This is a genomic window from Verrucomicrobiia bacterium (assembly GCA_019634625.1).
Classification (GTDB): Bacteria; Verrucomicrobiota; Verrucomicrobiia; order Limisphaerales; family CAIMTB01; genus CAIMTB01.
Window position 1 is genome coordinate 1 of sequence record JAHCBA010000032.1, and the last position, 54,451, is coordinate 54,451.

The 54,451-nt window shown below is 64.5% G+C and carries 66 protein-coding genes, 1 tRNA gene, 1 pseudogene and 1 riboswitch (1 of these 69 cut by a window edge); of the genes and pseudogenes, 37 read left to right on the top strand and 31 right to left on the bottom strand.

The window, feature by feature from the left end; translation table 11 throughout:
- Positions 1-860: type II secretion system protein (locus tag KF833_17065; GenBank protein ID MBX3747022.1), on the bottom strand; the 860-nt coding region annotated here is incomplete at its 3' end.
- 151 nt (positions 861-1,011) lie between these two features.
- Complete coding sequence (locus KF833_17070; GenBank protein ID MBX3747023.1) at positions 1,012-1,425, bottom strand: HEAT repeat domain-containing protein; 414 nt, start codon at positions 1,423-1,425, stop codon at positions 1,012-1,014.
- 281 nt (positions 1,426-1,706) lie between these two features.
- On the opposite strand from KF833_17070, the gene KF833_17075 reads away from it, so the two are divergent.
- Genes KF833_17075 through KF833_17085 form a run of 3 tightly spaced genes read left to right on the top strand, consistent with a single transcriptional unit; the run spans position 1,707 to position 5,090 of the window.
- On the top strand, positions 1,707-2,765 hold the full coding sequence (locus KF833_17075; GenBank protein MBX3747024.1) for a N(4)-(beta-N-acetylglucosaminyl)-L-asparaginase: 1,059 nt from the start codon (positions 1,707-1,709) through the stop codon (positions 2,763-2,765).
- A 38-nt stretch (positions 2,766-2,803) separates the two neighbouring features.
- A complete protein-coding gene (locus KF833_17080; protein MBX3747025.1) occupies positions 2,804-3,424 on the top strand; it encodes a hypothetical protein in 621 nt (206 codons plus the stop codon).
- A 40-nt stretch (positions 3,425-3,464) separates the two neighbouring features.
- Positions 3,465-5,090, top strand: coding sequence for an arylsulfatase (locus tag KF833_17085; GenBank protein ID MBX3747026.1), 1,626 nt, complete (start codon positions 3,465-3,467; stop codon positions 5,088-5,090).
- Here KF833_17085 and KF833_17090 read toward each other — a convergent pair.
- The 3 genes from KF833_17090 to KF833_17100 form a co-directional block, all read right to left on the bottom strand.
- Entirely contained in the window at positions 5,077-5,421 is a 345-nt protein-coding gene (locus tag KF833_17090; GenBank protein ID MBX3747027.1) for an NIL domain-containing protein, read from the bottom strand. The two genes, KF833_17085 and KF833_17090, sit on opposite strands and share 14 nt — an antisense overlap.
- Before the next feature lie 14 nt (positions 5,422-5,435).
- Positions 5,436-5,711 (bottom strand): MoaD/ThiS family protein, encoded by a 276-nt coding sequence (locus KF833_17095; GenBank protein MBX3747028.1) that lies wholly within the window; start codon positions 5,709-5,711, stop codon positions 5,436-5,438.
- Positions 5,712-5,788: 77 nt separating this feature from the next.
- Positions 5,789-7,048: a threonine synthase gene (locus KF833_17100; GenBank protein MBX3747029.1), complete on the bottom strand. Its 1,260-nt coding sequence runs from the start codon at positions 7,046-7,048 to the stop codon at positions 5,789-5,791.
- A 91-nt stretch (positions 7,049-7,139) separates the two neighbouring features.
- A riboswitch (SAM riboswitch) is annotated at positions 7,140-7,258 on the bottom strand.
- A gap of 330 nt (positions 7,259-7,588) precedes the next feature.
- Between KF833_17100 and KF833_17105 the strand changes: the two genes are divergently transcribed.
- Positions 7,589-7,663, top strand: a tRNA-Cys gene (locus KF833_17105).
- Positions 7,664-7,891: 228 nt separating this feature from the next.
- On the opposite strand, the gene KF833_17110 is transcribed toward KF833_17105, so the two are convergent.
- Positions 7,892-8,143 (bottom strand): toxin-antitoxin system HicB family antitoxin, encoded by a 252-nt coding sequence (locus KF833_17110; GenBank protein ID MBX3747030.1) that lies wholly within the window; start codon positions 8,141-8,143, stop codon positions 7,892-7,894.
- Between the two features lie 3 nt (positions 8,144-8,146).
- Complete coding sequence (locus KF833_17115; protein MBX3747031.1) at positions 8,147-8,590, bottom strand: PIN domain-containing protein; 444 nt, start codon at positions 8,588-8,590, stop codon at positions 8,147-8,149.
- 299 nt (positions 8,591-8,889) lie between these two features.
- Here KF833_17115 and KF833_17120 point away from each other — a divergent pair, with 299 nt between their 5' ends.
- From KF833_17120 to KF833_17195, 16 genes and pseudogenes are all read left to right on the top strand, one after another.
- Positions 8,890-9,093, top strand: coding sequence for a hypothetical protein (locus KF833_17120; GenBank protein MBX3747032.1), 204 nt, complete (start codon positions 8,890-8,892; stop codon positions 9,091-9,093).
- Positions 9,094-9,153: 60 nt separating this feature from the next.
- The gene (locus KF833_17125; protein ID MBX3747033.1) at positions 9,154-10,314 is read left to right on the top strand and encodes a hypothetical protein; all 1,161 of its coding nucleotides are present in this window, start codon (positions 9,154-9,156) and stop codon (positions 10,312-10,314) included.
- Positions 10,315-10,370: 56 nt separating this feature from the next.
- Positions 10,371-10,958 (top strand): hypothetical protein, encoded by a 588-nt coding sequence (locus tag KF833_17130; protein MBX3747034.1) that lies wholly within the window; start codon positions 10,371-10,373, stop codon positions 10,956-10,958.
- Between the two features lie 802 nt (positions 10,959-11,760).
- Positions 11,761-12,228: an isochorismatase gene (locus KF833_17135; GenBank protein MBX3747035.1), complete on the top strand. Its 468-nt coding sequence runs from the start codon at positions 11,761-11,763 to the stop codon at positions 12,226-12,228.
- Between the two features lie 187 nt (positions 12,229-12,415).
- Positions 12,416-13,237, top strand: coding sequence for a hypothetical protein (locus KF833_17140; GenBank protein ID MBX3747036.1), 822 nt, complete (start codon positions 12,416-12,418; stop codon positions 13,235-13,237).
- Positions 13,238-13,350: 113 nt separating this feature from the next.
- Positions 13,351-13,548, top strand: coding sequence for a hypothetical protein (locus tag KF833_17145; protein MBX3747037.1), 198 nt, complete (start codon positions 13,351-13,353; stop codon positions 13,546-13,548).
- Positions 13,549-13,579: 31 nt separating this feature from the next.
- The gene (locus KF833_17150) at positions 13,580-14,791 is read left to right on the top strand and encodes a hypothetical protein (protein ID MBX3747038.1); all 1,212 of its coding nucleotides are present in this window, start codon (positions 13,580-13,582) and stop codon (positions 14,789-14,791) included.
- 97 nt (positions 14,792-14,888) lie between these two features.
- Positions 14,889-15,278, top strand: a complete 390-nt coding sequence (locus KF833_17155; protein MBX3747039.1) for a ferredoxin — start codon at positions 14,889-14,891, stop codon at positions 15,276-15,278.
- Entirely contained in the window at positions 15,275-15,808 is a 534-nt protein-coding gene (locus KF833_17160) for a GNAT family N-acetyltransferase (GenBank protein ID MBX3747040.1), read from the top strand. Before KF833_17155 ends, KF833_17160 begins: the two co-directional genes overlap by 4 nt.
- Before the next feature lie 170 nt (positions 15,809-15,978).
- Positions 15,979-16,375: pseudogene (locus tag KF833_17165) on the top strand (cupin domain-containing protein).
- A gap of 156 nt (positions 16,376-16,531) precedes the next feature.
- Positions 16,532-16,984, top strand: coding sequence for a hypothetical protein (locus tag KF833_17170; GenBank protein ID MBX3747041.1), 453 nt, complete (start codon positions 16,532-16,534; stop codon positions 16,982-16,984).
- Positions 16,981-17,307, top strand: coding sequence for a GNAT family N-acetyltransferase (locus KF833_17175; GenBank protein MBX3747042.1), 327 nt, complete (start codon positions 16,981-16,983; stop codon positions 17,305-17,307). The genes KF833_17170 and KF833_17175 overlap by 4 nt, the downstream gene beginning before the upstream one ends.
- Positions 17,304-17,669, top strand: a complete 366-nt coding sequence (locus KF833_17180; GenBank protein MBX3747043.1) for a hypothetical protein — start codon at positions 17,304-17,306, stop codon at positions 17,667-17,669. Before KF833_17175 ends, KF833_17180 begins: the two co-directional genes overlap by 4 nt.
- On the top strand, positions 17,650-18,384 hold the full coding sequence (locus KF833_17185) for a phytanoyl-CoA dioxygenase family protein (protein MBX3747044.1): 735 nt from the start codon (positions 17,650-17,652) through the stop codon (positions 18,382-18,384). The genes KF833_17180 and KF833_17185 overlap by 20 nt, the downstream gene beginning before the upstream one ends.
- A 188-nt stretch (positions 18,385-18,572) precedes the next feature.
- Positions 18,573-18,803 (top strand): type II toxin-antitoxin system RelE/ParE family toxin, encoded by a 231-nt coding sequence (locus tag KF833_17190; protein ID MBX3747045.1) that lies wholly within the window; start codon positions 18,573-18,575, stop codon positions 18,801-18,803.
- 35 nt (positions 18,804-18,838) lie between these two features.
- Positions 18,839-19,132: a helix-turn-helix domain-containing protein gene (locus KF833_17195; GenBank protein MBX3747046.1), complete on the top strand. Its 294-nt coding sequence runs from the start codon at positions 18,839-18,841 to the stop codon at positions 19,130-19,132.
- 141 nt (positions 19,133-19,273) lie between these two features.
- On the opposite strand, the gene KF833_17200 is transcribed toward KF833_17195, so the two are convergent.
- The 5 genes from KF833_17200 to KF833_17220 form a co-directional block, all read right to left on the bottom strand.
- On the bottom strand, positions 19,274-20,398 hold the full coding sequence (locus tag KF833_17200; protein MBX3747047.1) for a hypothetical protein: 1,125 nt from the start codon (positions 20,396-20,398) through the stop codon (positions 19,274-19,276).
- A gap of 273 nt (positions 20,399-20,671) precedes the next feature.
- The gene (istB, locus tag KF833_17205; GenBank protein MBX3747048.1) at positions 20,672-21,472 is read right to left on the bottom strand and encodes an IS21-like element helper ATPase IstB; all 801 of its coding nucleotides are present in this window, start codon (positions 21,470-21,472) and stop codon (positions 20,672-20,674) included.
- Complete coding sequence (gene istA / locus KF833_17210; protein ID MBX3747049.1) at positions 21,469-23,067, bottom strand: IS21 family transposase; 1,599 nt, start codon at positions 23,065-23,067, stop codon at positions 21,469-21,471. Before istA ends, istB begins: the two co-directional genes overlap by 4 nt.
- Before the next feature lie 42 nt (positions 23,068-23,109).
- The gene (locus KF833_17215; GenBank protein MBX3747050.1) at positions 23,110-23,643 is read right to left on the bottom strand and encodes a hypothetical protein; all 534 of its coding nucleotides are present in this window, start codon (positions 23,641-23,643) and stop codon (positions 23,110-23,112) included.
- Positions 23,644-24,754: 1,111 nt separating this feature from the next.
- A complete protein-coding gene (locus KF833_17220) occupies positions 24,755-25,396 on the bottom strand; it encodes a DUF1287 domain-containing protein (GenBank protein MBX3747051.1) in 642 nt (213 codons plus the stop codon).
- 118 nt (positions 25,397-25,514) lie between these two features.
- Between KF833_17220 and KF833_17225 the strand changes: the two genes are divergently transcribed.
- From KF833_17225 to KF833_17260, 8 genes are all read left to right on the top strand, one after another.
- Entirely contained in the window at positions 25,515-26,027 is a 513-nt protein-coding gene (locus KF833_17225; GenBank protein ID MBX3747052.1) for a VOC family protein, read from the top strand.
- Between the two features lie 3 nt (positions 26,028-26,030).
- Positions 26,031-26,861 (top strand): hypothetical protein, encoded by an 831-nt coding sequence (locus tag KF833_17230; GenBank protein MBX3747053.1) that lies wholly within the window; start codon positions 26,031-26,033, stop codon positions 26,859-26,861.
- A gap of 15 nt (positions 26,862-26,876) precedes the next feature.
- Complete coding sequence (locus tag KF833_17235; protein MBX3747054.1) at positions 26,877-27,317, top strand: hypothetical protein; 441 nt, start codon at positions 26,877-26,879, stop codon at positions 27,315-27,317.
- 63 nt (positions 27,318-27,380) lie between these two features.
- A complete protein-coding gene (locus KF833_17240) occupies positions 27,381-27,830 on the top strand; it encodes a hypothetical protein (protein MBX3747055.1) in 450 nt (149 codons plus the stop codon).
- A 142-nt stretch (positions 27,831-27,972) separates the two neighbouring features.
- The gene (locus KF833_17245) at positions 27,973-28,443 is read left to right on the top strand and encodes a hypothetical protein (GenBank protein MBX3747056.1); all 471 of its coding nucleotides are present in this window, start codon (positions 27,973-27,975) and stop codon (positions 28,441-28,443) included.
- Positions 28,444-28,597: 154 nt separating this feature from the next.
- Entirely contained in the window at positions 28,598-29,062 is a 465-nt protein-coding gene (locus KF833_17250; protein ID MBX3747057.1) for a hypothetical protein, read from the top strand.
- Positions 29,063-29,070: 8 nt separating this feature from the next.
- The gene (locus KF833_17255; GenBank protein ID MBX3747058.1) at positions 29,071-29,784 is read left to right on the top strand and encodes a hypothetical protein; all 714 of its coding nucleotides are present in this window, start codon (positions 29,071-29,073) and stop codon (positions 29,782-29,784) included.
- 11 nt (positions 29,785-29,795) lie between these two features.
- Entirely contained in the window at positions 29,796-30,224 is a 429-nt protein-coding gene (locus KF833_17260; protein ID MBX3747059.1) for a GNAT family acetyltransferase, read from the top strand.
- Between the two features lie 261 nt (positions 30,225-30,485).
- On the opposite strand, the gene KF833_17265 is transcribed toward KF833_17260, so the two are convergent.
- A complete protein-coding gene (locus KF833_17265) occupies positions 30,486-30,755 on the bottom strand; it encodes a hypothetical protein (GenBank protein MBX3747060.1) in 270 nt (89 codons plus the stop codon).
- A gap of 1,726 nt (positions 30,756-32,481) precedes the next feature.
- Complete coding sequence (locus KF833_17270) at positions 32,482-33,363, bottom strand: DUF3883 domain-containing protein (protein ID MBX3747061.1); 882 nt, start codon at positions 33,361-33,363, stop codon at positions 32,482-32,484.
- Between the two features lie 162 nt (positions 33,364-33,525).
- Here KF833_17270 and KF833_17275 point away from each other — a divergent pair, with 162 nt between their 5' ends.
- From KF833_17275 to KF833_17285, 3 genes are all read left to right on the top strand, one after another.
- Positions 33,526-34,224 (top strand): class I SAM-dependent methyltransferase, encoded by a 699-nt coding sequence (locus KF833_17275; GenBank protein ID MBX3747062.1) that lies wholly within the window; start codon positions 33,526-33,528, stop codon positions 34,222-34,224.
- A 111-nt stretch (positions 34,225-34,335) separates the two neighbouring features.
- A complete protein-coding gene (locus KF833_17280; GenBank protein MBX3747063.1) occupies positions 34,336-34,632 on the top strand; it encodes a hypothetical protein in 297 nt (98 codons plus the stop codon).
- On the top strand, positions 34,629-35,018 hold the full coding sequence (locus KF833_17285; GenBank protein MBX3747064.1) for a hypothetical protein: 390 nt from the start codon (positions 34,629-34,631) through the stop codon (positions 35,016-35,018). The genes KF833_17280 and KF833_17285 overlap by 4 nt, the downstream gene beginning before the upstream one ends.
- A gap of 550 nt (positions 35,019-35,568) precedes the next feature.
- Here the strand turns inward: KF833_17285 and KF833_17290 are convergent.
- From KF833_17290 to KF833_17310, 5 genes are read right to left on the bottom strand one after another with little or no spacing between them, the layout of a single operon-like run.
- Positions 35,569-35,979 carry a PIN domain-containing protein gene (locus KF833_17290; protein MBX3747065.1) on the bottom strand — a complete coding sequence of 137 codons (411 nt, stop codon included), beginning with the start codon at positions 35,977-35,979 and terminating at the stop codon, positions 35,569-35,571.
- Complete coding sequence (locus tag KF833_17295) at positions 35,976-36,239, bottom strand: hypothetical protein (protein MBX3747066.1); 264 nt, start codon at positions 36,237-36,239, stop codon at positions 35,976-35,978. The genes KF833_17290 and KF833_17295 overlap by 4 nt, the downstream gene beginning before the upstream one ends.
- Positions 36,240-36,268: 29 nt before the next feature.
- Entirely contained in the window at positions 36,269-36,670 is a 402-nt protein-coding gene (locus KF833_17300) for a HipA domain-containing protein (protein MBX3747067.1), read from the bottom strand.
- Between the two features lie 8 nt (positions 36,671-36,678).
- On the bottom strand, positions 36,679-37,098 hold the full coding sequence (locus KF833_17305) for a type II toxin-antitoxin system VapC family toxin (protein MBX3747068.1): 420 nt from the start codon (positions 37,096-37,098) through the stop codon (positions 36,679-36,681).
- Positions 37,095-37,346 (bottom strand): type II toxin-antitoxin system prevent-host-death family antitoxin, encoded by a 252-nt coding sequence (locus KF833_17310; protein MBX3747069.1) that lies wholly within the window; start codon positions 37,344-37,346, stop codon positions 37,095-37,097. Before KF833_17310 ends, KF833_17305 begins: the two co-directional genes overlap by 4 nt.
- 283 nt (positions 37,347-37,629) lie before the next feature.
- Here KF833_17310 and KF833_17315 point away from each other — a divergent pair, with 283 nt between their 5' ends.
- Positions 37,630-37,878 carry a type II toxin-antitoxin system prevent-host-death family antitoxin gene (locus tag KF833_17315; GenBank protein MBX3747070.1) on the top strand — a complete coding sequence of 83 codons (249 nt, stop codon included), beginning with the start codon at positions 37,630-37,632 and terminating at the stop codon, positions 37,876-37,878.
- 34 nt (positions 37,879-37,912) lie between these two features.
- A complete protein-coding gene (locus tag KF833_17320; protein ID MBX3747071.1) occupies positions 37,913-38,347 on the top strand; it encodes a type II toxin-antitoxin system VapC family toxin in 435 nt (144 codons plus the stop codon).
- Positions 38,348-38,424: 77 nt separating this feature from the next.
- On the opposite strand, the gene KF833_17325 is transcribed toward KF833_17320, so the two are convergent.
- The gene (locus KF833_17325; protein MBX3747072.1) at positions 38,425-38,727 is read right to left on the bottom strand and encodes a hypothetical protein; all 303 of its coding nucleotides are present in this window, start codon (positions 38,725-38,727) and stop codon (positions 38,425-38,427) included.
- Between the two features lie 50 nt (positions 38,728-38,777).
- Here KF833_17325 and KF833_17330 point away from each other — a divergent pair, with 50 nt between their 5' ends.
- Together KF833_17330 and KF833_17335 are read left to right on the top strand one after the other, a co-directional pair.
- Positions 38,778-39,398 (top strand): transposase, encoded by a 621-nt coding sequence (locus KF833_17330; protein ID MBX3747073.1) that lies wholly within the window; start codon positions 38,778-38,780, stop codon positions 39,396-39,398.
- A gap of 27 nt (positions 39,399-39,425) precedes the next feature.
- A complete protein-coding gene (locus KF833_17335; protein ID MBX3747074.1) occupies positions 39,426-41,135 on the top strand; it encodes an HAD-IIB family hydrolase in 1,710 nt (569 codons plus the stop codon).
- 598 nt (positions 41,136-41,733) lie between these two features.
- Here KF833_17335 and KF833_17340 read toward each other — a convergent pair.
- A complete protein-coding gene (locus KF833_17340) occupies positions 41,734-42,114 on the bottom strand; it encodes a DUF3592 domain-containing protein (GenBank protein MBX3747075.1) in 381 nt (126 codons plus the stop codon).
- 427 nt (positions 42,115-42,541) lie between these two features.
- On the opposite strand from KF833_17340, the gene KF833_17345 reads away from it, so the two are divergent.
- Positions 42,542-44,383, top strand: a complete 1,842-nt coding sequence (locus tag KF833_17345; GenBank protein MBX3747076.1) for a serine/threonine protein kinase — start codon at positions 42,542-42,544, stop codon at positions 44,381-44,383.
- A gap of 11 nt (positions 44,384-44,394) precedes the next feature.
- The gene (locus tag KF833_17350; protein ID MBX3747077.1) at positions 44,395-45,168 is read left to right on the top strand and encodes a sigma-70 family RNA polymerase sigma factor; all 774 of its coding nucleotides are present in this window, start codon (positions 44,395-44,397) and stop codon (positions 45,166-45,168) included.
- Between the two features lie 80 nt (positions 45,169-45,248).
- On the opposite strand, the gene KF833_17355 is transcribed toward KF833_17350, so the two are convergent.
- From KF833_17355 to ribF, 10 genes are all read right to left on the bottom strand, one after another.
- Positions 45,249-45,395 (bottom strand): hypothetical protein, encoded by a 147-nt coding sequence (locus KF833_17355; protein MBX3747078.1) that lies wholly within the window; start codon positions 45,393-45,395, stop codon positions 45,249-45,251.
- Positions 45,396-45,661: 266 nt separating this feature from the next.
- Entirely contained in the window at positions 45,662-45,946 is a 285-nt protein-coding gene (locus tag KF833_17360) for a hypothetical protein (protein ID MBX3747079.1), read from the bottom strand.
- The gene (locus KF833_17365; GenBank protein ID MBX3747080.1) at positions 45,943-46,335 is read right to left on the bottom strand and encodes a hypothetical protein; all 393 of its coding nucleotides are present in this window, start codon (positions 46,333-46,335) and stop codon (positions 45,943-45,945) included. The genes KF833_17360 and KF833_17365 overlap by 4 nt, the downstream gene beginning before the upstream one ends.
- 28 nt (positions 46,336-46,363) lie before the next feature.
- Positions 46,364-47,143: a sigma-70 family RNA polymerase sigma factor gene (locus KF833_17370; GenBank protein ID MBX3747081.1), complete on the bottom strand. Its 780-nt coding sequence runs from the start codon at positions 47,141-47,143 to the stop codon at positions 46,364-46,366.
- A gap of 34 nt (positions 47,144-47,177) precedes the next feature.
- Complete coding sequence (locus KF833_17375) at positions 47,178-50,582, bottom strand: serine/threonine protein kinase (protein MBX3747082.1); 3,405 nt, start codon at positions 50,580-50,582, stop codon at positions 47,178-47,180.
- A 443-nt stretch (positions 50,583-51,025) separates the two neighbouring features.
- The gene (locus tag KF833_17380) at positions 51,026-51,328 is read right to left on the bottom strand and encodes a hypothetical protein (GenBank protein MBX3747083.1); all 303 of its coding nucleotides are present in this window, start codon (positions 51,326-51,328) and stop codon (positions 51,026-51,028) included.
- A gap of 32 nt (positions 51,329-51,360) precedes the next feature.
- The gene (locus KF833_17385) at positions 51,361-51,627 is read right to left on the bottom strand and encodes a DUF433 domain-containing protein (protein MBX3747084.1); all 267 of its coding nucleotides are present in this window, start codon (positions 51,625-51,627) and stop codon (positions 51,361-51,363) included.
- Between the two features lie 1,001 nt (positions 51,628-52,628).
- Positions 52,629-54,059, bottom strand: a complete 1,431-nt coding sequence (locus tag KF833_17390) for a DUF3463 domain-containing protein (protein ID MBX3747085.1) — start codon at positions 54,057-54,059, stop codon at positions 52,629-52,631.
- Positions 54,060-54,068: 9 nt separating this feature from the next.
- On the bottom strand, positions 54,069-54,281 hold the full coding sequence (locus KF833_17395) for a hypothetical protein (protein MBX3747086.1): 213 nt from the start codon (positions 54,279-54,281) through the stop codon (positions 54,069-54,071).
- Between the two features lie 8 nt (positions 54,282-54,289).
- Positions 54,290-54,451, bottom strand: partial view of a riboflavin biosynthesis protein RibF gene (gene ribF, locus KF833_17400; protein ID MBX3747087.1) — the end only. It continues 801 nt past the right edge of the window; 162 of the gene's 963 nt are visible here — the last part of the coding sequence; the start codon falls outside the window, past its right edge; it ends in the stop codon at positions 54,290-54,292.

Genomic DNA, 54,451 nt, shown 5'->3' on the forward strand with positions numbered 1-54,451 from the left:
TAGCGCCGCACCGGCGCCGAGGTCCGCTGAAGCGTCCAGGTCCAGTCGTGATCCCCCACCGGCACCGGCGGCGGCGTGAACTGGAAATTCGGCACCTCGCGGGTCACCGAACTCTTCCACTTCTTGATCTCGGAGTGTCCATCGGAGAACGCGAACCCGCAGGCGTTGTTGTGGTAGTTGGCCGGCAGGTCGATCCACCGCCGGTCCGTCTGCGAATTGAAGAAGGCCCCGTCGTTGATGCTGTCCGGATGCTCGTCCACATAGACCCAAAGCTCGGAGGGACTCGGTTGTGTGACATCCGTGGTCTTCTCGAAAATCTTCTCGCAGCTCAACAGGCTGTCGGTCGCCGCCTTGTTGCCCTTCCCCACCGCCCCATTCATCGAGATGCTCCGCGCCCTCTCGGTCCAGCCCCGCCCGCGCTGCGGGTTCGAGATCAGCTTGTCCGCCGGGCACTTGTAGATCGCCGCCGAATGGCCGCTGTACTTGGCCAGCACCGACCAGCGATCGTCCATCAGGTACAGCTTGTTGGTGTTGTGCGGACTGGTGTCCCAGGTCAGCCACCCCATGACCCACGGAAAATACCCCGAGGTGTTCTGGGTGATCATCGCCCCCGACTGCGCCACCCCGCCATGCACGTTCATCGGAAACCGGTCGTCGTTGTCGCCCGCGTACAGGTGCGTCGCCAGCATCAACTGCTTGGTGTTGCTCATGCACAGGATGCCCTGCGCCTTGGACTTGGCCTTGGCCAGGGCTGGCAGAAGCATGCTGGCCAGGATCGCAATGATGGCGATCACGACCAGCAGTTCGATCAACGTGAATCCCCGCCGGCTGGGCCGGACGGGAATGGAGGGCGCATTCATATTCGTGGGTGACTTGTCCGCTAATGGTTTTCGGGCTGCCCGAAAAAGGGAACCCGCCCGCCCGGCTTAGGCAAGTGCAGAGTGGGGGCGTGCCGCCCAAAACACATTATCGAACCCGCAAGATCAACCCCGTCCCCACCCCGGCTGCGGCCTAGTTCGCCACGTTCTCGATCCGCAGATCCCCGACCGTGGCCGGCTCAATCGCCCGCAAGGCGTTCGCCACCGCGGTCGCCTGATCCCGGTCGTTGGTCCGCATCATTTCGCGCAGCTTCGGCACCGCCGCTTTCGCGTCCGGCCCGATGGTCCCCAGCGTATAGGCCGCCGTCCGCCGCACGATCGGGTCCTCGTCGTCCAGCAACGGCACGATTCTCGGCACCGCGCTTGCCGCCTCAGCCCCCATTTTCGCAATCTCCGCCAATGCACTGATCTTCGTGTCGGCGTCTCCGGACAGATTCCCCAACTGCGCATTCAGATCGACCTTCTCCACCGGTTCGCCGCAACCCGTGGCCATCAGCGCCACACCCAGCAATGCGCCCGCCAGCCTCTTCCACATCAGGGAGTTCATGCCCCCCAGCCTAGGCCCCCCCCCTTCCTTGGCAATGCCCAACCGCTCCCCAGCCGCGGTGCACCCCGGAGTTGTGGGTGAGGAGGCAGCCAATCGGAGGGACGAGCTCCGCGAGTCCTCAACCCAACGCTCCACACCGTTGCGGCCTCGTGGAACTCATCCCTCCGAGACGACGCTTCGCGGAATTCGCACCTCTCCCCACAACTCCGTTATGCACCGCCCCAGCCGCCAGGATGACCATCGTTCTTGACCCGTGCACCGTCCCCATCGCCTCCTTGCATATGCGCCGACCGTTGAACGGGCCGATCGATCCCCCGAATCCCGTCCCCGCCTCTTCCGAGGTCCCCGCTCCCGAACCCGCCGGCCTCGACCGTCGCTCCTTCCTCGCCTCCGCCACGGCTGGAGCCGTCCTCGCCGGCGTCTCCGGCTGCCAGTCCCCGCAATCCACCCGCTCCGCAGCCGCCCCCGTTCCCCTCGTCGTGTCCACCTGGCCCTTCGGTAAGCCCGCCAACGACACCGCCCTCCGCACCCTCGAATCCGGCGGCTCCCTCCTCGATGCCGTGGTCCAGGGAATCACCGTCACCGAGGAAGACCTCTCGGTCACTTCCGTCGGAGCCGGCGGCACCCCGAACGCCGAGGGCGTCGTCTCCCTGGATGCCTGCATCATGGACGGCCCCACCCACCGCTGCGGCAGCGTGGCCGGCATCGAAGGCATCCTCCCGGTCATCGCCGTGGCCCGCGCCGTCATGGAACGAACCCGCCACGTCCTCCTCGTGGGCGACGGCGCCCGGCGGTTCGCCCTCGAACAGGGGTTCCGTGACACCCGGCTGCTCACCGATGCCGAACGGGACAAGTGGCTCCGCTGGCAGGCCGAACAGGCCCGGGCCGGCGCCGGTGCCGCCCCGCCCGAAGGCCACGACACCATCGCCCTGGTCATCCTCGGCGCCGATGGCAACCTCGCCGGCGGCTGTTCCACCAGCGGCCTCGCCTACAAACTGCCCGGCCGCGTCGGCGATTCCCCCATCATCGGCAGCGGCCTCTACGTGGACAACGACGTCGGTGCCGCCGGCGCCACCGGCGTGGGCGAAAACATCATGCGCTTCTGCGGCAGCTTCCAGGTCGTCGAACGGATCCGCGCCGGTGCCCATCCCCAGGACGCCTGCATCGAAACCATCCGCGCCATCCAGCGCAAACACGCCCCCGGCACCCGCCTCGACATCAATTTCCTCGCCATCGACAAACGGGGCCGCTACGGCGCCGCCGGAACCGGCAACGGCTTCGAATACGCCGTCGCCCACCCCGGTCGCAGCGACGTCCTCCGCAGCGCCGCCGTCCCCTAAGTCTGGTCACTCCCGCACTCCCCCGGTACGCTGCGCCCATGGATCCCCAAGGCGTCACCGTCCGGCGCGCCACCCTGGACGACCTCGAGGCGCTGCGCGGCCTGTGGCGGGAATGCCGCCTCCCGGAATTCGAACTCGAACGACGCTTCACCGAGTTCCAGCTCGCCCTCGATCCCCAGGACTGGATCGTCGCCGCGGTGGGCCTCCGGGCGGCCGGCCCGCACGCCCAGGTCCATAGCCTGGCCCTCCGCCGCCCCGACCCGGACGACACCTGCACCGGCCCGCTCTGGGACCGGATCCTCGCCCTGGCCCAGCAACTCGGCAGCCTCCGGCTTTGGCTCCGTGAACCCGGCCCCTTCTGGGAATCCCGCGGCTTCCGCCCCGCCACCCCCCACGAACTCCACGATCTTCCACCGGCCTTCGGTCAACCTCAGGAACCCTGGTGGACTCTCAGGCTCCGCGACGATCCCCTCCGCGTCGTCGCCGCCGAGGAACAGCTCGAAGCCTTCCTCGAACTCGAACGCCTCAAGACCGACCGCCTCATCCGCCGGGGGCGCTTCCTCAAACTGGCCGGGCTCGGTGTCGCCGGTGGCGTCCTCCTCTTCCTCCTCGCCGCCCTCCTGGTCCTCCTCGGACGTGGCCGCGCCGCCCGGGGCTGAACCGAATCCCGTCCCGAATCCCGTCCGTCGCCCCCGCCCCATGCCCAGTCACTCCATCCCCTCGCTCGTCTTCGCGGTCCTCGCGTTCCTCACCCTGCCCTCGAGTCTCATTCGCACCCCCGCCGCAGCGCCGCCCCACCCGCCCGCAACCCGCCCCAACCTCGTGTACATCCTCACCGATGATCAGGGGTACGGCGACGTTTCCAGCTTTCATCCCACGGGCCGCATCCGCACTCCCCACCTCGACCGCCTCGCCCGGGAAGGCCTGCGCTTCACCGATGCCCACAGCGGTTCCTCCGTCTGCACCCCGACCCGCTACGGCATCCTCACCGGCCGCTACGCCTGGCGATCGCGCCTCGCCCAGGGTGTCCTCGGCGGCTTGAGCCCCCACCTCATCCCTCCCGACCGCCTCACCCTCGCCGCCTTTCTCCAGTCCCAGGGCTACCGCACCGCCTGCATCGGCAAGTGGCATCTCGGCATGGACTGGTCCGTCCTCCCGGATCGCACCATCAACGTCCTCGGCATCGAATCCCGCGACCAGGTCTGGAACGTGGACTTCGCCCAGCCCATCCGAAACGGTCCCAACCCGCTGGGCTTCCATCGCTTCTACGGCATCAGCGCCTCCCTCGACATGGTGCCCTACGCCTACATCGAGAACGATCGCGTCACCCAGGTGCCGGATCGCGACGCCGATTTCCCGTGGTTCCACGGACGCGACCGCCGCACCCGCCGCGGCCCGACCGCCCCGGGCTTCGATGCAATGGAAGTCCTGCCGGAATTCACCCGGCAGGCCGTCGCCTTCGTCGAGGAACGCGCCGCCGACGCCCGTGCGGGCCGCCCCTTCTTCCTCTACCTCGCCCTCGCGTCGCCCCACACGCCCATCGTTCCCACCCCGGAATGGCAGGGCCACACCCGCCTCAATGCCTACGCCGACTTCACCGTTCAGACCGACGCCGCCATCGGCGAAGTCCTCTCGGCCTTGCGCCGGAACGGCCTCGAATCCAGCACCCTGGTCGCCTTCGCCGCCGACAACGGCTGCTCGCCCGAAGCCGACTTCCCGGCGCTCGCCGCCGCCGGACATCACCCCAGCGGCCCCTTCCGCGGGCACAAGGCGGACATCTTCGAGGGCGGCCATCGCGTCCCGTTCATCGCCCGCTGGCCCGGTCGCATCCCCCCCGGCTCCCACTATCCCCACCCGGTCTCCCTCAACGATCTCTTCGCCACCGTGGCCGACATCCTGGATCAACCCCTGCCCCCCGACACCGCCGAGGACAGCGTCTCGTTACGCCAGGTTCTCTTCGGAACCAGGTCCGACCCCGTCCGCGAATCCATCATCCACCACTCCATCAACGGCACCTTTGCCCTCCGCGAAGGCCCGTGGAAACTCATCCTCGCCCCCGACTCCGGCGGATGGAGCGAACCGCGCCCCGGCTCGCCCGCAGCCCGCGACCTGCCCCCGGTCCAGCTCTACCACCTCGAACGCGACCCCGGCGAACGCGACAACCTCCACGCCCACCATCCCGAAATCGTCCAGCGCCTCGTCCGCCTCCTGGAACAGGACGTCGCCCGCGGCCGCAGCACCCCAGGCCCCCGCCAGGCCAACGACCGATCCGTGGACATCTGGCGCGGGCACCCGCCCGCCGTCCCCTCCGTCAGCTCTCGATGACGTTGATCTCCACCGGCTCGACCTTCACGCCCTGCTTCTCGAGCCAGGAGATCGCCGCCTTGAGTTCGGTTCGCGTGGCCTCGAGCTCGAGACACAAAATCCCGATCTCGTCCGTCACGCTCGCCTGCCGCACGTTGAACACGATCGGAAACTTCTGACTGAGCTGCCAGATCACCGGGCTGGTGATCAACCGGGTCGGGTAGGTCAGCCAGAACCGCCGCTTTTCCTTCCGCTCCTCCTTCCGGTCCCCCGTCTTCGAGGCGGCACCCCTCGCCGACGTCCCCCCGCCCCACCCCGGCCCCGGCCGCACCGCTTTCTTCTTGGTAGCCATCGAAATGTCCTCTCCTAACCGCCGGCAATGGCGGGAATGATGCTCACCTCATCCCCCTCCTTCAGCGGCGTCTCCTGGTTCTGGAGGAACCGGATGTCCTCCTCGTTCACGTACACGTTCACGAAGCGGCGCACCGCCCCCTGCTCGTCCAGCAGGCGTTCCCGGATCCCCGGAAACCGCGTCTGCAGCTCGGCAATGGCCCCGCCCACGGTGCCCGCCGTGACCGGCACCAGTTCCTCGTTGTTCGTCAGTTTGCGCAATGGCGTCGGTATGCGGACTTGGATCGGCATAAATGTCTCCCGAAATGTCGTATGGATGTTGGGTGATCTTGGCGCCCGCCGGCAGCGACGTCGAGCGCGCTTGCGAATCAGCGGGTCAGCTCCGGCTTGTCCTGCGCCAGCACCGCTTCGAACTCCCGCAGGCTCGGCCGGATCTCCCGCGTGGACCCCGCGTGTCCCTCGACCGCGTCCAGCGTCTTCAACCCGTTGCCGGTGATGCACAGCACCGCCGGCTCGTCCCCCGGGATCTTCCCCTGCGAAATCAGCTTCTTCGCCACCCCCACCGTCACCCCGCCCGCCGTCTCCGCAAAAATCCCCTCGCACTCCGCCAGCAACCGGATCCCTTCCCGGATCTCGTCGTCGCTCACGTCCTCGCTCGACCCCCCGGTTTCCTTCATCACCTTCAACGCGTAGAACCCGTCCGCCGGCGTCCCGATCGCCAGCGACTTGGCAATGGTGTCCGGCTTCACCGGCTTGAAAAAGTCCAGCCCCGCCTTGTGCGCCGCCGAAATCGGGTTGCACCCCGTCGCCTGCGCCCCGTGAATCCTCCACGGCACCGCCGGCACCAGCCCCAGCTTCGAGAACTCCTGGTAGCTCTTGTGGATCTTTGTCAGCAGCGACCCCGACGCCATGCACACCACCGTGTGCGCCGGAATCCGCCACCCGAGCTGCTCCTGGATCTCGAAGCCCATGCTCTTCGATCCCTCCGCGTAGTACGGCCGCATGTTCACGTTCACGAAGGCCCACCCGTACTTGCCCGCAATCTCCGCGCACAACCGGTTCACCTCGTCGTAATGCCCCCGGATCCCGATCACCCGCGCCCCGTAGATCAGCGAGTTCAGCACCTTGCCCTGCTCGAGGTCGTGCGGGATGAACACATACGCCTCCAACCCCGCCGCCGCCGCATTCGCCGCCACCGAGTTCGCCAGGTTCCCCGTCGAGGCGCACGCCACCGTCTCGAATCCCAGCTCCCGCGCCCGGCTCAAGGCCACGCTCACCACCCGGTCCTTGAAGGACAACGTCGGGTAATTCACCGCGTCGTTCTTGATCCAAAGCTCCCGGATCCCCAGCCGCTTTGCCAGCCGGTCCGCCCGCACCAGCGGCGTGAACCCCACCTGCGCCCCCACCGTCGGCTCCCCCGCCACCGGCAGCAGCTCCCGATACCGCCACATCGTTTGCGGCCGGCCCTCGATCGCCCCCCGCGTCAGGTGGCTCCGCACCCGCTCGTAATCGTACACCACCTCCAGCGGCCCGAAATCGAACTCGCACACATGCGTCGCCTCGAGCGGATACTCGTGCCCGCACTCCCGACACTTCAGCGCCTTCATGAACGTGCCTGACGGCTCCATACCTTCTTCTTTCTGGGCAACGCCGGGGGGACTCCACAAAAAATCCCCTTCCCTGCGCATGAGAAGAGGATCCAGAAACCGTCCGGCCTTCCTCTCATTTTCCCCGACACCCGCCGGGCTGGAATTGGCACCTGGTCACGGCCGCGTTGCCGGTGGCCGCCGGTTGCCGTGGGGTCCTCGGGCCAGTCCCTCACCCACTCGCAATGAGACCCTTTCTCGCGAAAGGACCCGCGTTGTGCCGGACCTCACCCCGCCCTGTCAATCGGATTCCTCCCCGATATCGAAAGCAAAACGTCGGTGCATCCCCAAGTTGTCGGTGAGGAGGCCGCCAATCGGAGGGACGAGCTCCGCGAGTCCTCATCCCAACGCACCCCATCGTTGCGGCCTCGTGGAACTCGGCCCTCCGAGGCCATGCTTCGCGAAGTTCGCGCCTCCACCCACAACTCCGGAATGCACGGGCAAAGCGTCCCCTGCCAAACTTGCCCTGCCAAACTTCCCCTTGCGCTCGACCTCACCGATCCCGACAATCGCCGTCCTTTGGGCGGGGTAGCCAAGTGGTAAGGCAGGGCTCTGCAAAAGCCCCATTCGTCGGTTCGATTCCGACCCTCGCCTCCAGTACTCGTCGAGTGCTTCCTCAGTGCTTGACCGCAGTCGCCCATCACTCGGTTGACGCCGTGTTCACAGGCCCGACCCGCACACATCCCACAGAGGGCCGGTCGGCGCTGCGGATGGTTCGAGGCGTTCCATCCCAGCCCAGGAGCACCCCCCGTTCCGGGCGAATGCTCGCGCTTTCGTCGGGCATGGCGGCTTCTCGGAAATGTACCCGCGGACCGCTCCAGCCTCTCAGCCAGCCTTCCGCGGTCGGGCCGGCGTGCCGGAGCCCAGAGCGGCGTCGAGCTTGTCGAGGACGGCCAAGGCGCGCTTGCGGTCGCCGCGCGACGCAAAGAGCCGAAACCGGGCTTCGGTGTCGAATTCGGTCAACGCGATCGAGGACCATTCCTCGATAAGCTTGTTCAGGCTGATCCCCCGTCGTGCCGCAAGCTGCTTGAGCCGCTCGTGCTTTGCATCAGGGAGTCGTATGGTCATCGTTGCCATGGTTCACCTCATCAATTTCAGGAATTCTCTCGGTCGCATGACCTCGACCCCGGGGAATCGGAGTTCCCCGCCGAAATCGGCCACGTTGTGGGTGACAACCACGCCCGCACCCGCGGCGACAGCGAGTTCCACGACGTGGTTCTCCCCCTCGTCCGGCAGGTTCGGCCGCCAGAGGAAGAACACCTCGCACCAACGACAGGTCGAGAGGAAGCCCTCGAACAGCGCCAACCGGTCCTCGGCGGGCACCGGGCAATCGTCGAAAACGCCAGGGCGCTCGAACAGATCCAGGAACTCCAGGAAGAGCTTCTGCCCCATCACCGGCTCGATCGCACCTTCTAGAGCCAATCGCAACACCTGGCGCGAGGCGCCATCCGCACTCCGCAACGCGGCAACGAAGACGCTGGTGTCCACAACGACGACTCTCATCTGACGGGGAAATGATAGCATGGGCGCTATCGCGAGGACAAGCCCCTTGGCAGCCGGAATCCGATGCCGCAGGCCAACATGCCTTCGCCTGACCGGGGGCGAGTTTGGCATACGATGGGTCTCAGGTCGTTGTGGGTCGGGGGTTCAGGACACACAATACCCGACCAGCGCCGACTTGACTCACCCCACGGAGCGTCGGCCCGGCTTCCTGGGCGCCGTTGCTGTTCGTCCGCTGCCGCGCTCAATGCGACGCCCGGAACCGAGGGTTGCCGGCGGCCTTCCAGAACGGAATCCTCGATTCGGCATCCGCCGAGACGATCATGAACCGCAGGGAACTCGAACTCGCCGCCCTCGCCGCAGCCGATCGCTGCCTGAAGACCCGAGGTTATACCGCGCTCGACGAGGTGTTCCGGGAGATGGGGAAACCGGATGCCAGGCAGTGGGACGAATGCCGCCAAGGTCAACGCGACCGCGACGTCAGCGATAGACACCCACGGTCAGGTCGCGAACGCATCCGGAACTGACTTGGACACCAGATTCACACCGACGTCGGCCTCCGAAAGCGGCCCTGTCCCAGCCATGCCATGAGCGCGTATCAGTACTACGAATTCCAGGCCATCGACCGACCGTTGAGCCGTGAGGAGATTCAAACCCTGCGAGGATGTTCGACGCGGGCGCGGATCACGACGACCTCCTTCACCAACGAGTATTCGTTCGGCAGCTTCAAGGGCGACGCGGACATGTGGATGGCGAAGTACTTCGATGCTTTCGTGCACGTCGCCAATTGGGGAACACGCCTGTTGATGTTCAGACTCCCCGTCCGGCTGTTGAACGTGGAGACCGCCGGCCTGTACGCTCGGGGTCGTGGTAAATTCAGCGATCCGCTGACCGTGTCCATCGATGGAGCAAACGTCATCTTTCGATTTTGTTCCCACGAGGACGGACGATGGGGTGATGCGATCCAGGGAGACGGATTGCTCGGGGATCTGGTCGGGATACGCACGGAGCTTGCGAGCGGCGATTTCCGGGCACTCTACCTTGCGTGGTTGCGTGGAATTCAACTCGGAGACCAGGAGGCCGGGATGGAACCTCCCGTGCCGGCTGGCCTGAATTCGTTGTCGCCGGCGCTGGTGAGCCTGATCGGCTTCCTCGAAATTGATCGTGATCTGGTCTCGGCTGCTGCCGCGGCCAGTCCGGACTTGGTGGTCCCCACCCAAGACGCCGCCGAGATGGAACGATGGGTCGCGGATTTGCCCGCGCCGGAGAAGAACGATCTCTTGATGCGCCTCCTGGAGGGAAACGAGAGCCAGATTGGCATCGAACTGCGAAACCGCTTCGAGCAGGGACGGTCAAAGGGAAACCCAAAGCCGGCGGTGCGCCCAAGAACCGCAGGGGATCTGCTCTCCGCGGCGAAGCGGATCCGGACCTCGCGAGAGCAGGAGGACGCGCGACGGGCGGCGGAAGAAGAGGCTCGTCGAGTGCGGGAAGCCGCTGCAGCTCGTGAGACGCATCTCGAACTGCTGGCGACGCGAGTACCCCAGGCTTGGGCCAAGATCAATGAGCTCATCGCGACGAGGCAGACGAAGGCCTACTCAGAGGCCGTCCAGATGCTGCTGGATCTTCGGGAGATCACGGCCCGGCAGCGCGCCGCACCCGACTTTGACCGACGCTTGGCGGAGATCAGGGTGGCCCACGCGAAAAAGAGGGTGCTCATCGAACAACTCGATGCCGGAGGGCTGGAATAATGGCGGGACCCAAACACTCGGACGGGCCACGAAAGGGTAGGCGGACGACAGAGTTTGTGACCCGCCTGACGTCCAGCCAAGTCCGCAACGTCCTCGGACGCCTACTGGAGAGACACCCCGAGTTGCTGTCGGAGGCGGAGGCATCGATCGGCGCCGATCGCGCCGCCGGCGCAAAGCTCGCAGGACCCTCAGTCGAGGACGTAGCTCAGGCGGTCTGCAACGCGGTTTGCAGCCTGGAACTGGAAGATCTGACCCAGCGGGCGGGGTCGCACTCGTGGGGCTACGTAGGTCCCGGCGAGGCGGCTGGGGAACTGCTCGCGGAATCCGTGTCCGACTGGACGGAGGAATGGCAGCAAGAGTTGCAGAGGGGTGATATCGCGGGCGCAGTGATCACCTGCCTCGGGATCGTCACCGGGCTCTATCGAGCACGCTCAACGGCCAGGAGGTCCGATGGCCCCCTCGGTTGGGATCCGGATTTCCTGATCGAACATGCCTGCTTGACGGTCCGTGACCTCCTCCTGGCCTGTCCCAAGGCGAGTCGGAAGCCGACCGCGGGGAAGTTGATAACCGCTCTGGCAGGCGCGGCACCCGACTGGGAGGACGGGCTGCGCCGGAGTTGGATGGAGGGCCTTAACGGCAAATGACCATGACCCGCGATTGACTAGGTTTCGGCCTGCGCCATGACCTGACGGATCCAACCTGCGCACGGTCCGGTGCTGTGACCGGGCCACGGAGTTCAAACAGCGATGTCAGGGATTGGCGTGAGGAAATGAACGGCAAGGTGCTACGTGCGGACTTCGACAGGGGTGGGAATCCGACATCCGCGGTCGCTGAAAACCAGCCACGATCAGGGTCCGCAACATGAAGACCGCGGAATCCGCGCATCCAGTCCACCCCGGCGATGCTCAACGGGTCGCCGATGAAGCCGAGCGCGATAGGGTGAAGTCCTGGCTCCTCGACGTTTGCGACCATCTACTCTCCCCATGTCGGACTCCACCGCACCCTCGTCGATGCCGGCTTCAGCTCCATCAGGATTGAACGTTTGCCGAGCCACTCCGTCTGGCAGATCCTCGCCACCGTCCCCCCGAACGCGCCCGCAGCAGACCGCCGCCTGCTCAAGCGCCAAATCCGGACGCTCCTGAAGGCGGCGCACCTGCCTGTGGCACGGGATGAGATCATGATGCCGGCCGGTCGTCCGTTGCACGTGTCCTTCGTGCAGGCTGGCGGACGTGGGGTGGTGATGAGCCGTGGCGTCGCGACCCTCGTCGAGAACGACGACACGGACGGGACTGCGTCCAGTGATCCGCGGCGCTTCGCACTCCGCACGGGCCCGCGACACATTTCCACATTTGTGGACACCAGGCTCCTTTGTATGGCTGCCTGCGGGATGCATACCGCAGTCTCTCGCGGACGGATGGGGATGGACTCCCTGGACGACCCATGTCCATGAAACCGTTGCAGCCCTACGAACCGCGCCCGATCCGCTTCCTCGAAATCTGGGAACACGCTGGCTGGCGGCTGAAGGTCTACGGCATCGCCTACCGGCGGCCCGCACCGCGACCGGAGTTGGTCCAGGCCGCCATGCGGGTCGCGGCGGAGCGCCTCAACGCGATACCATGTTGCCTCCTGCATTATTCGGTCGGATTTCTTGGAATTCATGATGGCCGGACTGCCAATTTCGTTTTCGTGGACTGGTGGGCCGACGAGAACGAGTTGCACCATCACGTCTACATTTCACCCACCAATGACCCGGAGGCCCTCGACTACCGGACACCGACGGGGTTGGCGGCCTGCGTGTGGGACCTTCGCGTCATCGGCTTCGAGCGGGACGCGTGGCTGACCACAGTGCTGCGAAATCCGACCGGGCCGGACTTGGAGGAGTACTTGCGTACGACCTTGAATGAAGATGTTTGATACGCCGCTAAGCGCCGCCACCCTGGACCGGCTTTGGAATTGTTGGGCTGCCCACCTCGGAATTCCGCCCGCCGACGGCTCCACTCCACTTGATTGGCGGACGGACCGGGGATCGAAAGGAGCGAATCGGCAGCAACATCGTTCCGGTTTCCTGGGTCTCACATCAGAATCAACGCCTCCCCTCCGCATGAAAACGTCCACAAATTCCCGGTCGGCGATCCGCGTCGCCTTCGCGCTCTGGATCGCAGCCCTGACGGTTGTCCCTGCCAGCGCCTGCACGATCTTCATGCTAACCGACGGTGACCAAGTCCTCTTCTGCAATAACGAGGACTGGTCCGATCCCCAGACGCGCATCTGGTTTATCCCTGGCGAGGACGGCCGGCACGGCTGCGCCTTCGTCGGCTTCGGCAACGGCTGGGGCCAGGGTGGGGTCAACGCCGCCGGGCTCGCCTTCGACTGGGTTGCCGGATTCAAGGAGTCGTGGGAGCGAGACCCGGTGCTCAAGGAAGTCCGAGGGAATCCCGCACAACGCATGCTGGAAACTTGCGCGACGGTGGAGGAGGCAATCCGGTTCTTCGAGACGCACTGGGAACCCAGCTTCTCGTACGCTCGGATCTTCCTCGCAGATCGTACCGGCGCGTCGGCAGGGATCCGTGCCATGGACGGTCGTCTGAACGTGAAGCGTTCAAAGCAGTCCTGCGCGATGGGGTATCGGGGGGCGGTTGCGCAGGAGCTTCTGGACAAGGAGCCTTCGCCCTCGCCGACCAACGCGATTCACATCCTTCGCGCCAGCAAACAGGAGGGGCAGTACGCGACGAAGTACTCGAACGTGTTCAACCTGAAGACGGGGGAGATTCTTGTATACGTTCCACCCAACTGGAACGAACCGGTTCGACTCGATCTCCAGGCCGAACTGGAAAAGGGCGGCCACTATTACGACCTGCCGCTCATCCGAGAGCAGCAAGGTCAGAAGCTGCGGCGGCTCACCCGCGACATGAAGAAGTTCTGATGGTTGGCGCAGGTCTCATTCAGTCCGCTCTCGCACGCGCATCCCGCGGGAGAACATTGACGCCGGTCGCCAGCTCAGGCCAGCTTCTCAGGCCGACAGCTCCCCTGACGAAGATGCAGTTCTTGAATACAACATCACGGCGGGTGCTCGTCTGGATCGTCGGGATTGCACTGGGATGGACTTCGTTCCGCCTCGGCGATCCGTTCTGGCCGATTTTTGTATTCGCCGTGTCGCCGTTCCTCCTGGCGGTGGCCTATTGGATGGACCTGAGGGCAGAAGCGAAACGGATGAAGTTGGGCCTGGAAAACTGAAGCGGCCGGTACGTTGTCTCCGGAGTGCTGCATGAATACGCGCCTCTTCCTTCTGATCGCCATTATCGTCATCGCGACTCTCGTTGGCCGATCTGATACCGCTGTTGATCCTGGCAATCGAGCGAGGATCCTCCTCGCCCAATTGGCCAATGCCCTTCAAGTACCCACGTTAGAAAACCTTCAGTCGATTCCTAAGCTGCGGGACGAACTCGCCGCCCTGGGTGAGCAGGCGCTTTCAGTCCTCGAAGAGGAATTGCGAGTGGGGATCAAGTTTTCGGAACTGAATCAGCTTCTCAGCAACGGGCACTCGCAACGCATTGCAGCGGCAATGGTTCTCGCCGAGATCCCTGGGGATGCAAGCACACGCCTCCTCTATGGATCTGCCCTCGATGTGCCAGACAATGGAGCCATGCACACCGTCCTGCTGGACGCGATGAAGGAGCGATCGCTGGGCGAGCCGATGGTGCTTGGCCTCCTGGGACACTACCATCCCGATTTTGTCCGCGCCGGGATCGGCCATGCCGCCGGCATGACCAACTCGCCGCCCGTCGTTGCGCGCTTGGGCCGACTCTTGGATGACGACCACCTTCTCGCTCAATTCGTCAACGAATATGGCAAGGGCACCACGTCCGAAGACATGCGCTGGCGCGTGCGTTGGGAGGCCGGAAAAGCGCTTGGCAAAGACATGTCGGAGGAAGTCCGCACGCGGGCCAGGATGGTTCTCGAATCGTTGGCCGAACTCTCAACCCGCCTTGGCGACGTGAATCAGAGCAATGGGTATGGAAGTTACCTTTCCGTCACGGAGCACCGTGTCATTCAAGGTATCAATGAATTGGTCGAACTCGGCGACGAAGCGAAAGGGCTCGTGGCAGACTCATCGCAATCGGCCAGCGGCGAGTACGCCGACCTCGTGGGTATGGTCGCAGCTCGGTTTGGAGATCAGGAAGCTATCCGCGGCGTGATCAACCTTCTCTCCGCATCACCGATTCCCTCGCTCAGAATATGCGCGGCAATCACGTTGCGCCACATCGGTGCACCCGAGGCCAAGCCGTCTCTTTGGAAAGCCCTAAAAGATTCCTACCGCCGGGGAACGGAGTATCCGGTGCAGTCAATCGCTTCAGATGCGCTCGTCGAACTTGGTGAGGACTTCACCCGAGTGAAACAGGCGAGAACCCCGGTTCATCGTGAGCCTCGTCTCATGGCCCCTCCTGCGAGCAATGGTGGGAAGCCCGACGAACGTTGAAAGAACTGCACCGGCAACCAGCCTTCCCGCAGAGTCAGTCCGGCAACCATCCACCCTCCCAAGAGAAGACCGCGACAAGACGCATTCAACCGAGCGCATGTCTCAGGAAAGCTTCCAATCTCGAATGCCGGAAAACGTGCCGGGGAAGTTCTACGTCGGTTATTGGTGTACGGACTGCGACTTCTGCCGGGCTACTGCGTCAGCGAACTTCGGTCGCGTCGGGCGGAGCGCTGAAGGCGGGGGATACTCCTACGTCATGAAACAGCCATCCAACCCGGAGGAGGACGCAGCCTGCCGAGAAGCCATGGAGTACTGCTGCGTGCGGGCGATTTTCGCCGACGGTGACCAGTTCGATTGGACCGCGCCCCGCATCTCCCCCGGCGACGGTGGCGATGCCGACGGCGACAGGGATCGTCTGCCACGCGATGGCGGCTGCTGCAAGACGCGGAAGCCGAGCCCAGATTCTGGACGGGAGGCATGTCCGTGAACGATCTGGTCGAAACCAAACAGCCCACGGTCGGGGTGCGCCTCATGGCGGCCACGGACTATCCCGCTTGGATCATAATGCGCCACGCGCTGTGGCCTGAATGCCCCCTGGAGCGACACCGCCTCGAAGTCGAGCAGATCCTGAAAGGGGACGGAGTCGTCCTGTTGGCGGAGGATGCTGGTCGCCGCGCCATCGGTTTTGCGGAGGTTTCGATCCGGCGTGATCACGTCGAAGGCACGACGTCCACCCCGGTGCCCTATCTTGAGGGATGGTACGTTGTTCCAGAATGCCGCGGTCAGGGGATCGGCCGCACCCTGGTGGAGGCCGTGGCCGCGTGGGCTGTGAAAGCGGGATTCACGGAGATCGCCAGCGATGCCGAATTGAACAACGAGGGGAGCATCCGAGCGCACGAAAGGCTCGGATTCCGGGAGGCTGGAAGGACCGTGCATTTCGTCCGACCTTTGACCGCTGACGCCGCGGAGGGCACGGTGTCCGGAGTTCCTGCCAACAGGGCCGACGTGGGGACCTGACTGAGCGGCTGGGCGGCGCTTTTGTACCTGTTCGACCTGCGTTGAGACCATGCTGGTTGCCGGAATGGGTATCGGCGCGGAAGCTGTGGACAGGGAGACCTGCTACCGGAGGAATGAGATACGCCTCGCTCAGAACCAGCGGATCAGGCGGGCGAGAAGACGGAACGAATATGGACATCAAGCGAAGCGGTTCCCAGGCGCCCAGCGACGGGCCGGAGGAGTATTTCACCGGCCGGGTGCGCATCGACCCATTGTTCCGCGCCGAAGCACCGGCGCGGGCGGTGGGCGTGAGCGTCACGTTTGAGCCCGACGCCCGGACGGCATGGCACACCCACCCCCTGGGTCAGACCCTGATCGTCACCGCCGGCTGTGGACTGGCCCAACGCTGGGGTGGGCCCGTCGAGACCATCACGACCGGGCGACGTGATCTGGTTTCCTCCGGGCGAAAAGCACTGGCACGGCGCGACGGCGACCACAGCCATGACCCACCTTGCGATTCAGGAGGCATTGGACGGCAAGACCGCCGACTGGATGGAGAAGGTGAGCGACGAGCAGTACGGTGCCTGAGCAGGACATCGCGCTGGGTCATGGCGTGGGTGACACGGAAGGACGCTGAGGCTGGACCCCAAAGGACCGATGGGATTGAGCGGAGGTCCGGGACGAAGGTTGACACGGCACGGCCCCGCTATTGCACTCGCCCCATTGAGCGCGGGTGTGTCTGCCATGAAAACCCTTCCCCTCGTCCTCTTGTCGGGACTGATCACAGTCGGCTGCGCCACCGGCAAACACGAAAGCGGCAATCTGGCCAGGGTCATCGCCCAGCAACTGAAGGATTACGGAGCGGAGCTTCCGCACATCAACCTCCAGCAACCGGCTATCGGCATCGACCAGATGTACACTTCCTGGCGGTGGGAAGGTGATCCGGGCGGTTTCGTCCTCACCTTTCGGGAGGGGGCATTCGAGGGCGTCCTGTACCAGATGGAGCAGATCGCCGGGGAACCAAAACCCGCTTCCGATCCCGCCGTCCACATCTGGAACGTGGATCAGGTCGCCCACCTTGATCTGGTTCGGCTGCCGAACGGCAAGGCGCAACTGACCTGTCGCCGGCTGGCCAACCTGGCAAACGCCGTCGCAGCGTCACCGCCCGCACTGGACCGTCACGGACGCCAGCCATGATGACGCGGAGCTCTCCCGACATTCGACCAGAGACCGCCGACCTCGCCGACTCGATCCGGAGACTGTTGCTCGCCGCCTTCCCGACGGCGGATGAAGCCTCAGTCGTGGACGAACTGCGCACCGCCGGTGCAATGCCAGTCTCCCTGGTCGCCTTGGATTCCGGTCGGCTGGTCGGGCACATCGCCTTCAGTCCGATCTCAATCCCGCCGCAGCCTCCGACCAAACCCGTGGTGCTGGCACTTGCGCCCCTTGCCGTCGCTACGGAGGCCCAAGGGCGCGGGATCGGCAGCGCCTCGGTCCGCGTGGTGACGTTTAGTTCGTGACCGACTTTCAGCAGGCCACGCGGCTGCTTGCAGGGGCGCAAGCCATGATGCTACCCGTCGGCATGGACGACCTGACCGTCACCGGTAATCAGATCGAGGCGGTCCTTTGGTTCGCCTTCAGCGCCGGATTCGTCATTCGAGCGATCTGCACCACCGGTGACCATCGCCGCCTCGCTGTGATACTGGCGCTGGCCTTCCTCGTCTTCGGCATTTCCGACCTGATCGAGGCGCAGACCGGCGCGTGGTGGCGTCCGCTTTGGCTCTTGCTTCTGAAGTCGGCCTGCATTGCGGTCTTTGCCTATGGGCTTTGGGAGCACCTCCGACTTCGCCGGCGGGATCGAGATGCCGCGGGCAGTCCGTGAAGCGGCCCTGAATCTGGCGGCCTTCAGGGACCATGGCTACCGGCTTGTCCCTTCCATATTCGATGCCGGGGAGGTGTCGCGAATGCGAGTTGAAGCGGATCGCGTGTCTGCTGACGAGGGGACTGCGTGCGTTCGGAACCTCAGCCACCGGTCGTCGCTTTTCCGGGGAATTGCAGATGGGGAGCGACTCGCAGGCCTGATTGGCGCCGTCCTTCGGCCTGTGCGCGGCATCCTTTTCGACAAAACGGCGGGCGAGAACTGGAGCGTGTCGTGGCACCAGGACCTGACCGTTGCCGTCGAGAGCCGGGTCGATGTGCCCGGATATGGGCCATGGTCGGTGAAGGATGGCGTTGTCCACGCTCACGCTCCCGCCTACCTCCTCGAACGGATGGTGACCTTCCGCATTCACCTGGACGACACGCCGGCCGAGAATGGGGCGCTGCGCGTGATCCCCGGCAGCCACCGTCATGGCCGCCTCGGCGACGCCGCCCTTGAGGAACTGACACGCCGACCGGAGGTGACCTGCGCGGCCTCGGCCGGCGACGTGCTGCTGATATCGCCCCTGATCCTTCACGCGTCGCGGCGAGTCACCCGGCCAGCCCGCCGTCGTGTTGTTCACTTCGAGTACGCGCCACCGGACGCCCTCGACCCGCGGTTGTCCTGGGCGGAGGGCCCCACGTCGTTGACGAGCCCGGTGCGGGCCGGTTCCGGTTGATGAAGTCCTCCCTTGGTCCGTTGAAGGACCTTCAACCGGAGGTTCACCATGGTGCTGGGGTAAAGTTGCGGATGGCTTGACGCTATACGTGAGCCACGTAGATTCCCTGCGTGATTTTCGTGCGGTCGGTGCGGTTCGAGCGTGCTTGCAAAGGCGTGTACGAGGAAGAGGACCTCCTTGCCCTGGAAATGGCGCTCGTCAGCAGACCGGACGCCGGAACGCTGATCAGGAGTGGCGACGGCTTGCGGAAGCTGCGATGGGCTGCATCCGGCCGTGGGAAGCGGGGCGGAGCACGGGTGATCTATTACTGGTGGACGGCGGACGAGAGGATTCTGCTGCTCGATGTCTACACCAAGAACGACAAGTCAGACCTCAGCAAAGACGAACTGAAGAAGCTCAAGCAGGAGATCGTGCAATGAACCTGGAGAAACTGATCGCGGAAAAGAAGGCGCTCATGCGTGGCGCGGCCAAGGCCGCCAAGGTCGTGGAGGTGGTTCCGGATGGGCGTGGCGGTTTCATCCGCCGTGAACTCGATCCGGCCAGGGTCCAGGCGCAGTTCAAGGAGGAGTGGGTTGCCTCCGTGCGGGCGAAGCTCGGCCTGTCGCAGGACAAGTTCGCCACATTGCTGGGGATCAGCAAGCGCACCGTCCAGGAATGGGAACAGGGACGCAGCGTGCCCAGCGGTGCGGCGCGGGTGCTCCTCCGGATCGCGGCGAAGAACCCCAAGGCCGTCCTGGAAGCCGTGTGAACAGGGGCCTCTCGGTGATCCTCGGCGGGATTGCGTGTCGATCTCCAGTGGAGTTCAGTCGATCAACTGGCGAGTTTCGCCCGGAGTCGGCTTTCCCGTGGGGCCTGCGTGACGCGCTACACGAATGTCTACATCTACGGATCAGCGGTTGGCCTTGCGCTTTGCCTTTCGCTTGGCCCTCTGCTTGGCGGCCTTCTTGGTCCGATATCGACGGTGGGAGGCGGGCTCATCGAGAATGGACTTCTTACCGAACCGAAGGTTGCCGAGGGTAAGCCTGCCGCGCACGGTGCCCAACTCCCCGCCGATCGCCTGAAAACCTTTGGAGATCGAGTCGATCTGGTCGTGTAGGTTTTCGAGGCCGTGTTCCAGGCGCGACAGGTAGGCCTCATCGAACCTGCCGTCGGATCGTCGCGCATCCGGCCGGGACAGGGCCTGCCGGACGAGGATGCCCAGGGGAATCACCTTCTCCGTATACATCGCCGCCTTTTCGAGATGTCCGGCCGACCGGATAGCGTACACCCGGACGCTGGCAAAGAGCGGCAGATGTAGACGGTCACAGCATTCCTGGAGGACCCGGTCCATGACGCCCTTGAGTTCCTCGGCGAGGGTCTGGGCGTCCATCGACGCCGAGGCGGTGACGATGGCGTGAGCGTGCGGAAGGGCACGTGTGGGGCAGAGCTGGATGGCGGTCTCAAGCTTCGATTTCACGCCCACGATGAGACCGCGTTTGTATACATCCCGCAGGGCTGTAGAACAGGCGAGGGAGACGTGCTGGCAGGTCCAGAGGCCGGGGAGGTCATCGTTGCCGTCGGTGCCGTCAATGTATACAGGACGGGACTGGTAGAGCTCGCTATATAGGCCGTCATCGGACTTCAGAATGCGTAGATCATCATCGGTCAGGTCGCGCCCGATGGCACGGGCGTTGGCGGGGTTGTCGCGGACGGAGAGGTGGACGGCGAGGAACTGGAGACCCCGCCCAACGGCCCGATGGAAGGTGCGGGTAACTGCCCCGAAGCTCCCCATGATCAGCTTGCCATGGTCCAGCCAGGAGCAAAGCCGACAGAATGAATGATGATGGCACCGGCCAGAATTCTTGGGGCGGCCGTAACCCTTGGTCCAGATGCCGCAACGACAGAAGGCTTCCGCCCAGGGCTGGCGGATGGTGGCGATGACGGCGGCCTCGGCCTTGTAGTCGATCTCCTTCTCGACCAACCCGCCGAAGTAGCCGGCCTCCCCATTGTCACCGGGCACTTCAAAACCGGCCACGAGTGGGCACTTCAAAACCGGCCAGGGCGAGGCGGGGTTTTCATACTCGGTTGATTCTTTGAAAGCGATGGATTCCGACGGATTTTTGGCAGTCGTGCATCGCGTATCGCGCCGTCGATTCGGGCGGGCGAGCGAGCGACGGGGACGGATGGTCGAGCCTCAAGCTCGCGTCCCCGTCGGTCGCGACGCGTAACGGACTCGCTTCGCCCGCACGAATAGGCGCACGCCCGGTGAGGAACAATGAGGATTTCGGCAGCATCAATGTCTGGTCGCTCACGGTGTTTCGCCGCTCGGGGAGGCGTCTTGACCGGGTTTCTGAGGGGGTTTGCGCCCCGGATGGCGCAGCGTGGGGGAGTCCTTCACGCGGTAGCTCCGGCCGGTGATGGCGATGAGGCGGGCGCGGTGGAGAAAGCGGTCGAGGATCGCTCCCGCGGTGGGAACGTCCGCCAGGAGGTGCCCCCAGTCCTCCAGCGGCCGGTTGCTGGTCATGATGGTGGAACGGTTCTCGTACCGTCGCATGATCACCTCGAAGAGGTACTCCCCGGAGTGCTTCGGCAGGGCCTTGAGCCCCATGTCATCGATGATCAGAAGATCTGGCTTCAGATACTTCCGTAACGTCTTGTCCTGCTGAGTGAAGACCTCGGCCTGCAGGAAGTCGCGGATGAGGTCGAAGATCGACCGGTAGAGCACCTCAAAGCCCTGTTGGATGGCGCTGTAGCCAAGGGCTTGAGCGAGGCAGGTTTTACCGACTCCAGGCGGGCCAAGGAACAGGACATCGGTGCGCTCGCGCACGAAGCGACAGGTGGCCAGTTCAAAGATGGTCTTGCGGTCGATCGATGGATTGAAGCTCCAATCGAACTGGTCGAGGGGTTGGAGCGCGCGAAAGCCAGCAGCCAGTTTACGACGTTCGAGTTGGCGGTCCTTGCGGATGTTGAGTTCGTCCTGGAGCAGGAGTTCAAGGAACTCGGCGTGACCCAGGCGGCTGGCGGCAGCTTCCTGGAGGCGAACCTCAAGGGCACCCAGTAGGCCCGATAGGCGCAGTTGACGGAGGGCGGAGATGAGAGTGGGGTTCATGCGTTTTGGGAGAGGTCGGGATCGTGGAAACAGTCCGGGGAGAGGGCCGCGTAGTCGGCCAGCGGCCGGATGAGCGGATGCTCGGCAACGAAGTGGAACTGGGTCTGCGGTGGTTGGGCATCGAGCAGGGCGCGCAGATCGCGCAGACGCCAGGCCCCGAACTCCAGAGCCCGGGCGCAAGCCCGCTCGATCTTTCCGGGTGCATGGTCCTCCACCATCGACAGGAGTCCCTGGAGGACTCGGATGCCGGCGGGGCCGCGCTGGGCGTACATGGCCCGGGCCCAGCCACCGGTGGCCTGGCCCACCTGGCTGGCCCGGTCCAGCAGCCAGTCGGCGCCGCGCTCGATGATGCGGCGCTTGTGGGTGTGGATGTGGGCGGGATCGGTGCTGAAAGCCCCGGGATCGTGCCGGGTGTGGAGCGCGATCAGGTTCATCTGAGCGTCGAAAATGCGCACGAGGCGCGCTTCCCAGCGGACCCAGAGTTCGTGGCCGAGGTACTCTGGCGGCACGGAGTAGTAGGCCCTCTGGATCTCCACGTGCCCGTCGCGATGGACGGTGCGCCGCCCCTCCTCGAACACGGGGAACAGGCTGGCGGGCAGCGCACGCAACACCGGCGCCTCGACCTCCGCGAAGAGCACCGCCACCTGCTTGCGGGTGGTGCCGTGGATGCGGGTGTCGGCGATCGTGCGCTCCCACTCCAGAAGGAAGTCGTTCTGCGCGCTGAGGCTGGTAAACTTGCGGCCCCGCAACGCGTTGGCCTGGGCGTACTTGACTCCTGCCTCCACCTTCCCCTTGTGCCGCGGCATCGCCGGTCGCGTCGGGAGGAACACCGTCCCGTAATGCGCCGCGAAATCGCGCACCTTCGGGTTGATGTCCGGGTCGAACCAGTCCACCCGCTTTACCGCCGCCTTCAGGTTGTCGATGACGACGGTGGCCGTCACCCCGCCGAAGGCACGGAAGCCGTTCTCCATCCCCCGGATGAAGCTCTCGGTGGTCTGCCGTCGGAACGCCTCCGTGTAGCCCTTGCGCGAGGCGCTGAGGACCAGGCGCAGCAGGTGGGGACGGTACCGCGTGCCATCGGGCTCGATCACCCAGGCGCCCTGGCCGTAATCGACCTGGACCTCCTCACCGGGCGCCATCTCCATGCGCCGGAACGGCAGGGGCATCGAAGCCCCCAAGGCCCGCACGTAACGCTTCACGGCGTCGTAGCCGCCGGCAAATCCGTGTTCCGACCTCAGGTCCTGAAAGAGGCGCTGGGCCGAGAGCCCCTGCACCAACCCCGCCTCGATGAAGGCCCGGAACGGCTCACACGCACTGCGCCGCCCCGCCACCGAGCCGGCGGGCGGAATGGCCGGTTTTGGCTCGTCACACCCGGGGGGCGGAATGGCCGGTTCTGAATCCGCGGAGCCGGCGGGCGGAATGGCTGGTTTTGCGGCGCCGGCAGCGACCGCCCCGGTCGAAGCGCCCGCCGGACCGAGATATCGGCCTACCGTCTCACGGTGGAGACCCAGCTCCCGGGCGATGCGCCGACGGGACCAGCCCCGCTCGGCAAGGGTTCGAATGGACTGCTGTTCGTTCACGGTGAGGATGTTCAACCCGGGAACCAACGGCCAACGCCGCCGCCTCCGCGAGGAACTTCACCTCACCCGTGGCTGGTTTTGAACCGCCCACCACTGGCCGGTTTTGACCGCCCGCTGACACCCATCACGTTTGAGGTGGGCGAGCTTGGCGGCCACGTACCCCATGCGTTCAGCCAGACAGTCAGGCAGATGTTCGCGGTGACGGAAGCGGTAGTCGAAGTCGGTGAGGTCATGGAGGCGGTCAGGATCGAAGTGGGCGAGGTCTTCACGGTCTTCCAGATCCTTGGTATACGCGGAGGTTCGTTTCCTGGTTTTATGGTCTTGGAAGCGCTCGGCGGCTCGCTGTCGCTCTCGCCGGATGTAGCGAGTCTCGGCTTCGAGATCAGCCGTGATGGCCGAACGGCCAGAGGCCTTTGCGGCCAAGTCGGCGACACCCTCTGGCCTTCTTGGAGTTGGAGACTCCTCGTCCTCGTACAGGTCAATGGAAGGCTTGCTGTATGCGGTTTTGGAATGGGGATCGGGAACGGCCTTCGGGCCGGGTTCAGGCCTGCTGGAACGGCTGGGGGTGGCGTTGGCGGTAGGCGCAGGCATGGGGGTCAGCGAATGCACGCAGGAGCGTGCGCTGCTGGGAGGGGCAGGCCCTTGCAGGCGTGCGTGTTGGGTACTGGAACAGGACGGCCTGAGGGCCTTCGGCATGCCTGCGTGGCCGGCAGGACAATGTTCCTACGCCTATATGCTATTGCGCGGAGGTCGGTTTTGGGGAAGGCGGCACCACACTGCACTGGGAAGGAGAAGCGCCGGGCGGGCTGAAAACCGGAGGGACATGTCTCCGCGCCCCCGATGGGGGCACCCGCCCGGCAGAGCGGCGAAATCGAGATTGCAGCAGCGTTCATGTCCCTGGGCGGTTTTCAGCCGCCGAATAGGTACAGAACGTGGTCAGAGGGAACTTCGGGGGCTTGGTTCCGGGGTGGGATTGCCTGCCACTCCGGTGCGACAGCGTCAGGCAATCGTAGACATCGAAGGGTAGGTCGGGGCGTGGGCGCGGTGGGATGGAGACCTGCCCGGTTTCCGGAGACCTTGGCTTCTACAACTTCCTGGGCCGGCTTCTGGAAGACGGGCGGGGGAGCCGGTTGCACCGCGGCGGTGTGTGCGGCTCTTCGTTCTTCTACTGCATCCCGGACGACACCGACGTTGGAGGGTGGACCTGCGTCCGGATGCCACGGGTGTATACACTGGCCGTTCCAAGTCCTGGGTGGCACACGACACGGCGACAGGGAGGTTCCCTGCGGTCGGTCTTCCGCTCGACACCCGGCGACCCCCGCTGGCGCGGAGGTGGCATGGATAACGTCGCGGTGCGCGCTGCTCACTGACGCCGATCTGGAGGCCCGGAGGTCGGAGTCCTTGTAGACGCCGGCCGGTGCCGTAATCCGACCGCTGACTCGAAAGTCAATCAGCAGAGGCGGAGACCACGTTGGTAGGCAATCTCAGAGTCCGACACGCCACCACAACACCTGGTGCCGCGGCGACCACAATGTCTATATGGCGGTTCCCACCGGTTGGTTGCCCTTGTGTCCCTGTATACGTTGGCGTGGTGGTCTTGCCGGGTGTGGATCGAGGCAAAGCGCGTCTTCAACGTTGGACGTGGGGCTGGAAATCACCCGACCTACGCGGGTCGCCTCCTCGGGGACCTATGCGTCTGGCATCAAGGGCCCGGATACCTTGGCTGGCTCCGCCCTCCTGCGTCATTGGTCGGGGGCATCGTCCGGACGCGGTAATGGCCCGTGATCGGGAACTCGAACAGCCGATCCTCCTCTTGGGTGCCAGCACCGATGTTGTGGATCACCAGGGGCCGGCCGTCCGCGGTGGTCCGGTCGCTGACGATCATGATATGGGGGAGGTTCGGTGGGACGGTGCAGGTGACGAGGTCTCCCGGTCGGTAATCCCGCGCCGACCTCGTCACGGGCAAGGCCCACCCGGACCGTTTGAAGAAGGTCCTCAGGTTGGGGACGCGCCGGTGGTCGATGTTCCGGTCCGGGCGATTGAGACCCCAGTTCCGCGGGTACTCGGCGAAGGCGCGGTTCATGTCCTCGTGGACGAGTCGTTGCAGGTCCATGCCCAGGCTGGCGCGCAAGGCGCGGATCACCACGTCGGTGCAGACCCCGACTTCCATGGCCAGATCGCCGTTCGGGTAGGCCAAGGTGCGGTAGGCAGGGTCGTACTTCACTGTCTTGCCGATCTGGCCACGGGCGGCCCGGACGATGCCGGCGGGGGAAGACTCCTGTGCCGAGGTGTGGAGCGCCACGAACACGAGCAGGCAGGCGGCAAGGAACCGGGGTCGAACCATGGCGGAGCCATGCTGGCGCAAGCCGAGGAGTTCCCGTCAACCGAGAATGCCCCGACGACTTTCGGATTCCTGTTTCCCCACGGCGGCCCAAGATCGTTGCCCAGCCTTGAGGCATGCCATGGAATCTCAATCCCCGACACCGCCTCGCCCCATCGCGGCTGGCGTCCGCATCGGCCACGTTCACCTGAAGGTCGCCAACCTGGAACGTGCGCTTGGATTCTACTGCGGCGTGCTCGGCTTCGAGTTGATCCAGCGCTACGGCAAGCAGGCGGCGTTCGTGTCGGCTGGGGGGTACCACCACCACATCGGCCTCAACACCTGGGAAAGCGCCGGGGGCAGCCCGCCGCCACCCGGAACGACCGGCCTATACCATTTGGCCATCCTGTACCCCTCCCGTGCGGACCTTGCCGACGCCCTTCGGCGGCTTCAGGCGGCCGGTATCGAGCTCGATGGCGAATCCGATCATGGCGTCAGCGAGGCGCTGTACCTTCGCGACCCGGACGGCAACGGCGTGGAGTTGTACTGGGACCGGCCGGAGTCGGAGTGGCCCATGAACCCGGAAGGCGGCCTCAACATGTATACACGGCACCTCGACTTGGGGGCGTTGCTGAATGCCGGAAGGGAGGCCTGAACCGTGTCCAAGGCGTTCCCACCGCGACTCCATGTGATCCTGGCCCGCGACGCCAAGGTTGCGGTGGTGTTCCGGCGCGGTCCCAGCAAGTCCGTTTGCACCATGCTGTGGGATCGGAAGCGGGACACGTTCCGCATGGGCCAGTGGTTCCGCGGGCGAGTTTACGAGCGGCGGGCGGACCTATCCGCGGACGGGAAGTTCCTGATCTACTTCGCCATGAACGGGCGGCCGAACACCGAGACGGGAGGCTCATGGACGGCAATCTCTAGGACGCCGTGGATGAAGGCCATCGGCCTCCTGGGCAAGGGAGACTGCTGGCATGGCGGCGGACTATTCACGGGAGACCGCCAGTACTGGCTCAATGATGGGTACGGACACCGGAGCATCCGGGATTCGTCCCAGGTTCGGCGGGACACCACCTATCAGCCGGCACGCAGCTTCGGAGGCGAGTGCCTTAACGTGTACTATCCCCGACTCCTGCGGGACGGCTGGAACTTGATCGAAGAGCGGGGCCATAGAATGGACTCGGCAACTGTATTCGAGCGCCCATTGGGACACGGGTGGGTCCTTCGGAAGATCGCGCACGAACAGGTCGGTGCGCCGGAAGGCAAGGGCTGCTATTGGGACGAGCACGAGCTGGTACACAACGAGAAGGGCGCGGTCCTCCAGCACCCGGACTGGGAATGGGCGGACCGCGATGGAGACTCGGTCCTCTGGGGAAACGGTGGCTGCCTCTACCGCGCCCGGATCAACCGGTCGCATGGGGTCGGCACTCCGAAGGTGCTTCACGACTTCAACGAAATGAAGTTCGAGGCCATACCCGCCCCCTACTGAAACCGCCGCGACGCCATGATCGCCGTCCGACTTCTGATCGCGTTTTTTGCGGGGCTGGCGGTTTACATGCTCGCCATGGTGATGACGGTCTACGACGGCCTCATGTCCATGATCTTCCAGCCCATCGTGGGCGCGATCTGTTCCTTGCTCGGCCTCGTGGCGGTGGGGTTGGTGGGCCTGCCGCTCTACTGGGGTCCGCTCAAGAGATGGTGGTGGACTCGTGGGTCGTGGCTGTCCGTGGCCATCCTTGCGGCGTCCGTCGTGGTACTCGGCATGTCGTGGCACCCTTCGCTCAGGGTCATGGTGCGGCATCCCGAACTCGCCACCGATATCGAGAGCTTTCATCCGGCGCTGGCCATTGGCGGTTGGCTTGGGCTGCTGTTTAGCCTCGCCCACACCCCGCTCCTATCCTTGGCATTTCTGAAGCGCATGGCCCGAAATCCCGGCCGAGATTGAACGACAACGAACAGGATGGGTGGACCGCCGTTGTCCCACCCCGCGTGCCAGTATTCGCCGGTCATGAAACACCCGACCATGAACCGACGCCTTATTGACCTGTTCCGGAATGCCACCGAAGAGGGGCTCCGTCCGAACTTGGACCGACTGTTCCCGGAGGAAACCGAGGATTTGATCGCCGCGTTCCGCCGCCTGCGGGAGATGGATGCCGCGCCGGATGTCGAACTGGTTCTCCGCCTGGACCACGACGGGGACGATGTTGTCGTTGGCGGCACGGACCCGAAGACCGGCGAGGATTACGCCTTGGACCTGCTCCCGTGGGCCGCGTACCTCGGCCTTGCGGTTCCCGATGCCGTTCTGGATGCATTCGACGCCCAGGAGATTATCACCCACGTGCTTGGGGAGATGACATTCTACGGCGCGACGGAGGAGTCTGCGGCGGACACCCTGAAGGAAGTCCTTCGGCTCAGGCCGGACAGGGGTGGGGAGGGCCCCGAAGTCGGTGCGCCGTAAGGCAGGTGCTCGACGAGGCCTTCGCCAAGGCTACGCTGGTCCGGTGAAGAAGCGGCAGCGCCGGAACGCCTCAGATGTGAACACGTTGAGTTCCCGAAGCCAACAGGTCCATCGAGGGGCACGCGATGAAGAATCGGAACGGATGGTCCGGTTGCGTGTCGTCTGCAAGGCACCGCCGGACCCGGACCAGCACGGAGCGATCTTCGGCTTGCAGGACAACTCCACCGCCGCCCACTGGAGCCTTCACGCGGGGACGCGGACATCCAGCGGCGACATCGTGTTCGGGTGCGATGTGCGGGTTCGCGCCAATGCACGTACCGCCGATCCGAACTTCCTCGGCGATTACGTCCACGGGAAGCCGGACGAACGCTTCCTCTACCTAAGCTGGAGACCGCGGGATTGGCGTTCGGGCCAACCGGAGCGTGCGTCCCCACGTTGGCAGCGTCGCATGAAAATCCACCTGGGCACCGTCACCTGGGAGCAGATTGAGGAGGCCACGCAGTCGGGTGGCGTGCTGGGGGCGACCGTCGAGGGCACCGGCAAGGACGGGGGGCCGAACTGCGCGTCTGTGCCGTTGCTCGGAAACGGCTGGGAGGTGGAGAGGAAGGGATAGTGTTCGTCGCATCAAGCTTCGGTGTCGGTCCGAATGCTTCCTTGCGGGGGCCGCTTTTTGCGGAATTGCATGCGCGGCGGGATGGGCCTCAAATGCCGGCAACATGCGTGCCCTAGCGACGCTCGCCATCGTGTTCTGGGTGGAGGCCCACCTGATGGCGGCCATCGTTCCGCGCCCGCCGGAGGTGGCTTGGCTGGAAATGGAGGAGCCTCCCCCGCCTCCACTGATCATGCCAACCCTGACGATCTCGACCAACGACGTGGACCAGTCGAGCATCATGGTCTTCCGTTGGCCTCCTCGCTCGGAACCCGCCGCCAGCCTCACGACAGCCAGGGAGGCAGGAGGCGTGGTGCCGATACCGCACGCGGAGAGGAAGTACTCGGTCAAATGGGCCTACAGCGAGGTTGGGGCTCGACGGGTCAGGAAGTTTACCGAGAGTCATGTTGGTCAACGCGTCCAGATCAGGATTGGCACCTTTTCGACGCCGCCGTTTTCGATCGATCATCCGAACCGCGCTGGGCGGGAAGGAATGCACGGGATGTCCGATGCCGACGCGAAAGCAATTTTCGTGGGCCTGGGCGGCAACGAGGAGCATGGCTCACGTTGGTGGCCCCGATAGCCCTCTCCATGCGCATCCCCGTCATCAAGGGAACGATCAAGCGCCTGCTCCCAGCCCTCTTCCGGCCAAAGCTCCACAATGGACATTCCGTTGCAGGCGTTTGCCTCATCCGACTGGAGCACATTCGGCCTAGCAGAAGTCCGACCGCGTTTGGCATTTCCAGTGAGAACGCCGCTCACCGGATTGTCGTTCAGTGGACGGATGACGCTGGGGTTGAGCGGGAGGGGGTGTTTGTCCCTCGCCGGGACACCGGCTCGATCCTGAACCGGATTGCCGGAGGAAGGCTCTTCCCAGGGGAGCACCACGCGGCTCGGTTCGAGGTTGTAGACGTAGACGGGCACATCGAGTTCGCGATGCGATCCGATGACGGCAAGGCCGAGGTCAAGGTGGTCGGGAATGAGACGGAAACCCTGCCAGCCGGTTCGATCTTCGGATCGCTGCCGGAAGCATCCGCGTTCTTTGAGGGCGGGAGCCTTGGGTACTCGGTGACGAAAGATGCGGACCGCCTGGACGGGCTCCTCCTACGCACCTTGGGATGGCGGGTTGGGGCCTTATCGGTGGCGAGTGTGCGGTCCAGTTTCTTCGAGGATCGCGCCGTCTTTCCTGAGGGGTCGGTGGAGTTTGATCATGTCCTGATCATGCGGGACATCCGTCACGAGTGGCACAAGGCGGAAGATCTGTTTACAGGAAGCAAGGCTTCAACGGCCCCGGCGTTCCGCTGATCATCCCGCGTGTGGTCATCCGCCCTTTTGATCCTGACGACGAAGAAGACGTAGTCCGCCTGTGGCAACGCTGTGATCTCGTTCGACCCTGGAACGACCCTCGCAAGGACATCCGCCGAAAGCTCGAAGTCCGGCCGGACCTCTTTCTCGTGGGAACGGTCGATAACAAGATCGCAGCGACCGTGATGCTGGGGTACGAGGGACACCGGGGCTGGATCAATTATCTGGCCGTAGACCCGGATCACCAGCGCCATGGATACGGACGCGCCTTGATGGCGGAAGCGGAGCGACTACTGCGGGCGGCAGGCTGTCCTAAGATCAACCTCCAGATTCGTGCGACCAATCAGGGCGTCATCGAGTTCTACCGGCGACTCGGCTACGCGGTCGATGATGTCGTGAGCATGGGCAAGCGCCTAGAGTGCGATGATGGGCCGTCGTGAACCATCGTCGTGAGGCCTGCGTTACTGGGTCACCCACAATGGCTGTCCTTGAAATCATTTGGGAGATCGCGGACTTCTTCTGTTCGTGGAGACTTTATCTCTGCCTTGGCCCAGCGCTTCTGGGCGCGTTCTTCCTGCACGATTCGTTTCCAGACGCCTCCTGGCCTTGGTTCATCTCAATTCCTGTAGTCATCACGGCATTATGCGGCGGCCTATATTGGGACTGGCGGGCGCGCCGTATCTGCTGAGCCACGCACTCAACTACTTCTTCGCGGCGCGGAACTTCGCCCACCGGGCTCTCTGTGCGGCGGCGATCTTGGCGCGGGCCTCCGGGCTCATCTTCCGCCGCTGCGCCTTTACCGGAGCGCCATTCGCCACGGCCACCTTTCGGCCGGACCCCTGTGGGCGACCCCGGCGCTTGCCGGTCGTCTTGGTGGCGCTGGCAAAGAGGCCAACGAGTTCTGCCTGGAGCTCTTCGATCTGCTGAATGATCGAGTTGGCGCGTGTAAGGGTTTCGGCGGTTGGGATCATATCGGTGATTGTCAGAGGGAATAGAACCGCTCGCCGCGGACATTGCTCCACCAATCTATTAACCTTCACCCTTGGGGGTGCAATGCTGGCTGAGCGACCGGATGGCCGGTTGGAGGCTGGACGGATCAATGAACCGTGACTCCCCCTGCGCCGGGACCATCGGCTCCGGTTCCTCCTTTGGCGGAACGATGGGGGTGCCATCTTCCCAGGTCGCGCCGGGCGGGAACTGGATGCCCCAGTCGTGATGACGGCGACAGTCCTCAACGTTGGCGTAGGTGACGAGGGTCATTCCGGACCAGCACCATTGCCCATCTCGGAAGCTTTGGAGGTCGAAAAGGTATCGTCCAGCCCGGCAATCCTCGCATTCACAACCCGAAGTCGTCATCGGAACGATGCGGCAGGTCATGGCTTACCTGTACCATTCGGCGCCCGCGAATGCAAAGTCGCTTACTGGCGCACCGCATTAACGCCGCTGAGATGCCGGATGCCTTCGGAAGGGAGGCGAGGTCTGACTTCTCCTTCGTGGATCGAGATCAGCCCAAACGCTTCGCCGCGACCCTGACCGATGGCGCTGCCAAGAATCCCAGGAGAGATGGTAGGGGTGGCAGGACTCGAACCTGCATCAGCCGCTTATCTAACGGTAATCAGTAAGCGGTCGGTGAACCACGCCTACGCAGGGTGGTTTGGGTGTGGTGAACTGGCGAGGTGAAGAAGAGTCCTCGAAGGATTGGAACCGGTCGGCGACGGCCTTGCACCCCGGCCTCGGAACGCCAGCGTCTGGTAAAGGCCTGGAAAGGCAGCAGCCAAACCCAGCGCGAGTTCGCCAGGAGCCACGGCATCCCCTACCCCACATTCTGCAATTGGATTCGCCGCGACGGCCAGGCCGGAGCCGGCGGGCGTGCCACGGCCGGGATCGAGTTTGAGGAGATCCGCTTCCCGAACCTCGGTCCGGCGGTTCCGATCGCGGCCACGACGCCTTGGGAGGCCGAGGTCCGATGGCCATCGGGCCTGGTGGTGGCGTTGGCGCCGGGTATGGCGGCGGCACGTCATCGTGCGTCCGAAGTAAGTGCGCAAGGAGGCCTTCGCGATCGCACCGCTGCCGGCGCAGCCGATCGACAAGGGGATGGTGGGGGCGGGTCTTCTGGCGTGGCTGCTGATGAGCAAGTTCGTGGACCACCTTCCGCTGTATCGGCTGGCCGCCATGCTCCATCGGCAACACGGGGTGGAGATTCCGAGGAACACGCTGAGCGGATGGGTGGAACAGGCGGCCGACTTGTTGAAGCTGGTCTATCTGGCGATGCGGGACAGGCATCGAACGCGCAGCTATCTGCAGGTGGATGAAACGCCGGTGCGTTGCCTGGACGCGGCTGCGCCGAACGGGATACGGCGGGGATACTTCTGGGTCTATCTGGATCCGGGAGGGGAAGTGCTTTTCCAGTGGAGTGAAGGCCGGGCGCACGATGCGCCCAAGGAGTTCCTTGGGTCCTACAGGGCCATCCTGCAGGTGGACGGCTATTCGGCGTACGAGACCCTGGTGAAGGCGCACTCGCGCGAGGTAAGCCTGAGCTACTGCTGGGCGCACGCGCGCCGGGCGATCACGGAAGCCCAGGCGGATGTACGCCGTGGCCGGGTGAGGCGCGGGGGCGGAACGCAGGCGGGGCAACAGGGACGGCATCTTGCAGGACGCGGATGCGCCACCGTGGGCGGATGCGCGGCTCCTGCCGGTTCAAGGGGGAGAGCTTCCGGGCGATGCGCCGCGCGACCTGGGCACGCCGACGAATTCAACCGGATCGAGCCTGCAGGTGTGGTCGAGCGGGCCCGCCAGAGTAAAGAGCCGGGGTTCGCGGGCGAAGGCGAAGACTCGGCAAAGCTGGTACTGATCGCCAATCTCTCCAGAGGAACGGACTTCGTTTCGTGAGACGAAGAATGGTGTCATCTCGCCGAACCGCGTGGTCTTGACTTCGACAAACCGCTCCCGGCCGTCGGTTTCGTAAGAGAGAATGTCGTAGCCGAGCCCGTCCCCCCGGGTTTGGGACACGTGCTCGATCCGGTCGGCGAGTGTCCTCTGGCCGGCCCGCCAAAGGCGTTCGTGCTCGAAGCGGAGCACCAAGCGCTCCCCTTCCAAGCCGAGGGAGGTGTTCCGGGCCTCGATCGCCAGATAGTCCCTCTTTGCTGAGGGTTGGCGTCGAGGGGCGCGATCGCGGAAGGCGTAGCTGTCCTCGACACCCGCCGGGGCGGGCACCTCGATGGTCAGGAGGTCAGAGGGGAGCCGAGGGGCGGTTGGCGTCGCAACAACGGCGGTTGCGACGATTTCCTGAAGGCGACGTTCGCCATCCAATCGATGCTCAATGACGGATCGCAGCAGGTCCTGGTAGTTCCCGAGAGGCTTGTACCCCTCGATGTACGGGAAACCGAGCTCGATCAAAACGGCGCTGATGTTCTGGTGCTTTCGCTCGATGGACCCGTGCGTCCGGCGACCGAGTACCCGCTGCAGGGCTCGGTTGTGGGCTGCCTTATTGTAGGGTTCGCCTCCGAGTTCGCTGGCGAGCATCGCCAGATAGTCGGCGACCACGGCTTCGACCTCCTCGCGTGACCAGTCTTCAGCCATGGAAGGTTCGAATGTGCCGTTCGCCTACGCGCATTGGGGGTGCGGGACATGCAAGCCAAGGAGATCTCCGATGACAAGCCTCCGTGGGGATTGCAGACGCTGACCCTGCCCACGCGCCGCTGGTTTCCACGAGAGTCGCCGCGTAGGCTGACTCCGCACGCAATGGACGGGAAAACACTCCAGTTCTACGCGGAACATGCGCCCACGGTGGCGGCGCGGTATGCCGGGGCCGAGAGCGCGGCAGCGCGGCGTTTTCATGAGGTCTTCGCGGCTGGTGGTCGAATTCTGGATGTGGGTTGCGGCTCCGGACGCGATCTCCAAGCGCTCGTCGACGCCGGGTTCGAGGCCGAGGGAGTCGATGCCTGCGAGGCCTTGTTGACCGAGGCGAAGCGCCGGTACCCGGCCCTGGCGGGCCGGCTTCGACGGGATTCGCTGCCCGATCTGGGCACGATCCTCGACGCCAGTTCTGACGGCATCCTGTGCTGGGCTGTGCTGATGCACGTGCCGGCGGAGCGGCTCTTCGACACGCTGTTCAACTTGCGCCGCGTGTTGCGACCCGGCGGGCGACTGCTGATTTCCACTCCGCTTCAGGGGCCTCGCGTCGATGCCGAGACCCATCGCGACCCCGACGGGCGGTTGTTCAACGAGGTGCCTCCGGAGCAGTTCCAGTTCCTCTTCGAAAAGGTGGGTTTCCGTCGAACGAATCGCTGGGATTCAGGGGACACTCTCGGCCGGTCTGAGCGCACTTGGGCGACGCAGGCGTTTGTCCTGGAGGGGCAGAGCTCGTCCCTCCGATTCGCGCCTCCTCCCCCACAACTCCGGGATGCACCGAAGCTGCCCATTCGAGGAAAAGCGACTTGAGGTCCCGGCTGGAAGAAGGGAACAAGGGGCCCCGGCATGTCCGCCCTGAAAAGGAAGCGATCCAAACCATTGAAGCCAGAGCCCTTCCTGGGGAAGTGGCGGTTGATCGAAATGGAGCAGTGGGACGAGGAGTTCATCGATCTCGTCGAGACCGGTCACGTCGTGTTCAAGCGCGGCGGTGGTGGACAGATGGTGTTTGGGGCCGTCCACCTGACGTTGCATTGGGTCCCCGATGAGGAGGACCGGGCGGAGTTCACGTTCGAGGGGTTCGACGAAATGGATGAAGTGTCCGGACGGGGATGGGCCGCGGTCGAATCGGGCGTCATGCGCGGCGCCATCTACTTCCACCTCGGCGATGACTCCACCTTTCTCGCCGAGAAGTGGCCCCCGAGGAAGGCCCGCGCATGACGCGAGTCCTCAACCGCGACGCCATCCTCGCGGACATGGATGGGTGGCCGGAGAAGTGGCAGGGCATGCCATCCGATATCGACGTCGGGCGGCTCCTGATCGAGGGGATGCGGCCGTTCGCGGAGAGTCTGATGAACGAAGGGCGGGCGGCCGGGACGGTCCATCGACACCTGAACGGTCTTTGGCTGCTCGGAGGACACATCGTGGGGCAGGCCCAGCATGCTTCGGAACTCCGTTCGCTGTCTGGCAGCGAGCTGCTGTTGCGGTTCGTCGACCAGGAGGGTGGTCCGCTTTGCCGGCACATCTCGACGGAGGACGAGCAGCGGAGGTTCGACGCCACGTGCCGCAAGCTCCATGGATTCCTGGCGGCGAACCGGCCGGCTTGAGTCTTGCGCCTGAAGTCGCCGGGGAAAGCCGGTTCCGGCCTCGGGATCGGGGGGACGGGTCAACCCCTCGGTTCATTCCGCGCCTTCCATGAGTCCATGCGGTCGAGCAGAGCGATTGCATCAGTCGCGTCTCGGCAACGGTGCTGCCGGGTCCCGGGGAATCCCGGACGGCACGGACGGTGTCGATCAAGGCCCGTGTCCGTTCAGGGTCACCGACGAGGGATCCGACGAATCGGTCAACCCCCCAAGCGGCCCGGCGGAGAGCATCGGCCCGATCCGCCATCGGCGGGTCCACGAGGCACCGGCGGATGTCCATCAGTGCCAGTTCGAAGCTGCGGCGTTGCGGGGTCACGTTGGCTGTAGCCGATTGACCTTCCTGGGTGGGCGTCGCGCAACCCTGAACGCTCAGGGACGGCCCCCTTGGCTGGAAGTCTTTGTTCATAGGGCATCCCAAGGCGGGGGAACGGGCTGCGATCTTCTGCAGCCTGATGGCGAGTTGCCGGCTGCACGGGATCAATCCGTGTGAGAGACGGGACGTGCTCCCCAGTCCTCACCCTTTCGGTTCAAGCCTTGTCACGTCCGTGAATCCGTCCAGGTCCTGGTCGAAGGAGATGGCGGGAATCTTCCTCGCAGCCGCCTTCGCGGCGATCAACGCGTCCGGAAAATCGATCGGATGCGCTCCGTAACGCACCAACGCGTCGCTCAACACGGCCGGTTCGTGGGCACTGATGAACGGGTTGTGCATAAAATCCAGCAGCGCCGCCGCAATGTCCCCCCGGGCGCGGCGATAGACCTTCTCCATGACGAAGGTCACCTCGGCCACGGTGGCATCGAGAAGGAGGAGTTCCCAATCCCGCTCCTCGGCGCGCCGGAGGAAACCTGTCGTCGCAGGGCTTTGCTTGGGGTCGTCCTGCAAGAAGAACCGCAGCAGCACATTGGCATCGAGGACCCCGGCCTTCATCGCTTGGCGTGCTTCCGGCGGTAATGCTCAGCCTTCACCCGTTCGATGGCAGCCTTTTCCTCCCCACGGTTCACCACCGGCATGTCGTCGGTCCTGAGACAGCCCGCCAGCGCAGTGATGCCTCGGACGGGGATGACCGTCAGAACGCCGTCGACAACCGCCCAGCGGAGACGGTGTCCAATGGCCAGAGAAGGAACCTCCTTGCGAATTTCCTCCGGGATGGTGACCTGCCACTTCGAGGTGATAACCACTGACGTCATGGGCACAATCGTACCCGGACGTACTGTTCTTACGCAAGGCACGTCGTAAGACTAAAGAACCTCCGCACCGATCCGACCAACCCCGTGGCCTCCTCCAGAAACGCGTGCTCGAAGGCGCTCGCATACGCTGCCACCGAGCCTTTGGACAGCCGCAGCCGACGGGCCGTCTGGCGCCAATCCACCACCGCGGCCAAGACCTCGCGCAGAATCGGCTTCGCCTCGGCCGGACGGAGACCGAATCGCGGAGCCGCGTCCAGAGCGACGGCGACGCACGGGGCTTCCTGTTCCTCCGTCACCGCGGTCTTCGGCGTTTGCGCGCGGTCCATCTCCGGAACCGGGTCGAGGCCGTAGGCCGGTGAGAGCGACCAATGCCCGGATCTTCGCATCAGGAATCCGTGGTTGCGGAGATGGTCGTCGTCGTTGCTTGCCAGGCAACTCCTTACCCTTCAGGCAAGAGTGGCACCTGTTCCGCCTTTGCGGCCGCCCGCAACCCATTGTCCAGAGACCCAAGCGCCACACCGTGCCGGATCGCCGCCTCCAGGTACGCCGCATCGTAAATGCTCAGCTTGTGTTTCCGAGCCAGTGCATGGGCGCCGCTCCACGCCTCCTCGAACGCCGAGGCGTCCACCTCGATGGGAAGCGCCTTCAGATGGGCGAGATGCCGGTGGCTTTCAGCCGAAGTGATGCGGTTCCTGCGTTCGGCCATCAGGAGTCCGTTGGCGACCTCCCAGCGCCAAAGCGCGGGCACATGGGCCACGGCTCCGTTGCCGAGGCTGTCCAGAATCGCATCGCTCTCTGGGGTCGCTTCGTCTTCGATCACAAACGTCAGCGCCAAAGAGGAATCCAGAACCAGATTCATTGACGTCCTTCGTTGATCAGGTCCTTGACCCGGAGCTTTGGCAGGCCGCGCGGGTTCAACAGACTCCGCGACGCCTTCATGTCCGCGATGGTCCGCCGGACATCCTCCAGACTCGGGCGACCGGCAGGCACAAGCTGGGCCGCCTCCGCGCCGTGGAGGGTGATGGAGAAACTCTCACCGCGGCGGACGCGGTCGAGCAACTCGGAGAACTTCGCCTTCGCTTCGGAGGCCGGAATGGTCGTCGGCATGGTTTCACCTTAGGTTGACTGATTTGACCGGTCTCTGACCAGTTTATCCGTCGCCTCGTCCACTCGCAACCCCGTCTGCGAATCCTCCGGGAACTGCTCATCGGCCCGATGGCCGCGCGGGTCGAAGTGGTCGGCGTGGCCACCGACGATCCACGACGCGCCTACACGCATAACGCAGTCTCCATCATCCTGGTGCATGCTCCCCTTCCGCTGCCCGGAGCGGCGTCAACGGAAGGGTTTCCCAGGATTGACGCCGGGATCATGTTATACATCCTTGTGCAACATGAAGACTGCGACGCTGCGTCAACTGCGGCATGAGTTCGGTTCCGTGCTGGCCCTGGTGGAGCAGGGAGAGGCCGTCGCGATCACCAAGCGCGGAAAGCCGATCGCTGTCCTGTCGCCTCCCGCACGGGCGAAGACGCCCAAGGCCAAGCATCGTCCGGACTTCGCCGCACGCCTGAAGCGGATCTATGGCGACACGATCGTTCCCGGAGACGTTGTGGTCGAGGAGCGGCAAACGCACCTTTCGTGATGGCTCCGTGGCGCCATCCGAGAAAGCGACCACCTTGATGGCCTACGCCGATTCGAGCTTTTTGGCTCGTGTCTACACGCCCCACGCGGATTCCGTAAAGGCATTGGGCTGGATGCAGAAGGCGAAGGATCCGTTGCCTTTTACGCCGTTGCATCGACTCGAACTCCGCAACGCCATACGGCTTCGCGTCTTCCGCGGAGAGATCAGCGCCGAGCAACGGAAACTGGCACTGCTGGAGGTCGAATCGGATTTGGACTCCGCCATCCTTACCCACACCCCCATCCCTTGGACGGAAGCATTCCGCGAAACCGAGGAACTCGGTGCGAAACACACGGAAGACCTCGGGGTACGCAGCATTGACCTGCTCCACGTCGGGATTGCCATCGCGTTGAAGGCAACGGACTTCCTAACGTTCGATACGCGGCAGGGGATTCTCGCGAGGGCTGCCGGACTCCGGGTGAGGCCGTGAATCGGCAATGGGTTGAGGATTGTTCATGGCACAATCCCCGAAAGCCCGAAACCCTCTCCACACCACAACCGGCGCTCTCACGCCGTGACGCTGACTGCTGGCATCGGGTCGAGCGGTTCTCCGTTGGCGAGGCGCTCAGCCAGGCTCCAGAGGCCTTTGTTCAGTTCGACCTTGGAGTCGATGCCGCGCAAACCCCGCACCGTCCGCAGTCGCCCCCGGCGATCCCGGTGACCGTCCGCCACGCCGCCCCGGATCAGGTTCTCCTGGACCCGGTTCAACGTGTGCCAGAGGTCCGACCCTTCATCCTCCGGCCGCCGCGCCCCGAGGAGCGTGGCGGGCGAGACAGGGGCCTCGATCTCCGGCGGATACCGGAGACGCAACGCCCGCTCGGCGAACGCCAGCGCTTCCGCGGATTCGAGAATCCGCGTTAGTGGGCGCCATCCAGACCTTCGGCCAATTGATCCACTGCCATCCCCACATCCACGCGTTGGTGACCGAGGGGGTGTTCCTGCCGGACGGCACGTTCCTGGCGTTGCCCAAGCTGGCGAGCGAACCGTTCCTCAAGCTCTGGGAACAGGAGGTCTTCGAGCTGCTCCTGGCCGAGGGTAACATCACCGAAGAGGTCGTCGCGAACGGGCGCTCCTGGAAGCATTCGGGCCTGCGGCTGGTACTCGAACAAGACTCGCGGCCAAACGGCCAAACGCCGGCCCCCCGCCGCAGCGGCGATCCTGCCGGGGCGGCACTCCCCTACGGCCCGGGAGGCTCGGAAAGGCTCGGCGGCACTGATCCGGCAGGTCTACGAAACCGCGACCCCCAGCCGGGGGCCGATCGCCGCCTCCCCAACCGCACGGCTAGGTCCGACGAAGTGACGCAACCCCACGGCCGTCCCACCGGGGACGGCCGTGGGGAGGATTCCACCTCGTCTCAGCCCGACGGTTGCCTTGAACTCCCCCTCCCGATCCGCCAGTCTCGGGACATGGCACAAAGGAAATTCCTATCAGTCCTATCAGTCCTATCAGTTAATTCCTATCAGTCTATCAGTTATCAGTAACAGTCGCATCCCGCCAGGAGTATGCATATGCGCTATTTAGCTCTGGCTGCTGATTATGATGGAACACTCGCCACCGAAGAACGCCTTAACACAGAAACCATGGCAGCCCTCAGGCGTCTTCGCGCCTCCGGCCGCAGGATCATTCTTGTCACGGGACGCCGGCTCGCGGATATAAACCGGGTCTGTCCGGATTGCGAATTGTTTGATTTTATCGTTGCGGAAAACGGTGCTTTAATTTACAATCCTCGATCCAGACAAGAAACGCTTCTTGCCGGCCCGCCGCCCACGGTATTTATTGAACACTTGGAGAAGTCAAACATTCCTTTCGAGCGTGGGCGCATCATCCTGGAAACAACCCTGCCTTTTCACACTCATATCCTTCAGGCCATTCAGAAATTGGGACTGGAACTTCTTATAATATTCAACAAAGGCAGCGTGATGGTCTTGCCTCCCGGCATCAACAAGGCGACGGGACTGGATTACGCGCTGCGGGAACTCGGACTTTCCTTTCATGAGGCGGTAGGAATCGGCGACGCGGAAAATGACCACTCCTTTCTGGAACGTTGCGAATGCTCCGCGGCCGTGGCGAATGCAGTACCGAAGCTCCTTGAAGAAACCGACATCGTTATGCGCAATGAAGCGGGGCGGGGTGTCGTTGAGCTCATCGATGAATTAGTTGACAATGATTTGTCCAGGGTTTCGATTAATCTCGAAAAACATTTTATCGCCGTAGGTCAAGGTGACGACGGAAAGAATGTCACCATCCCTCCCTACGGCATTAACGTTTTGATCGCCGGACCGTCCGCCAGCGGAAAGTCCACCATTACTTCGGGGATCATGGAGCGGCTGATGCATCAGGCTTATCAAATCTGTGTCGTGGATCCGGAAGGTGATTACGGGATGTCATCAAAGAATTTGATCACCCTCGGCCATCAGCGGCACGCGGTTGAAGTCGGGGAGGCCATGGCCATTCTGGAGGACCCGAAGATCAATCTCAATGTCAATCTTTTGGGCTGGCCTTTGTCGGACAGACCCGCTTTTTTTGGAGAGTTTTTTCCAGGCGTTCGATCGTTAAGGACGCGCGCCGGTCGCCCGCACTGGATCATTCTTGATGAAGCTCATCACATGCTGCCGAAGGAATGGGGACATCTTCAGGAAGCGCTGCCCTGGAAGCTGGGAGAAACGATCCTTGTGACCGTACATCCGGGACAGCTGCCTGGCGGCATTCTGTCGCTGATGGATATTGTGATCGCCGTCGGACCTCAACCGGAGAAAACTCTGGGTGAATTTAGCAGCGCAACGGGCCTTGTGTTTAACAGCATCTCCTGTCCGGCCCATAGAAAAGGATACGCCGTTGTCTGGTTTCCCCGGCGTAAAGAACCTCCTGTTTCAGTGCGCATCATTCCGGCAAGCGGCGAACACCTCCGCCATCGCCGCAAGTATGCCGAGGGCGATATGCGCCACAGCAGTTTTTATTTCCGCGGCCCCAATGGCCGGCATAATTTGAAAACCCAGAATCTCGTCATCTTTTCTGTCATTGCGCAGGGTATTGACGAGGAAACCTGGCTCTATCACCTGTATCAGGGGGATTATACAAGGTGGTTTCGAGAGTCGATCAAAGACCCTTATCTTGCTGATCAGACCGAGCGTATCCAGCAGCGAAAAGGTTTAAAACCGGAAGAAACCCGGAAGCTTATTCTTAATCTTATTGAGGCCCGATACACTTTACCGGAATGACATGTTCTCAAAATTCCTATTAGTAACTTCAGCTTGGATAGGTCCGGAGCCAGGGGCATGGGCGGAAGTCGCCGTCCGGTAAACTGGAACTTCGTCTGCCCCTGGCCATTTGGGCCAGGTGTCACCTTGACCGACTTGAGCGTGTCTCCCTCCAGCGTGGCGGAGATGGTCTCGACAAAGTCACCACCAAAGGGTCTTCGGCTCATGACCAACTTGCCGTCTTCGAGCCTGGCTGCAGGCAGCGGCCCGAAGGTGCCGTCCATCCTGACCAGCCTGGCCTTGAGCTGCCCCTGGTCTTCCTCGACCCCAAGCCAGGCCGGCCAGCCGCCCGGACGCGTGAGTCCCCAACTGCCGCAATAAGGGCTGTCGGCGGCCCGGGCATCACCGAGCCCCGCCCCCGTCAGGGCCGTGGTCCAAGCCGCCAGCGCCCAAACGGTCACGAATGCGGTGGCAGGAAAGCTCTTGGTCCTCACACCGATCTGCTCACGAGTCTTCATAGCACCCGCCTTCACTTGTCAACGGACGATGGATCCACCAGCACCGACGGCCTGCGCATTCGGGGCTCTGAAGATGTGCCTGCCAAACCGGGATCGTCCGTTCAGGAAACAGGGTGGGACGCCGTGGCGTTCTGCCGAGCGCTGTGTGATCGCCGAAGAGACCCCGCCGCGAGGAATACGATGCCGATCGACGCAAACACCGCCCCAAGCAACCATCGTTGAACGAAACTATCGATGCGCGCCCTATTGGGCTGGGCGGGGTTGTAAAGCACCTTGACCGGCGTCCCCGCGACCGGGGGCGGGCTGGTGGACACCCCATCGAAGCGGATGACGCTACCGTCCGGCGCCGCGAATTCGACCACCGGGTAGAATTCCGGGCCTTCGGCGCCCGGCGTGGCGCCCTTTAAGCCGTCTGATGTCCGCGCGACGCCGGCTGGTTCGCCGCCGGATCGGCCGCAATCCCCTGCACCGAGCGGGCCCAGACCTGGCCGGCATCCAGGGTGGCGCCGGGGTCAGATCTGCGATTATGACAATCCGGCGGTGTCCTTCGGTGGCCCCATCAGCCACGGGATTGCCCAACGGGCTTCGATGCCTGGCTGCCTCCACGAGATCTGGTGGCATTGGTGTCGGACCCAGATTGTCAAAAACGCAGATGTGACCCCCCCCTCGCTCTCGGTCCCGAATGCGTGGCGCTTCTCGGCGGTTTCCGTGTAACCTTGCCCGCTGGGTCGCACAGGAAGCTGCGTCATGAAAGAGCCTCCCTCCCCGTCCAAGGCAACTTGCCCGATCTGCAGCGGCCCCATTCCGGCAGGAGCCAGGCTCGGCCTCTGCCCAAAGTGCGCCCTGACCGCCGCCGCTGCTCCAACCGAAGCCGGCGCGACCGGGGCGGATTGTCCACCTCCCCCCACCTTGGAGGCCGTTGCCGCGGCCTTTCCTCAGCTAGAGATCCAGGCCCTGATCGGCCAGGGGGGTATGGCGGCGGTCTATCGGGCGCGACAACTGAAGCTGGACCGGTTGGTGGCGCTGAAGTTGATGGCGCAACCCGCAGCGGGGGGGACCGATTTCACCGAACGCTTCCACCGGGAGGCTCGCGTGCTGGCCCGGCTCAACCATCCGGGCATCGTCAGCGTCTTCGATTACGGGGAAGCCGGTGGCTTCTTCTACCTTCTGATGGAGTACGTGGATGGTGTGAATCTGAGGCAGGCGATGAAGGCCAGCCGGTTTACCCCGGCGCAAGCCCTGGCGCTCGTGCCGCGCATATGCGAGGCCCTTCAATTCGCCCATAACGAAGGCATTCTCCACCGCGATATCAAGCCCGAGAACATTCTTCTCGACACCCGCGGCCGGCTGAAGATCGCCGACTTCGGCATTGCCAAGCTCCTCGGAGACCGCGTTCCGGACACCACCCTCACCGCCCAGGGCCTCGCCGTCGGCACGCCCAATTTCATGGCGCCCGAACAATTGGAGCACCCGGGAGATGTGGATCAGCGCGCGGACATCTACTCGCTGGGAGTTGTCTTCTACGAAATGCTGACCGGCGAGTTGCCCCTGGGTCGTTTCGCTCCCCCCTCGCAGAAGACTTCGGTCGACGCACTCGTCGACGAAGTGGTGCTGCGCGCCCTCGAACGAGAACGCGAGCGCCGCTACCACAGCGCCGGGGAGATGAAGACCGAGGTGGAAGGCGTCACACCCTCGCCCGGCGCCGTCGGGGGCGCCGGTGGGCCAGTGCGGGTCGCCAAAGGCGCAGCTTCGAAGCCGGATTTTCTGCTTTGCCACCCCCGCCTGCCGAAGGTGGCTCAGGCGATCGTCGCCTACGCGGTCCTTGTCGTTCCCTTCCTCTGGGCGCTCAGCGTGACCTTGCGCCCGCCGCAATTCATCAAACCGGAGACCCCCGCTTCGGCCCATGTCCTCGAAGCGGCCTGGAGCTTCCTGGGCGAAGGTGTCGGCCGTTTCCTCACCATGGTGATGCTGGTGGCGGGCGGGTTGAAATTGCGGGTGCTTCGATCCGGGGGTCCGCGATGGCTTCGGGCTGCCATCTGGCTCCGACTCTGGCTGATCGTCCTGGGCGTGATCGTCACCACCTGGGTGATGGTCCTGGAGGGAAGCTCGGGCGGAGCCGTTCAGGTCGGCGCCGGATCGTCCCCGACGGCCTCGAGCGTGTTGCTCGCCCTCTGGATCCTGGGGACCGCGTTCGAGTTCGCCATGCTGGTCTGGCTCCGCCGGAACAGGACCTTGCTCGATGACCTCTGCGTCGAGGGCGTCGCGTCACCGCCCGAGGTGGGTCCGTCCGGCACTGTGGTCCTCGAACGACGCGCCGATCCTGGTCCGCACACTGCCTCGTCCGGTCCCATCGCAGCCGCCCGGCCATCGGCTCATTCCCCCGTGGCCGGGAGGATTTTTTGGGAGTCTCCCGTCGGTTTGGCGGTCGCTCTCCTGGCCTTCCTGGCGCTGTGCTTCCTGATACTAGGGCCTTGGATCGGGACGTGCACCGGCACGGACCTGCGCTCGCCGGTACCGGATGCGGTGGGAAAGCCGCTGGCGTTCCTGGCCTTGCTGCTGGTGACCTTTGGCGCGGTGGCGAAGGGCCACCGTTGGACGGCACATCGCCGCGTGGTCGAAAAGACGGTCGGGGAGTCCGCCGGCGGTCCCGAACCGACCGGCGGACCGAAAGGGGCGGTCTCGGCGGAACGGTCCGCGGGCGCGCTGCGAACGAGCGCGGCCTCTTCTCATGGTGACGCCGGAGGTGCATGAACTTCGGTGCCATGGATCCCTCGACCGCATCCGCCGGCCGGGAAACCCGGCCAGGGAACTTCGCCGCAACCCGCTGGACCCTCGTCCAGCGGGCACGCGGTGTTTCGCCGGAGGCCCGGGCGGCGCTCGGCGAACTGTGCGAAGCGTACTACGAACCGGTCCACGCCTTCATCCGCCAGCTCGAAGCGGATCCGGAGGAAGCCTGCGATCTGACGCAATCCTTCTTCGCCCACCTGCTTTCCGGGCGGGCGTTCGCGGCGGTGGAACCGGGCCGCGGCCGTTTCCGCTCCTACCTGCTCGGCGCGGTGAAGCACTTCCTGGCCGAATCACACCGGACCGCCGCGGCCGCCAAGCGGGGAGGCGGGCAACGCCCGGTCTCCCTGGCAGACCGCGCAGGGATGGAGACCACGACCGAGCTGCAAGTCCCCGATCCGACCGGACCCGCGCCGGATGTGGTCTATGACCGTCAGTGGGCCGTCTCGCTCGTCGAACGCGCGGGAGAAATCCTCGCCGCGGAGTACGAAGCCAGCCAGGGGCCGGAACGCTTCGCCGCCCTTAAGCCCTGGCTCCTGGGAGACCCACGCACGCTCTCCCAGTCGGAGGCCGCCGGCCGTCTGGGACTGAGCGACGGCGCGTTCAAGGTGGCGATCCACCGGATGCGCCGACGCTTCCGCGAACTGGTTCGGGTGGAGATCGCCCACACGGTGGGCGACCCCACACAGATCGAGGAAGAATTGCGTTACCTCGTCGAGGTCCTGGTCCGGAACGAGTCGGGCGGCGGCTGAAGGCGTTGGGTGGGGTAGGAGTTTATGTTCACCGCGATCGCGATCGTCACGGCATGGGATGGCGCCCGGGCGACTGCTGTTCAGGGTGCCACTTCGATGGTGAACCCCGCTTTCCTCTGCTCGTCTCTCCACAACTCGATGTGGCGCTTCTCGTCGTAGCCGCTCGGGCGCTTGTACCAGATCTCCCGGTACAGCCTCACCGACTCGCCCGTTTCGGGGTTCTTCATCGTGCAGATGGCCTTCGGCTCGGCCGGTCCGCATCCGGTGGGCAGGGTCAGCAGAATCCAGAGCCAGGTTATGAGCAGGCCAAGGCCTGAACGGCCGGGGCGTTCGTCCCGCGACACACCGCCATGACCGGAGGGTTTCACTTCCCCTCGGGAACAACCTGGAATGGGAGTTCGAGCGACTGCGAGGGCGCCGGTTCCGGCTAGATGGTCAGGGTCAGCAGGATCCATTCGGAAATGTTCTTCGAAGCGAGCATCAGGCACCTGGCCTACGGCATCTCGCCGCATCGCGGGCATCGAGTTTGGAGTCGGAACGCCTGGACCTTCATCAGCGCGCCGCATTTGGGGCATGGGCGTCCCCGGTTCCGTGCGATCCAAACGACTTCTTCGGCCAGGTAGGCCAGGATCAACATGCTGGCGGCGGCGACGCCGACGAGCCAGCGCATCGAGGTGTCAGGAGTGCCCGTGAGGGACAGGGCTGCGACGACGATGAGGACGGTGGCCGCCCCGGGCTTCAGTTTGCGATAGCGATCCCACATCGTGCTTCCTTTCATCCAGGCTGTTCATGGTCCTCCCGCATCGGCAAACCACAGCGGGGGCAGTGCTGCCACTGCGTCCAGGTGTCGGGGTCGTTGTCGCTCTCGACGTTCCAGTCACATCCGCAGCGCGGACATCGCGCATCGGGTTTGGGCAGCAGGAATCGGCCGATGATCGCGCCGATGCAAAATGTCGCCGCGGCCAGGCCCCAGGCGAGGCTGAGCCGGCTTTCGTCAAGATCCTCCCGGGATTGGAGTCCCCAGACGGCGACTCCGACGACTCCGGCCGCCAGCAGGCAGGCACTCACCACGCGGCGGGAGCGCTGTCCGTGACAGAGCGCCGCACGTTTGCGGGCGACAACACCGTCCGCGAATGGCGGGCCAGGCTCGAGCGGGTTCGTTTTCATGCTCGCGAAGGAGTCGATGCCGGGCCGATCACCCATCCCGGGTGGGCGCGCGCGCCAGCACGTCCACGAGATAGCGCAGTTCCTCGTTCACCTGGCCGGTGTCGTCCACGGTCTGGGCGATTTCCTGCTTCACCAGCGCTCGAAAGCGCTGGCGCAGCCGATGCACGGCAACCTTGACGGCGCCTTCGCTCGATCCGAGCTCGCGGGCAGCATCGGCCTGGGAGAGCGCGGGCACCTCACCCAACAGCCACGGCTTCAGGATGGTGAACTGCCGGCCTTTCCCGTCTCGAACCGATTCGTCGCCCAGCGCCGCCACGGCGCGATCGACGAGCGTGGTGGCCCAATGGCGATCGAAGAACGCGTCCGACGCAGGAGCTGCTGGATCAGGGATCGGCAGTTCGCTCGTGGTGTCGCCGCCTGCGCCGGCCTCGATGGAAACCGGCGCTTGGCCACCGCCGCGTTTGGCGGCGCAGGCGCGGTCCCGTTCACCGGCCAGGAAGTGCTTCACCACACCCAGAAGATAGGAGCGGAATCGTGCAGCCCCGGGCTCGACTGGGTTCAGGCGGCGTGCCGACAGGAGCTTCGCGAAGAAGCCCTGGGTCAGGTCGCGGGCGGCTTCCTCGCTCCGCCCCGAGCGTCGAATGAAGGCGAACACCGGTCCGTAATAGGCCTCGCAGAGCTCGGCCAGGGCCAGCTGCGACTCCGCCGACGGGTCGCAGGCACGCCGAACGAGCGTCCAGCGCGTGGGGACGAAACGGCCTCCCGCCGGCGTCGACGTTCGCTCGGGATGGTGTGCAAGGGAGGTCATTGCGGCAATTCCGCTTCGGGTTGGAGAGCGAAGTTCATGGCCAGAACTCGGGACCCCGGGACGGCGCTGCTGGCAGCCAACGACTCCCGGCCAGACAACCGGACGCCACCACGACCAACGTATGATGGACCCACCCGGTGGCGTCTCGCATCGACTTCCGTGGGGTCGCCGCGTCGGGACGGCCACCCGTGGCCCAGCGGCGCAACGTCCAGGCCGCCATGACGACCACGGCAACGCAACCGATCAGCACGGCGCCGGTGAAGACCTCCCCCTGACCAGGAGCCGGCTCCCATCCGAACGAGCGCGCCGCCCAGGCCAGCAGCGGCGGAAGCAGTCGGATCAACAGGCCGGTCGGGACCCCCAGAAGGCCAATGATTGCCAACCGGGCACCGAGCGTCGTGCCTTGGCTCGCACGGATTTCCCGCAGCGCCGCCGAACCGAAGAACAGCGCGAGAAGGCCCACGAAGCCGCCGGTTCCCAGCACCAGGAGCTCCCTGGCGGACAGCGGGAAGCCAAACGGAGGCAGGCCGTCCGCTCCCAGCGAATCGTGGAGTTGGCCAAGAGCGCCGAGGACCAGCAGCCAGGAGGGGATGGCGCACAGAGCGCTGCTGATCGCCAACCAGGAGATCCGGACCGGGCCGGGCGGGCCACCCGGCGGTCGTTCGTGAGGGACGTCCTGAGCACTCGGCGGTTCGTCGCTCGTGACCGCATCGAGGTCCCCGCGGTGCAGCGCACGATTCGCCTGGAGGAAGCCCAGCGCATACCAGGCACTGGCGACTCCGAAGAGGACCATGCCGACACAGGCGAGCACAAAGAGGGCATCGGGGCCGCGATGGGCCAACGCCAGAGAACGCCAGACCATGAGCGCGTCGCTGACCCCGAACGCCAGCAGCAGCGGTAGGGCCCGCCGATTCCATCCCGCCTGCGCACTCACCGACACGGCGGCAGGGTCGGAGGACGATGGGTTCCTCCCGGTCAGAGCAGTGGTCGCGGCACGGATCGCATCAAACCAGCGAGCCACTTCCGCGTTGATCACGGCGGTCGACCGGCTTTCCGGAGGGATGGGTGTCAGGTGCACGATCCGGCTTCCCGGTCCGGATCCGAAGGTGATCGAGAGGAAACTGACCCGTCCGTATTTCATCACCCACGGGGTGCTCCATAGCTGAAACTGGCCAAGGCTCAGGTCGCGAATCTCCCTCAGTGGAATCATCACCCGTGTGTGCCAGGGGCTGAGAAATACCAGTTCACTGCCTTCCAACCGCAACTCGCCCCGGCATTGGAAGATGTGCGCCTGCGGCCCTGGGAAGCTATTCCGCATCCGGTCTGGCGAAGAGAAGTAGCAGGGCGACCGCTTGGATCCTGCCTCAAGGGAAACCAGGCTCTCGGGAGGCGAAGGGGACCCCGGCTTGAGGGACACATCCGCGGTGGAAGCCACGCCGGTTCCGCCTTCCGGAGTCGGGGGGTTCCCGGCGGCGTCGCGAGCCAGGCCGCGAGAAATGGCCTCCATTCGGAAGGCGACCAGCGCGACGGCCAACGCCAGAAACGCACCGAGCCCGCACGCGAACGAAGTCGAGGCGACGTTCAACGCGATGCCCCCGGAGGTTCCCGGGCCAGGATCCGGGTGCCATCGTTCCAACCAGGGTTCGAAGGCTCCGACACTCCACTCGCACACCGGCCCCGCGGGCCCGGATCGCTCCGAAACCGAGAAGGACGCGAAGAAGATCGCCAGCACGCAGGCGGCGAGGATCAGGGCGTTGCGCACCACACTCCTCGCCGCGGGAACGACCCGAAGCCATCTCCGTTCCCACGCCCGCAGTTCCGGCGGTCGGGCGGTCAGCTTACCCATTCGTTGCCGCCACCATCGCGCCGACAGCAGGATCGCCATCGAGAGCGCCGCCGTGAGCGGACCCCACATCCACTCACTCAACCGGTTGGGGAGTCTTCCCGCCGTCATCAGGGGAACGATGGCGAAGGCTACCGTGCAACCCGCCGCGGAGAGGAGGAACGCTTTCCCCAGTTCGATCCATGACCAACTTTCCGCTGTTTTTGCCCTTTCGATGGGGAGCGTTCGGCCGGTCTCCCGGCGGATCGCTTCCTGAAGCGCGAGGGTCCAGTCCTGGACCAGCGCATTGGTCTCCCAAGGTGGCATCAGGGCGCTCTTCGCCGGCGTGAACAACAGCGTGCGTGTGGCGCCGCCGTCCTCGTGGGTTACCGCGAGGTAACTCAAGGGCACCGGCTTGGCCGACGCGGGGTAGTCCCCGTTGGCCAGGGACCAGATGGACCGCAAGGGGATGGTCACGGCCTGCCAACCGCTGCGGAAGGCCAGCGATTCCCGCTGCAGACGGAGTTCCCCCTCCGCCTCGTAGATGTTCACGAACCGCCCGCGGAAACTGCGCAGGTGCTCCGGGGTGCTGACGAAACACGCCGAAACCTTCGGCTCCCAATCGACCGCAGGTTCCGCGCGAGGAACTGCGGTCGCCGGCGGCGGGACGGAGGGCCGTGTGGATGTGATGGTCTCGACCTGCGCCTTCACCTCGGTGGCGGTCCGCTGTCGGCGCTCGCGTTCCTTCTCCAGGGTCCGCAGAACGACGTCGTCGACGCGCGGGTCCATCGGCGCCTTTTGGGATGGCGGCGCGAATCGGCCGATGGGCAGTTCGCCGGTGAGCATCTCGTAGAGCACCACCCCCAGCGAGTAGATGTCGGCACGCTGGTCCACCTCCTGCGGGCGTTCGAGTTGTTCGGGCGCCATGTAGTGGGGGGTGCCCACCGCCAGCCCGCTGCCGGTGAGGTTGGCTTCCGCCGTCGTGTCACCGAGGAGTTTCGCGATGCCGAAATCGACGATCTTCACCCGCCCCCGGGCGTCGAGCAGGATATTCTCGGGTTTGATATCACGGTGCAGGATGCCTTCGTCATGGGCGAATTGGAGGGCCTCGCAGATCCGCGGCACGAGGGCCAGCGCCTGGGCGGGCGTGAATCGCCCCGCCTCCATCGCCTGGCGCAGATTCACGCCATCCACGAACTCCATCAGCAGGAAGAAGAACCCTCCCATCTCGCCGAAATCGTGCACGCTGACGATCCCCGGATGATTGAGCCGTGCCAGGACGCGCGCCTCGCGGTGGAACCGTTCCGCGAACGCGGCCGACGTCGCCAGCGACGGCGACAACAGCTTCAACGCCACCCACCGGTCCAGCTTGGGCTGTCGCGCCTTGTAGACCGCCCCCATGCCGCCCGTGCCGATCAACTCCAGAATCTCCAGTTGGGGGAATGCGGCAGCCACCGAGGCCAACGTTGGGGGCACAGCCCTGGATGGCCTCGGATCGATTTCCGTAGCCATGGCCACGGCGGCGAGGGCGCACTTCGGGCAGAGGCCCTGGGTGGCCTCGCCGGGGATGTAGCCGCCGCATTTCGGGCAGCGAGTGGGTGAAGGCGGAGTGTTCATACCGAGTCCTTCCCTGGGAATCGGTCAGACGTGGTTACACGAAATTCGTCGCGTCGCGCACGTGTTCCGTGGTCAGACGGCGAGTCCCACCTTCGAACCCCCGGTCGATCGGTGGCTGATTTCGCTCGCCCGCCAGAAGACCGGGCCCCGCTGCCGCGCCTTTAGCCGCCAGATGTAACAATGCCAACGTTGACCCGACGGTCGGCTGCAAGCTTGTATTAACTCATTAACTTCAATCTCAGCGCGGATGCGTTTCTCCAGCGCATTGTTGGCGTCGCCGAAAGGTCAGGGGTTGGCTGGACGTTCAAGGTTACGAACATGAAACGAAACTCAAAGCCGCGCGCTGAGACGGGTTCGGGCTGGTGAAGCCGTTTCCTGGGCGTCCATGCCCGTCTCGATGAAATCCAAGTCGGCGTTGGCGGACGCGATCTCTTGATGGGCAATCAAGGCGCCTTGGGCGGAGGCACCTCAACCCGGATCACCTCCCGAGGGAGGGGGCGATCCAGCAAGTCCAGGACGGCAGGGGCAAGTGGCGCGAGGGTCTCGAAACGGTTGTCCTGGACCACCAGCATGATGACAGGCAAGGGCAGTGCCTTCAGGTTCTGTTGGTACTGCACATTCTGATCCACCGTCACAAACACGTCGAACTGCTCGGCTGCGCGAGCCAGAAGGGTCCCGTTGCTGAGCGCGGACCAGCCTTGCTCAAAAGCCGTTCGGACTTCGTGGCCCACTAAAAGGCGACGCAACCGTCGAGGGACACAATGGTCAAGAAGCACCCTCACGCAGTGGCCGATTCGGCAAGCAAAAGGTCCTCCGCCGCCAGCGCAATGACTTCTTCGGCCTGTTGACGTGTGACGCCCGGGAAATCGTCCAGGAAGGTCTCCAGGGAGTCTCCAGCTCGGAGATGGTCGAAGAGGCTACGAACTGGCACTCGCGTGCCGCGGAAGACCCGGACTCCCCCCAATCGGGACGGGTCCGATTCCGAGAACTGGGCGAGCCGAGCGAGGATCGAGGCGCGCGAAACGGTTTCGAGTTGAGGAGCCATAGTGCGACCTGGGCTTTCATACTCTCATCGCGCGCCTTTGCCAATTCCGCGCTTCGTGCTGCATTTCAGCTACTCTCGGGCCTCGCCGAAGTGAAAGTAAATGGCGCCTCCCAGCATGACCGATTCTTAAGGGCGGGCATGCCGAGGCCCCTTGTTCCCTTCTTCCAGCCGGGACCTCAAGGCGCTTTTCCTCGACTAGGCAGCTTCCGTCGGGCCACCGCGCCATCGCCGAACGTGGCTGCAGCCGAGTACTGGTAGGTTAGGGTATGGCAGTGGCCAAGTAGACGAGGTCACCCCACAACCCCTGGGGGCCATGGGCTCACATACCCAACGACTGGAATTGAATCGAAGCAATTCGTGTTCAACGGCCGGCGGGATCAGAACCTCCCCGAAGAGAAGGGGAAGCAACGCCTACTGACCGAGGGTGAGGAGGTTTGAGATGCACGAGGTGTCGCTGACGACGTCATCGCCGGGCCAGGTCGGCGGCAGCTTGAAGATCGCGGGCGAGATCCTCGGCGGTATAGATCACCGGAATACGGCGACGGCCCAGCTCCCGTTGGAATTCCGGGATCGGGAGGTTCGCGGAGGAGGAGGGACGGGACGACCTCCCCAGACCTCACCCCTTTTGGTTCGAGCCTTGCCCCCAGATTCATCGACATCCTTCATGGATCAGGGCCTCGACAGCCTCGGGCAATGGCTGCGGGTCGCGGGCGCCGAGGAATGCGCGCCTTTCGCCAACCCGGGCTCCCCTTTCCACCGCCGCGAGCGCATTGCCCTCACTCGGGGACAAACTTGGGAGGGTGAAGGGGGAGGGCGATTACGATTACGATTACGAGTACGATTACGATTACGATTACGAGGACGAGTACGAGGACGAGTACGAGGACGAGTACGTGGACGAGGTCTGCTGAAGAGGCCTGAAAGGCACTCCCGGGTGGGCGGGGTGCATCTGACAGTTGTCCGGAAGGGGCAACGGATCGGGGTCGGGGTCGCTATCGGAATCAGGAGGGATCGGCCGGGCCCGGGGTGGGCCGGACCTGGGCCAGCAATGCATCCCGCTGTTCCGAGGTTCCGGAGCCGCAACCGCCGCCGGTGGCGGCCGGGGCGGTGGAGAGGTCGTTGCCACCGCGGGCGAAGGCGGATTTGGCGCCGCTCAACTCCCTGTTGACGGCGGATTTCGCCTCCGCGAGATGGCCCTTGCCGATGGAGACGCCGTTGAAGGCGTTCACGCGGTCGCCGTGGGGGTAGGGCTTCGGGCGGGGCCAGAAGTTGTACCGGAAGTTCTTCCAGTTGTCGCCGGCCTGGTAGTTGGTGCCGAGCGCGCCGCTGGGGTCGTACCCGCAATGCACCATGCAGTTTTCGCAGCGCGGGTCGCGGGCCACGCCGTTCACCACGCCGTACCGGTCCCAGGCCACCTCATCCAGCATCTGCTGGTAGCGGGGGTAGTGCCCGTCGGTCATCAGGTAGCAGGGCGCCTTCCAGCCCTTCACGTTGTAGGTCGGGATGGCCCATGCGGTGCAGGTCAACTCCCGTTTGCCCGCCAGGAATTCCTGGTACACCGGGGTGCCGAAGATGGTGAACTGCTCGCCCCAGCGCTGGATGTCCTTGAACTTCTGCCGCGTCATTTCGCGGGTCAGGAAGAACTCGTCAGGATCCCTGCCGAGGCGCTTCACCATGTCCTTCTTGGCGGCGTCGTAGTCGTAGCCGGGCGAAATCGTGTGGCCGTCCACGCCGAGCCAGGAAAGGAACTGGAACATCTCCTCGAGTTCCTTGACGTCGCTTTCCTTGTACACGGTGGTGTTGGTGGCGACCTGGTAGTCGAGGATGCGGGCCATGCGGATCGCTGCCACGCACTCCTTGAACACCCCTTCCCTCTCGACGATCAGGTCGTGGGTGTACTCGAGGCCGTCCACATGGACATTCCAATAGAGCCACTTCGAGGGGGCGATGGTGACCTTGGCACGGGCGGCTTCGGAGGGGGTGCGGATGCGGTCGGCCTCCTCGGCCGTCACCAGACCCTCGGCAACCAGGCGGGCGAGCTTCGGTTCGAGGCTGGGACCATAATGCGCGGCGAGGTACTCCCGCATCTTCTTCCGCATGAACACGCCGTTCGTGCAGATGTAGATGATGCGTCCCTGCGCACGCAGACCGGCCACCAATTCCTCGATCTTCGGGTAGATCAGCGGTTCCCCTCCGCAGACCGACACCATCGGCGCATCGCACTCCTCCGCTGCCGCCAGGCACTGGTCCAACGGGACCATGTCTTTCAGGCTGGTCGAGTACTCCCGGATCCGGCCGCACCCGGTGCAGGTGAGGTTGCAGGTATGCAACGGTTCCAACTGGAGCACCATGGCGAACCTGGGGGTTCGCCGGAGCTTATGCTTGATGATGTGCCGGGTGATCTTGAGGGACAGGGCAAGGGGAAATCGCATGGACGGAAATCAACTGGCCAGGGGCTTCTCGCGGGGACCGGTCACCGGCGGGGGAACCTCCCCGTTGGGATCCGGCGTTTCGGGCTGGTGGTAAATCAGGCCTGGCAGGAAGAAGGACGCCGGCGAAACCGAATGGCTGCCTGAAACACCGCCGCACCCGACCGCCATCGCCGCCAGCCAGGCCAAGCCGCCGATTGTCAGTGCCGCGCGCAAAGGTCTCACGAGTGCGACTATAGGGACCCCGCGGTGGCCGAAGGCAATCCATTATTCCCGGCCCACTCGCGGACTTCGGCAACGTCCCGCCCGATCTGCTCGACCAGCGCCTGGCGGGACTCGAACCGCACTTCGCCCCGCAGTCGCCGGACCAATTCGAGTTCCAGCCGACGTCCGTA

Coding starts and splice junctions, on each gene's coding strand:
- KF833_17070 (MBX3747023.1), bottom strand. CDS start 1,425: ATGAACTCCCTGATGTGGAAGAGGCTGGCGGGCGCATTGCTGGGTGTG.
- KF833_17075 (MBX3747024.1), top strand. CDS start 1,707: ATGCGCCGACCGTTGAACGGGCCGATCGATCCCCCGAATCCCGTCCCC.
- KF833_17080 (MBX3747025.1), top strand. CDS start 2,804: ATGGATCCCCAAGGCGTCACCGTCCGGCGCGCCACCCTGGACGACCTC.
- KF833_17085 (MBX3747026.1), top strand. CDS start 3,465: ATGCCCAGTCACTCCATCCCCTCGCTCGTCTTCGCGGTCCTCGCGTTC.
- KF833_17090 (MBX3747027.1), bottom strand. CDS start 5,421: ATGGCTACCAAGAAGAAAGCGGTGCGGCCGGGGCCGGGGTGGGGCGGG.
- KF833_17095 (MBX3747028.1), bottom strand. CDS start 5,711: ATGCCGATCCAAGTCCGCATACCGACGCCATTGCGCAAACTGACGAAC.
- KF833_17100 (MBX3747029.1), bottom strand. CDS start 7,048: ATGGAGCCGTCAGGCACGTTCATGAAGGCGCTGAAGTGTCGGGAGTGC.
- KF833_17110 (MBX3747030.1), bottom strand. CDS start 8,143: ATGGCAACGATGACCATACGACTCCCTGATGCAAAGCACGAGCGGCTC.
- KF833_17115 (MBX3747031.1), bottom strand. CDS start 8,590: ATGCTATCATTTCCCCGTCAGATGAGAGTCGTCGTTGTGGACACCAGC.
- KF833_17120 (MBX3747032.1), top strand. CDS start 8,890: ATGAACCGCAGGGAACTCGAACTCGCCGCCCTCGCCGCAGCCGATCGC.
- KF833_17125 (MBX3747033.1), top strand. CDS start 9,154: ATGAGCGCGTATCAGTACTACGAATTCCAGGCCATCGACCGACCGTTG.
- KF833_17135 (MBX3747035.1), top strand. CDS start 11,761: ATGAAACCGTTGCAGCCCTACGAACCGCGCCCGATCCGCTTCCTCGAA.
- KF833_17140 (MBX3747036.1), top strand. CDS start 12,416: ATGAAAACGTCCACAAATTCCCGGTCGGCGATCCGCGTCGCCTTCGCG.
- KF833_17145 (MBX3747037.1), top strand. CDS start 13,351: ATGCAGTTCTTGAATACAACATCACGGCGGGTGCTCGTCTGGATCGTC.
- KF833_17150 (MBX3747038.1), top strand. CDS start 13,580: ATGAATACGCGCCTCTTCCTTCTGATCGCCATTATCGTCATCGCGACT.
- KF833_17155 (MBX3747039.1), top strand. CDS start 14,889: ATGTCTCAGGAAAGCTTCCAATCTCGAATGCCGGAAAACGTGCCGGGG.
- KF833_17170 (MBX3747041.1), top strand. CDS start 16,532: ATGAAAACCCTTCCCCTCGTCCTCTTGTCGGGACTGATCACAGTCGGC.
- KF833_17175 (MBX3747042.1), top strand. CDS start 16,981: ATGATGACGCGGAGCTCTCCCGACATTCGACCAGAGACCGCCGACCTC.
- KF833_17185 (MBX3747044.1), top strand. CDS start 17,650: ATGCCGCGGGCAGTCCGTGAAGCGGCCCTGAATCTGGCGGCCTTCAGG.
- KF833_17190 (MBX3747045.1), top strand. CDS start 18,573: ATGGCGCTCGTCAGCAGACCGGACGCCGGAACGCTGATCAGGAGTGGC.
- KF833_17195 (MBX3747046.1), top strand. CDS start 18,839: ATGCGTGGCGCGGCCAAGGCCGCCAAGGTCGTGGAGGTGGTTCCGGAT.
- istB (MBX3747048.1), bottom strand. CDS start 21,472: ATGAACCCCACTCTCATCTCCGCCCTCCGTCAACTGCGCCTATCGGGC.
- KF833_17215 (MBX3747050.1), bottom strand. CDS start 23,643: ATGCCTGCGCCTACCGCCAACGCCACCCCCAGCCGTTCCAGCAGGCCT.
- KF833_17220 (MBX3747051.1), bottom strand. CDS start 25,396: ATGGTTCGACCCCGGTTCCTTGCCGCCTGCCTGCTCGTGTTCGTGGCG.
- KF833_17225 (MBX3747052.1), top strand. CDS start 25,515: ATGGAATCTCAATCCCCGACACCGCCTCGCCCCATCGCGGCTGGCGTC.
- KF833_17235 (MBX3747054.1), top strand. CDS start 26,877: ATGATCGCCGTCCGACTTCTGATCGCGTTTTTTGCGGGGCTGGCGGTT.
- KF833_17240 (MBX3747055.1), top strand. CDS start 27,381: ATGAAACACCCGACCATGAACCGACGCCTTATTGACCTGTTCCGGAAT.
- KF833_17245 (MBX3747056.1), top strand. CDS start 27,973: ATGGTCCGGTTGCGTGTCGTCTGCAAGGCACCGCCGGACCCGGACCAG.
- KF833_17250 (MBX3747057.1), top strand. CDS start 28,598: ATGGCGGCCATCGTTCCGCGCCCGCCGGAGGTGGCTTGGCTGGAAATG.
- KF833_17255 (MBX3747058.1), top strand. CDS start 29,071: ATGCGCATCCCCGTCATCAAGGGAACGATCAAGCGCCTGCTCCCAGCC.
- KF833_17265 (MBX3747060.1), bottom strand. CDS start 30,755: ATGATCCCAACCGCCGAAACCCTTACACGCGCCAACTCGATCATTCAG.
- KF833_17270 (MBX3747061.1), bottom strand. CDS start 33,363: ATGGCTGAAGACTGGTCACGCGAGGAGGTCGAAGCCGTGGTCGCCGAC.
- KF833_17275 (MBX3747062.1), top strand. CDS start 33,526: ATGGACGGGAAAACACTCCAGTTCTACGCGGAACATGCGCCCACGGTG.
- KF833_17280 (MBX3747063.1), top strand. CDS start 34,336: ATGGAGCAGTGGGACGAGGAGTTCATCGATCTCGTCGAGACCGGTCAC.
- KF833_17285 (MBX3747064.1), top strand. CDS start 34,629: ATGACGCGAGTCCTCAACCGCGACGCCATCCTCGCGGACATGGATGGG.
- KF833_17290 (MBX3747065.1), bottom strand. CDS start 35,979: ATGAAGGCCGGGGTCCTCGATGCCAATGTGCTGCTGCGGTTCTTCTTG.
- KF833_17295 (MBX3747066.1), bottom strand. CDS start 36,239: ATGACGTCAGTGGTTATCACCTCGAAGTGGCAGGTCACCATCCCGGAG.
- KF833_17305 (MBX3747068.1), bottom strand. CDS start 37,098: ATGAATCTGGTTCTGGATTCCTCTTTGGCGCTGACGTTTGTGATCGAA.
- KF833_17310 (MBX3747069.1), bottom strand. CDS start 37,346: ATGCCGACGACCATTCCGGCCTCCGAAGCGAAGGCGAAGTTCTCCGAG.
- KF833_17315 (MBX3747070.1), top strand. CDS start 37,630: ATGAAGACTGCGACGCTGCGTCAACTGCGGCATGAGTTCGGTTCCGTG.
- KF833_17335 (MBX3747074.1), top strand. CDS start 39,426: ATGCGCTATTTAGCTCTGGCTGCTGATTATGATGGAACACTCGCCACC.
- KF833_17350 (MBX3747077.1), top strand. CDS start 44,395: ATGGATCCCTCGACCGCATCCGCCGGCCGGGAAACCCGGCCAGGGAAC.
- KF833_17355 (MBX3747078.1), bottom strand. CDS start 45,395: ATGAAGAACCCCGAAACGGGCGAGTCGGTGAGGCTGTACCGGGAGATC.
- KF833_17360 (MBX3747079.1), bottom strand. CDS start 45,946: ATGAAAGGAAGCACGATGTGGGATCGCTATCGCAAACTGAAGCCCGGG.
- KF833_17365 (MBX3747080.1), bottom strand. CDS start 46,335: ATGAAAACGAACCCGCTCGAGCCTGGCCCGCCATTCGCGGACGGTGTT.
- KF833_17370 (MBX3747081.1), bottom strand. CDS start 47,143: ATGACCTCCCTTGCACACCATCCCGAGCGAACGTCGACGCCGGCGGGA.
- KF833_17375 (MBX3747082.1), bottom strand. CDS start 50,582: ATGAACACTCCGCCTTCACCCACTCGCTGCCCGAAATGCGGCGGCTAC.
- KF833_17385 (MBX3747084.1), bottom strand. CDS start 51,627: ATGGCTCCTCAACTCGAAACCGTTTCGCGCGCCTCGATCCTCGCTCGG.
- KF833_17390 (MBX3747085.1), bottom strand. CDS start 54,059: ATGCGATTTCCCCTTGCCCTGTCCCTCAAGATCACCCGGCACATCATC.